Annotated in this window: 51 protein-coding genes, 1 pseudogene and 1 other annotated feature (1 of these 53 only partly in view); of the genes and pseudogenes, 32 read left to right on the forward strand and 20 right to left on the reverse strand. The window is 69.0% G+C overall.

Going from position 1 to position 55,478, the window contains the following annotated elements; translation table 11 throughout:
• Positions 1–108 carry the 3' end of an SDR family NAD(P)-dependent oxidoreductase gene (locus FGX59_RS15580; RefSeq protein ID WP_138467896.1) on the forward strand. The gene continues 903 nt to the left of window position 1, outside the view, so only the last 108 of its 1,011 coding nucleotides appear in the window; the start codon falls outside the window, past its left edge; its stop codon occupies positions 106–108.
• A gap of 59 nt (positions 109–167) precedes the next feature.
• Here FGX59_RS15580 and FGX59_RS15585 read toward each other — a convergent pair whose 3' ends face one another.
• The 6 genes from FGX59_RS15585 to FGX59_RS15610 all read right to left on the reverse strand — a co-directional run bounded on the left by FGX59_RS15585 (position 168) and on the right by FGX59_RS15610 (position 6,799).
• Positions 168–332: an IS3 family transposase gene (locus FGX59_RS15585; RefSeq protein ID WP_138468037.1), complete on the reverse strand. Its 165-nt coding sequence runs from the start codon at positions 330–332 to the stop codon at positions 168–170.
• Between the two features lie 169 nt (positions 333–501).
• On the reverse strand, positions 502–2,616 hold the full coding sequence (locus tag FGX59_RS15590; RefSeq protein WP_138467898.1) for a hypothetical protein: 2,115 nt from the start codon (positions 2,614–2,616) through the stop codon (positions 502–504).
• The gene (locus tag FGX59_RS15595) at positions 2,609–4,213 is read right to left on the reverse strand and encodes a tyrosine-type recombinase/integrase (protein WP_138467900.1); all 1,605 of its coding nucleotides are present in this window, start codon (positions 4,211–4,213) and stop codon (positions 2,609–2,611) included. The genes FGX59_RS15590 and FGX59_RS15595 overlap by 8 nt, the downstream gene beginning before the upstream one ends.
• A complete protein-coding gene (locus FGX59_RS15600; protein WP_138467902.1) occupies positions 4,210–5,022 on the reverse strand; it encodes a site-specific integrase in 813 nt (270 codons plus the stop codon). The genes FGX59_RS15595 and FGX59_RS15600 overlap by 4 nt, the downstream gene beginning before the upstream one ends.
• Positions 5,023–5,647: 625 nt before the next feature.
• Positions 5,648–6,406 carry a Bax inhibitor-1/YccA family protein gene (locus FGX59_RS15605; protein WP_138467904.1) on the reverse strand — a complete coding sequence of 253 codons (759 nt, stop codon included), beginning with the start codon at positions 6,404–6,406 and terminating at the stop codon, positions 5,648–5,650.
• A 171-nt stretch (positions 6,407–6,577) separates the two neighbouring features.
• Entirely contained in the window at positions 6,578–6,799 is a 222-nt protein-coding gene (locus FGX59_RS15610) for a DUF1127 domain-containing protein (RefSeq protein ID WP_138467908.1), read from the reverse strand.
• 121 nt (positions 6,800–6,920) lie between these two features.
• Between FGX59_RS15610 and FGX59_RS15615 the strand changes: the two genes are divergently transcribed.
• Positions 6,921–7,808, forward strand: coding sequence for a LysR family transcriptional regulator (locus FGX59_RS15615; protein WP_138467910.1), 888 nt, complete (start codon positions 6,921–6,923; stop codon positions 7,806–7,808).
• Positions 7,809–7,815: 7 nt separating this feature from the next.
• Here the strand turns inward: FGX59_RS15615 and FGX59_RS15620 are convergent, their stop codons facing one another.
• Positions 7,816–8,775, reverse strand: coding sequence for an NADPH:quinone oxidoreductase family protein (locus tag FGX59_RS15620; protein WP_138467912.1), 960 nt, complete (start codon positions 8,773–8,775; stop codon positions 7,816–7,818).
• A 286-nt stretch (positions 8,776–9,061) separates the two neighbouring features.
• On the opposite strand from FGX59_RS15620, the gene FGX59_RS15625 reads away from it, so the two are divergent.
• The 17 genes from FGX59_RS15625 to FGX59_RS15705 all read left to right on the forward strand — a co-directional run bounded on the left by FGX59_RS15625 (position 9,062) and on the right by FGX59_RS15705 (position 24,793).
• Positions 9,062–9,427 (forward strand): helix-turn-helix domain-containing protein, encoded by a 366-nt coding sequence (locus tag FGX59_RS15625; protein WP_138467914.1) that lies wholly within the window; start codon positions 9,062–9,064, stop codon positions 9,425–9,427.
• Between the two features lie 102 nt (positions 9,428–9,529).
• Positions 9,530–10,339, forward strand: coding sequence for an inositol monophosphatase family protein (locus tag FGX59_RS15630; protein WP_240722493.1), 810 nt, complete (start codon positions 9,530–9,532; stop codon positions 10,337–10,339).
• Positions 10,336–11,688 (forward strand): 8-oxoguanine deaminase, encoded by a 1,353-nt coding sequence (locus FGX59_RS15635; protein ID WP_138467918.1) that lies wholly within the window; start codon positions 10,336–10,338, stop codon positions 11,686–11,688. Before FGX59_RS15630 ends, FGX59_RS15635 begins: the two co-directional genes overlap by 4 nt.
• A gap of 2 nt (positions 11,689–11,690) precedes the next feature.
• The gene (locus FGX59_RS15640) at positions 11,691–12,074 is read left to right on the forward strand and encodes a CAP domain-containing protein (protein ID WP_171060663.1); all 384 of its coding nucleotides are present in this window, start codon (positions 11,691–11,693) and stop codon (positions 12,072–12,074) included.
• A gap of 317 nt (positions 12,075–12,391) precedes the next feature.
• On the forward strand, positions 12,392–12,862 hold the full coding sequence (locus tag FGX59_RS15645) for a (2Fe-2S)-binding protein (protein ID WP_138467922.1): 471 nt from the start codon (positions 12,392–12,394) through the stop codon (positions 12,860–12,862).
• A gap of 3 nt (positions 12,863–12,865) precedes the next feature.
• Entirely contained in the window at positions 12,866–15,229 is a 2,364-nt protein-coding gene (locus FGX59_RS15650; protein WP_138467924.1) for a xanthine dehydrogenase family protein molybdopterin-binding subunit, read from the forward strand.
• A gap of 11 nt (positions 15,230–15,240) precedes the next feature.
• Positions 15,241–16,032, forward strand: coding sequence for a xanthine dehydrogenase family protein subunit M (locus tag FGX59_RS15655; protein WP_138467926.1), 792 nt, complete (start codon positions 15,241–15,243; stop codon positions 16,030–16,032).
• Between the two features lie 187 nt (positions 16,033–16,219).
• Entirely contained in the window at positions 16,220–16,963 is a 744-nt protein-coding gene (locus FGX59_RS15660; RefSeq protein WP_138468039.1) for a carboxylesterase, read from the forward strand.
• Positions 16,960–17,943 (forward strand): carboxylesterase, encoded by a 984-nt coding sequence (locus FGX59_RS15665; RefSeq protein WP_138467927.1) that lies wholly within the window; start codon positions 16,960–16,962, stop codon positions 17,941–17,943. The genes FGX59_RS15660 and FGX59_RS15665 overlap by 4 nt, the downstream gene beginning before the upstream one ends.
• Before the next feature lie 201 nt (positions 17,944–18,144).
• Entirely contained in the window at positions 18,145–18,648 is a 504-nt protein-coding gene (locus FGX59_RS15670) for a YbjN domain-containing protein (protein ID WP_138467929.1), read from the forward strand.
• A 30-nt stretch (positions 18,649–18,678) separates the two neighbouring features.
• The gene (proC, locus tag FGX59_RS15675) at positions 18,679–19,494 is read left to right on the forward strand and encodes a pyrroline-5-carboxylate reductase (protein WP_138467931.1); all 816 of its coding nucleotides are present in this window, start codon (positions 18,679–18,681) and stop codon (positions 19,492–19,494) included.
• Between the two features lie 4 nt (positions 19,495–19,498).
• Positions 19,499–19,834 (forward strand): tRNA-binding protein, encoded by a 336-nt coding sequence (locus tag FGX59_RS15680; protein WP_138467933.1) that lies wholly within the window; start codon positions 19,499–19,501, stop codon positions 19,832–19,834.
• Positions 19,834–20,796 carry a D-glycerate dehydrogenase gene (locus tag FGX59_RS15685; RefSeq protein WP_138467935.1) on the forward strand — a complete coding sequence of 321 codons (963 nt, stop codon included), beginning with the start codon at positions 19,834–19,836 and terminating at the stop codon, positions 20,794–20,796. Before FGX59_RS15680 ends, FGX59_RS15685 begins: the two co-directional genes overlap by 1 nt.
• A gap of 171 nt (positions 20,797–20,967) precedes the next feature.
• Complete coding sequence (locus FGX59_RS15690) at positions 20,968–22,251, forward strand: DUF3422 family protein (RefSeq protein ID WP_138467937.1); 1,284 nt, start codon at positions 20,968–20,970, stop codon at positions 22,249–22,251.
• Between the two features lie 215 nt (positions 22,252–22,466).
• The gene (locus FGX59_RS15695; protein WP_138467939.1) at positions 22,467–23,024 is read left to right on the forward strand and encodes a hypothetical protein; all 558 of its coding nucleotides are present in this window, start codon (positions 22,467–22,469) and stop codon (positions 23,022–23,024) included.
• Between the two features lie 77 nt (positions 23,025–23,101).
• Positions 23,102–24,265, forward strand: a complete 1,164-nt coding sequence (locus tag FGX59_RS15700; protein WP_138467941.1) for a M20 aminoacylase family protein — start codon at positions 23,102–23,104, stop codon at positions 24,263–24,265.
• A gap of 81 nt (positions 24,266–24,346) precedes the next feature.
• Positions 24,347–24,793 carry a hypothetical protein gene (locus FGX59_RS15705; protein WP_138467943.1) on the forward strand — a complete coding sequence of 149 codons (447 nt, stop codon included), beginning with the start codon at positions 24,347–24,349 and terminating at the stop codon, positions 24,791–24,793.
• A 111-nt stretch (positions 24,794–24,904) separates the two neighbouring features.
• On the opposite strand, the gene moaA is transcribed toward FGX59_RS15705, so the two are convergent.
• Both moaA and mgrA read right to left on the reverse strand, forming a co-directional pair.
• Complete coding sequence (gene moaA, locus FGX59_RS15710) at positions 24,905–25,906, reverse strand: GTP 3',8-cyclase MoaA (protein ID WP_138467944.1); 1,002 nt, start codon at positions 25,904–25,906, stop codon at positions 24,905–24,907.
• Positions 25,907–25,998: 92 nt separating this feature from the next.
• Complete coding sequence (gene mgrA / locus FGX59_RS15715; RefSeq protein WP_138467947.1) at positions 25,999–27,027, reverse strand: L-glyceraldehyde 3-phosphate reductase; 1,029 nt, start codon at positions 27,025–27,027, stop codon at positions 25,999–26,001.
• A gap of 148 nt (positions 27,028–27,175) precedes the next feature.
• Here mgrA and FGX59_RS15720 point away from each other — a divergent pair, with 148 nt between their 5' ends.
• Positions 27,176–27,919 (forward strand): cell wall hydrolase, encoded by a 744-nt coding sequence (locus FGX59_RS15720; protein WP_171060664.1) that lies wholly within the window; start codon positions 27,176–27,178, stop codon positions 27,917–27,919.
• On the opposite strand, the gene FGX59_RS15725 is transcribed toward FGX59_RS15720, so the two are convergent.
• The gene (locus tag FGX59_RS15725) at positions 27,883–28,770 is read right to left on the reverse strand and encodes a helix-turn-helix transcriptional regulator (RefSeq protein ID WP_138467951.1); all 888 of its coding nucleotides are present in this window, start codon (positions 28,768–28,770) and stop codon (positions 27,883–27,885) included. The two genes, FGX59_RS15720 and FGX59_RS15725, sit on opposite strands and share 37 nt — an antisense overlap.
• 106 nt (positions 28,771–28,876) lie before the next feature.
• Here FGX59_RS15725 and FGX59_RS15730 point away from each other — a divergent pair, with 106 nt between their 5' ends.
• Together FGX59_RS15730 and FGX59_RS15735 are read left to right on the forward strand one after the other, a co-directional pair.
• Complete coding sequence (locus FGX59_RS15730) at positions 28,877–29,080, forward strand: DUF2061 domain-containing protein (RefSeq protein WP_138467953.1); 204 nt, start codon at positions 28,877–28,879, stop codon at positions 29,078–29,080.
• Positions 29,081–29,231: 151 nt separating this feature from the next.
• A pseudogene (locus FGX59_RS15735) lies at positions 29,232–30,511 on the forward strand (IS3 family transposase); the annotation flags it as partial.
• Positions 29,570–29,684, forward strand: a sequence feature (AL1L pseudoknot). It overlaps the preceding pseudogene by 115 nt.
• 802 nt (positions 30,512–31,313) lie before the next feature.
• Here FGX59_RS15735 and FGX59_RS39315 read toward each other — a convergent pair.
• Complete coding sequence (locus tag FGX59_RS39315; RefSeq protein WP_255471584.1) at positions 31,314–31,436, reverse strand: hypothetical protein; 123 nt, start codon at positions 31,434–31,436, stop codon at positions 31,314–31,316.
• Between the two features lie 306 nt (positions 31,437–31,742).
• On the opposite strand from FGX59_RS39315, the gene ettA reads away from it, so the two are divergent.
• On the forward strand, positions 31,743–33,398 hold the full coding sequence (ettA, locus tag FGX59_RS15740) for an energy-dependent translational throttle protein EttA (RefSeq protein WP_138467955.1): 1,656 nt from the start codon (positions 31,743–31,745) through the stop codon (positions 33,396–33,398).
• 96 nt (positions 33,399–33,494) lie between these two features.
• Here ettA and msrB read toward each other — a convergent pair whose 3' ends face one another.
• A complete protein-coding gene (msrB, locus tag FGX59_RS15745; protein WP_138467957.1) occupies positions 33,495–33,956 on the reverse strand; it encodes a peptide-methionine (R)-S-oxide reductase MsrB in 462 nt (153 codons plus the stop codon).
• A gap of 161 nt (positions 33,957–34,117) precedes the next feature.
• On the opposite strand from msrB, the gene FGX59_RS15750 reads away from it, so the two are divergent.
• From FGX59_RS15750 to FGX59_RS15760, 3 genes are all read left to right on the forward strand, one after another.
• A complete protein-coding gene (locus FGX59_RS15750) occupies positions 34,118–35,299 on the forward strand; it encodes a cation:proton antiporter (protein ID WP_138467959.1) in 1,182 nt (393 codons plus the stop codon).
• Positions 35,296–36,333 (forward strand): AraC family transcriptional regulator, encoded by a 1,038-nt coding sequence (locus FGX59_RS15755; RefSeq protein ID WP_138467961.1) that lies wholly within the window; start codon positions 35,296–35,298, stop codon positions 36,331–36,333. The genes FGX59_RS15750 and FGX59_RS15755 overlap by 4 nt, the downstream gene beginning before the upstream one ends.
• A gap of 451 nt (positions 36,334–36,784) precedes the next feature.
• Positions 36,785–38,212 (forward strand): hypothetical protein, encoded by a 1,428-nt coding sequence (locus FGX59_RS15760; protein WP_138467963.1) that lies wholly within the window; start codon positions 36,785–36,787, stop codon positions 38,210–38,212.
• A gap of 27 nt (positions 38,213–38,239) precedes the next feature.
• On the opposite strand, the gene FGX59_RS15765 is transcribed toward FGX59_RS15760, so the two are convergent.
• Positions 38,240–39,373 (reverse strand): alkylphosphonate utilization protein, encoded by a 1,134-nt coding sequence (locus FGX59_RS15765; protein WP_138467965.1) that lies wholly within the window; start codon positions 39,371–39,373, stop codon positions 38,240–38,242.
• 179 nt (positions 39,374–39,552) lie between these two features.
• Here FGX59_RS15765 and FGX59_RS15770 point away from each other — a divergent pair, with 179 nt between their 5' ends.
• On the forward strand, positions 39,553–39,846 hold the full coding sequence (locus tag FGX59_RS15770) for a 4a-hydroxytetrahydrobiopterin dehydratase (protein ID WP_138467966.1): 294 nt from the start codon (positions 39,553–39,555) through the stop codon (positions 39,844–39,846).
• A 75-nt stretch (positions 39,847–39,921) separates the two neighbouring features.
• Positions 39,922–40,719 (forward strand): SseB family protein, encoded by a 798-nt coding sequence (locus FGX59_RS15775; RefSeq protein ID WP_138467969.1) that lies wholly within the window; start codon positions 39,922–39,924, stop codon positions 40,717–40,719.
• Between the two features lie 52 nt (positions 40,720–40,771).
• Here the strand turns inward: FGX59_RS15775 and FGX59_RS15780 are convergent, their stop codons facing one another.
• From FGX59_RS15780 to FGX59_RS15790, 3 genes are all read right to left on the reverse strand, one after another.
• Complete coding sequence (locus tag FGX59_RS15780) at positions 40,772–42,541, reverse strand: acyl-CoA dehydrogenase C-terminal domain-containing protein (RefSeq protein ID WP_138467972.1); 1,770 nt, start codon at positions 42,539–42,541, stop codon at positions 40,772–40,774.
• An 89-nt stretch (positions 42,542–42,630) separates the two neighbouring features.
• Positions 42,631–43,029: a MerR family DNA-binding transcriptional regulator gene (locus FGX59_RS15785; RefSeq protein ID WP_138467973.1), complete on the reverse strand. Its 399-nt coding sequence runs from the start codon at positions 43,027–43,029 to the stop codon at positions 42,631–42,633.
• Positions 43,030–43,169: 140 nt separating this feature from the next.
• Positions 43,170–43,577 (reverse strand): MerR family DNA-binding transcriptional regulator, encoded by a 408-nt coding sequence (locus tag FGX59_RS15790; protein WP_138467975.1) that lies wholly within the window; start codon positions 43,575–43,577, stop codon positions 43,170–43,172.
• A 133-nt stretch (positions 43,578–43,710) separates the two neighbouring features.
• Here FGX59_RS15790 and FGX59_RS15795 point away from each other — a divergent pair, with 133 nt between their 5' ends.
• Genes FGX59_RS15795 through FGX59_RS15805 form a run of 3 tightly spaced genes read left to right on the forward strand, consistent with a single transcriptional unit; the run spans position 43,711 to position 45,981 of the window.
• Positions 43,711–44,154 carry a PaaI family thioesterase gene (locus FGX59_RS15795; protein ID WP_138467977.1) on the forward strand — a complete coding sequence of 148 codons (444 nt, stop codon included), beginning with the start codon at positions 43,711–43,713 and terminating at the stop codon, positions 44,152–44,154.
• Positions 44,151–44,651, forward strand: coding sequence for a PaaI family thioesterase (locus tag FGX59_RS15800; RefSeq protein ID WP_138467979.1), 501 nt, complete (start codon positions 44,151–44,153; stop codon positions 44,649–44,651). The genes FGX59_RS15795 and FGX59_RS15800 overlap by 4 nt, the downstream gene beginning before the upstream one ends.
• Entirely contained in the window at positions 44,644–45,981 is a 1,338-nt protein-coding gene (locus FGX59_RS15805) for an MATE family efflux transporter (RefSeq protein WP_138467981.1), read from the forward strand. Before FGX59_RS15800 ends, FGX59_RS15805 begins: the two co-directional genes overlap by 8 nt.
• A gap of 682 nt (positions 45,982–46,663) precedes the next feature.
• Here FGX59_RS15805 and zapE read toward each other — a convergent pair.
• Positions 46,664–47,800, reverse strand: a complete 1,137-nt coding sequence (gene zapE, locus FGX59_RS15810) for a cell division protein ZapE (RefSeq protein WP_138467983.1) — start codon at positions 47,798–47,800, stop codon at positions 46,664–46,666.
• Positions 47,801–48,114: 314 nt separating this feature from the next.
• Between zapE and lon the strand changes: the two genes are divergently transcribed.
• Positions 48,115–50,523, forward strand: a complete 2,409-nt coding sequence (lon, locus tag FGX59_RS15815; RefSeq protein WP_138467985.1) for an endopeptidase La — start codon at positions 48,115–48,117, stop codon at positions 50,521–50,523.
• Positions 50,524–51,218: 695 nt separating this feature from the next.
• Here the strand turns inward: lon and FGX59_RS15820 are convergent.
• From FGX59_RS15820 to FGX59_RS15830, 3 genes are all read right to left on the reverse strand, one after another.
• Positions 51,219–51,650 carry a hypothetical protein gene (locus tag FGX59_RS15820; RefSeq protein ID WP_138467987.1) on the reverse strand — a complete coding sequence of 144 codons (432 nt, stop codon included), beginning with the start codon at positions 51,648–51,650 and terminating at the stop codon, positions 51,219–51,221.
• Positions 51,647–54,232, reverse strand: a complete 2,586-nt coding sequence (gene pepN / locus FGX59_RS15825) for an aminopeptidase N (RefSeq protein WP_138467989.1) — start codon at positions 54,230–54,232, stop codon at positions 51,647–51,649. Before pepN ends, FGX59_RS15820 begins: the two co-directional genes overlap by 4 nt.
• Positions 54,233–54,341: 109 nt before the next feature.
• Positions 54,342–55,466 (reverse strand): peptidoglycan DD-metalloendopeptidase family protein, encoded by a 1,125-nt coding sequence (locus tag FGX59_RS15830; protein WP_138467991.1) that lies wholly within the window; start codon positions 55,464–55,466, stop codon positions 54,342–54,344.
• Positions 55,467–55,478 lie beyond the last annotated feature (12 nt).

The raw sequence follows: 55,478 nt of genomic DNA on the forward strand, positions 1-55,478 counted from the left end.
GCGGATGCGGGCCTTCTCAAGGCGCTGACCGGCTACCGTCCGCAGACCGACATGCGCGACGGCGTCGCCCGCTTCGTCGAATGGTACCGGGACTACTACGGCGTCTGACGTTTCGGGGGAGCGACCGGGTGACCTTGCCCCCGGAACCCGGACTGGGGCGATATTCGCTATGCGGCCATCTTGGCGGCCACGTCGATCCTTGCCTGCTCGGGCGTACGATATCCGATGCTCGAGTGGCGGCGTCGCCGATTGCAGAAGATCGCAATGTACTCGAACAACTCCGCCTTGGCCTCGCGGCGCGACCTGAAACTAGGTCGTGTGACAAAAGGGATTCACAGTCGGGCGCTTCCGTGATTCAAGATTACCGCCATGACGGAGGTGACCTTTCGGCCTTGTAGTCGCGGCCTTCCCTGCGCGCCTTTGCCGCCGCCTTACGCATGGCGGCCTCGATCTTCGGGTGCCATCGCGCGCAGAGCTTTCCGTTGCAGCCGCAGCGGATCTTCATGGGTCAGCCTCCGGCAGGAAGGACGCGGTGGTCGCGGCGATCGTCCTGAAATGGGCAACCTGCGGGCTGTCCTCGAGCTCCGGATCATCCTCGAACATCTCGACCATCGCCCTGGCATTGGCATTCTCCCGCCTGAGCGCCGCGATCTGGTCCGGGTCGGTCCGGTCCACCAGCAGGTGGCTGCAGGCCGCGCTCCTGCCGCCCGCCGCACCGGCGGCGGTGGAAAAGCAGGACATGTGATGCGGGCAGGGTTCGGTCGCCAGATCCTTCAGGCAGAGCCCGTGCGGCATCACGTTGACCTGCCGCAGCCGCGAGTCGAGGATGTCTTCGGCCTCTTCCCTCGTGACATCGGCGCGGGTGACGACACCGGCCACGAGCCCGCCGATCACGCCCTCGTGGATGCCTTCCCTGACCTTTTCGCGCCGCTCCGCATTCGTCATCTGGTTGTAGACCGAGTTTCCGGCGGTGCTGCGGCGGTTCATCAGCGCGGCGATCTGCGCGTCGGTCAGCCCGCCCTTGTGGAGATTGGTCTCCAGCCAGTGGCGGATATCATGGCTGGTGAACTTGGCAGTCTTGCCGCTGCGCGGATCGATGATGCCATAGCGCTCGAACACCGAAGCGCGCCCGGGCTTTCCGCCGAGCCACTGCATGATGTGCTCTTTGGTGAGCCGCTGCCAATCGTCGGTCTTTGTGGCACACGCGCCGATGAAGAACCGCGGCATGACGAACAGCGCATCCTCGACGTAGAGGAGGGGAGTTCCGTTCCGGTCGGAGAGGAGAACCGGCTTTTCCCGCGCATGCCTGGCCTCGAGCTCCGCGTCGAAAGGCGGCGGCGGAATGACATCGCCGGAGAGCTGGAACTCCAGCGCTTCCGCGACGAGAGACCGGATGGCTGGCGAATGGTGCTGTTGCCCGGATGCCACTCCCATCATATTGAAAAGTTTGAACTTATCGCAGACACGGGCGTCCCTCATCCAGCCATTCACGGTCCTTGGCTTGCGCGTCCAGATCCGTCCCTCGCGGGATGCGCGTTGCTGCTTCCGCAGCGCATCGAATGTCTCCCAGTTCATGCCCAAGGCTGTAGCAGCCCTGGCGACATTCGGGTGACTTTCCAGTGCTCCCAGGACATCGACCCAGCCGTGGTTCCGGTTCCAGGCGGCGTCGGGATTGATCAGCCGGTGGTCGGGGTCCGATCCCCAGCGATGCAGGAGCTTCCGGGCAAAATACAGGATTGCCCTGCCGTCCCGGAGCACCGTGCGCCAGTCGGGATCGCCGGCCAGCGGCCAGGCTTTCGCGATCGCGCGGCCGGGCCCGGTCAGGCGGAGGATGGTGGCAACGGCCTCCTCCACCATGGGCGCAAGGGCAGGCGCCACGAGCTTCGGGGCGATCTTGCCGCCCTTTCCCGGATAGCCGCGGACATAGAGCTGGCCCTCGTCGCGGAACAGGCAGTCGGCGGGGAGCGTGGCCAGCTCGCCGACACGCCAGCCGCAGGCAAGGTTCAGCGCGATCGCCGACAGCAGCAGCCGGTCGTCATCGGGGATATCCTCGCGCGGCAGAAGCGCGAGCAGGTCCATCAGCACCGCATCCGGGATGAGTTTCGCGGAGCGGCCTACATCGGTGCCCCTGGTGCCATGGCGGGCGGCCGCCGTCTTCGGCGCCTTGTAGTCCACGGCAATGCCGTAAAGACGCCGAAGCTCGTCGGTCATCGTCGCGAGAGCTTTCAAGTAGCTGCGGGACTTGACCAGCAGATTCGCCTCGGCACGGTGGACATCGCCGGAGGTCAGGCTCGAAAGAGGTCGCGCGCCCAGAACGTCGCCGAGAGCCCGGGCAGCGAAAAGGTAGTTTCTGGCGCGCTCTGGGCCGATCCCTTTTTTCCGTCTCCGTTCCAGGATGATGACCTTCGCGGCATCCCGCATCTCCGGGTGGGCGATCTTGCCGAACTTCAGCGTCTCCTTGCGGGGCCGGGCAACCGTCCCTTTCCAGGAGCCCAGCTCCCATTCGTCATAGGCAAAGCCGGTGCCGTCCGGCAGCAGAAGTTCGAGGGCTCCGGCGTCAGGCCGCAGCGCGGGCTTGACCGCATTCAGCGCGCGGAGAAGGACCGGATCAACCATCTTCCATCCCCGCAGCTATCCCGGCCGCCCGGAGGCCTGCATGGATGCGCGCGAAGTCGTCCTGGATGCGGGTGCGTTGGGCATTGCCTTCGGCCTGCCGCCAGCGCTCGTGCTCGCCGCGCAGGAAATCCTCCGCGGCATCGACATCGGCATCGCGGAAGAACAGGAAATGCGCGCATCCGGCGAGACAGGCCGCGAAAGGGCTGTGGGGACAGGTTCCGGTCCTCCCGCATTGCCCGATGATCGCGCGGTTCTCCAGGTCGGGCACGATGACGGGCTTGTCGATCTTCCCCGCGGGCCGGGGCACGACCTTGCCCTGGAAGCTGCTGGCCAGGTCGGAGAACACGCCGCCCAGGGCCCGGTCGGCGCGCTCGAGCGCGGGCGTCATGTCGTTTCCGACCGCGTCGATATAGGCCTCCACGGCATCGTCCGAGTAGTGTTCCAGGAATTCGCGGATGTCGGCCTTCGACCACCCCTTGCGGGCCAGCTGCGTGGCGACGGTGTGGCGCAGGCGGGTCGGCGTCACATGCAGCGGCTTTCCGGTCCGCGGGCTGATGATCCCGACCCGCTCAATCCAGTTCTGGAGGAGCACCGTGCATTCCCCGGCAGCCTTTGGTCCGGCCACGCGCGTCTGGTGCGTCAACGGCGTCACGAAGAACAGCCCGAGATGCGCCTGCGCCTCCCGGATGGCCGGGCGCTCCGCGAAGCGCATCAGGTCGTCGTAGAGATCGTCGGGAAGGTCGTAGGGCCGCGGCGCGCCGTTGCGCTGCGCCTTCGCGCCGGGCACGTAGACGACCGCGGGCAGTCCCGGGTCCTGCGGGCGGCGGAAGATGCGGTCGGCCGGCACGGCAAGCATCTGCGCTGGCCGCCGCCCGAGGGCCGTCAGCGCGCGCAGCAACACCCTTGAAAAATGCTCCGTGTCGGTTTCCGGCTGCGGCGGCGGCAGGAGGTTGCCGCGCAGGACCTCGAGTTCAGACGTGGTCAGCGCGCCGGACCCGGGGTCCCACGCGCGCACATCGGCCAACGCGGTCCTGCTCGACAGCCGATATTGCCGGAGCTGCTCCAGCTTTTCCGCAGTGCATCCGGGATGGCCCATGCCCTCAAGATCGGCGTAGAGCGACCTGAAATAACCGGCATATTCCGCGCTGACCGGTTGGAGTCCCAGCATCACGGCTGCCAGCTCGGCCGCGGTGAAATCGCCCAGCGAGGCGTGCCCGTCAAAGGCTGCCGGAGACATGTCCTGCAACGCGGCGAGCATGGTCCGCATCTTCGCCAACTCCCGTCGGTACCGGACCCGAAGGCGCTGGATCAGCACGGCCTTCAGTTCCGGCAGGAGCCATGCAGGCAGGTCGAAGGCGTTCCAGTCGATAGAAAAGACAGTTCCGCTTACCCTCGTCCGCCAGATCTCGCCGTCAATCCGGACATAGACCGGGTCCGCGATGCGGTTGAGGTTCTGCACGTATTCGGCCCCGTCCGGCGAGAGCCACAGGTCGCGCCCGGCGTCATGGGCGAGCGCGACTTCTGCCCCGTCCTCGCGCCGGTACAGCCCCGTCTCCGGGTTGAACCGGAGGTCGTCGGTGATGACCCGGCGGGTCAATCGAGTGCGCTCCAGCTTGGCTTGCCGTCCGTCCCCTCGAGGGCGAGGGCGGCGCCGCGTGCCTTGTTCCGGCGGGCGGTCGCGGTATAGATGTCGAGACTGTCCGGGGAGGACCAGCCGCCCCAGTAGACGAGGCCGGCGCGCCTCTCCTCGCGCTTCAGCGGATCCTTGATGCCATCCATCAAAACGTAGGCCCGGTTGAAGAACGCGTGGCGCGCCGCGTGCCAGTGGAAATCCACGCCGGTTTCCGCTCGGATGAAGGCGGCCCGCCGCTGGGCGCTCTGCATGGACAGGGGCATGCCGTCGGTGGCGTTGAGGATGAGATAGGGGTGCGCGAACCGGGTCTTCTGGTAGCGGGCGCCGCTCTTCCGGCTGGCCCAGACCCATCGGTGGCTCGACTGGTAGAGGCTGAAGAGCTGCGGGAAGCGCGAATTCCTGAAGTAGCAGCCGAGGTCGCGACCGAGGGTCTTGACCTTCGGCGCCCTGGGTTCGCGGGGGTCGACCAGGTCGCCGCGGTCCTCGATGCGCACGATCTTCAGGTAATCCTGCGTCCGGGACGGAAGGTCCCCGAGGCGCAGCGCCAGGATCTCGCCGATGCGCAACCCGTATTCGATCGCCATCCGCCGCATGAGATAGTCGCGGGCGGCAACGCGGCTGTCCGCCCCTCCGCTTGCCGCGGCATGGGCGAGGAATGTCTCGATCTCCCGGATTTCCGCGTCTTCCAGGTCTTCGGCGAATTTGACCTTCGCGACATCGAGCGGCTTGACTTGCCCCCAGATCCCGCCATGCGCCTCGAGGGCCCGCGTCATGGCGCCGGCGTCGCCCGCATTGCCTTCGGTGACGGCCCATCCGGAAAAGCGCCGCGCGCCGCGGAGCGTGGCATTGAATGTCCCCGCGGCCGCAGGGGCAATCGCCGTCCTGCCGATGCCGGACCGGGCCTTCAGCCAGGCGGCGAAGGCCCGGCACTGCGCCAGGGTCGGCGGCTGGCCGCGGGCAAGCTGGAGGCACAGGTCCGGGGCGCTGGCGGCCGCCCATGACAGCAGGAACGCCGCCGACTCCAGCTCCTTCCTTGCGGTGTTGCCCTTGACGCTCGTCGAATGGAGGTGCGCCGCATAAAGGTTGCCGAGGACGCTCTGCTCACGGGTGTCGCGGGCCTGCCGGCGCTACTGATCTCCGGCCATGCAGTCCGCGCCCATGGCGGGGAGGAGGCGCAACGCGCGTTGCTGCCTCTGGCCCGTGCGCAAGGCCCGGATGACCGGCAACCATGCGGACAAGACGAGCAAATTCAGCCAGTTGATGTTCTGCAGTTTGGAAAGGGCGGTGCCTTAGCCGCCGCGTGCAACGGCGCGCCCGGGCCGACGCCCGGCACATGAAAAACCCCGCCAAACCGGAGGCTTGGCGGGGTGTTGTCAGCTCGGGGCTGAGGTGCCTGCTTTACTCTCTGTTACCGAGAAATGACAGGAGGAACATGAAGAGGTTGATGAAGTCGAGATAGAGCGACAGCGCGCCCATGATCGCCGCCTTGCCCAGCCATTCCTGGTCGGCGTGCTGCGCATGCGCGATGTAGTCAGTCTTGATCCGCTGGGTGTCGTAGGCGGTCAGGCCCGCGAAGACCAGCACGCCGATCACGGAGATCGCGAAGGACAGCGCCGAGGAGGCGATGAAGATGTTGACGATCGACGCCACCAGGATGCCGATCACGCCCATCATCAGGAACGTGCCGAAGCCCGACAGGTCCTTCTTGGTGGTGTAGCCGTAGAGGCTGAGACCGGCGAAGGCGATGGCGGTGATCAGGAAGGTCTGCGCGATCGACTCACCGGTGAAGACCAGGAAGATCGAGCTGAGCGACAGGCCCATCACCGCGGCATAGACGTAGAAGACCAGCTGCGCGGTCGCCGCCGACATGCGGTTGATCCCGGCGGAGAGGCCGAAGACGAAGGCGAGCGGGGCGAACATGATCACCCATTTCAGCGGGCTGGCATAAATCGCCTGGCCCAGGCCGGTCAGCGCCTGCTGGCCGGTCGCGGGATCGGTGGCAACCGCCAGGCCGGAAATGGCCCAGGCCGCCAGCGCGGTCAGCAGCATGCCCACGGACATCGTGCCGTAGACCTTGTTCATGTGGGCCTTCAGGCCCGTGTCAATTGCAGCCGTGCGGACCCCGGCGGTGCCGCGCATCGTCTGGTAGTCAGCCATAGGTTGCCTCCTCGCGTGAAACACTGGTGCGGTCCCGGAGCGGGACCGCGGCTCAGCTACACATAAAGGCATCCGGGGGCCCGCTTTCAAGCAATTGCGGCGGGGGGGCACGGAAATTTGCGAGAGCTTCGCAAACTGCCGGTTCGATCCGTGAAACTGCCCGGATTCCGGTCATTTCCACCAATCTGGCACGTCCCAGAGCGGTCGGCGGCCCTCGTCGAAGGCCTCGTCGCGGCTGATCCCGACATCTTCCAGCAGATGTGCGTCGAGCTGCCGCAGATGGCGGCGCTGCCGCTGGAGGGCGAAAAAGTCGAGGATCCCGACGCGGGGAAGCCGGGGCAGGAAGCGCGCGGGCAGGGGACGCACTGCGCGGGAGAGGAATGAAACGGCCATGGGATATTCCTTTCGCTTCTGTGATGAAAGCACTGGATTGGATGATGTTGATTGATGTATGCTCTTCCCTGTCCCATATTGGAAACGAATGATTGTTGGGTTATTCATCACGAGGTTTGATATGTCCCGCGTGCTCGACCTGGCCGCCCTGCGCTCGCTGATCACCATCGCCGAACTCGGCGGCGTCACCCGTGCCGCGAATGTGCTGAACCTGACCCAGTCGGCGGTCTCCATGCAGATGAAGCGGCTGGAAGAGTCGCTCGACGTGAAGCTCCTGAACCGGCAGGCGCGCAGCGTGACGCTGACCTCGGCGGGCGAGCAGCTCGTCGGCTATGCCCGCCGCATGCTGGAGCTGAACGACGAGGCGGTGACACGGCTGACGACCCAGGACTACGAGGGGCGGCTGACGCTCGGCGTGCCGCATGACATCGTCTATCCGCATATCCCCGGGGTGATGCAGCGCTTTGCCGCCGAATTCCCGCGGGTGAAGGTGCATCTGGTCAGCTCCTACACGATGAACCTGCTCAAGCAGCTGGAGAACGGCGCCTGCGACGTGATCCTGACCACGCAGGAGGCGCGGGTCGACGGCGCCGAGACGCTGGCGACGCTGCCGATGGTCTGGATCGGCGCGGTCAACGGCCAGATCTGGCGGCAGCGGCCGGTGCGGCTGGCCTTCGAGCCGAACTGCCTGTTCCGCGCGCCGGTCCAGGCGGCGCTGGAATCCGCGGGGATCCCCTGGGATCTGGCGGTGGAGGCCGACAGCTCGCGCACCATCGAGGCCAGCGTGGCGGCGGATTTCGCCATGCAGGTGATGCTGCGCGGCACGCTGCCCGAAGGCTGCTCCGAGGTGCCCGACTGCGCCGGCCTGCCTGCGCTGCCCTCGATGCATATCAACATGTACCGCCGCAATGGCACGCCTTCGCCCGCGGTGGAGCGGGTGCAGGCGCTGCTGCGGGCGGCCTATGGCGTCCCGATCGGCCCGGCCGAGCAGGTCGCCGCCGCCGAATAGCGCGGGGTCAGATCTCGATGACGATCTTGCCGGTGGATTTCCGCTCGCGCAGCATCGTCATCGCCTCCTCGACCTGGTCGAGCGGCAGGACATGGCTGACATGGGGTTTCAGCCTGCCCTCGGCATACCAGCCCAGCAGCGTCTGCAGGCTGCCGGTCAGCGCGGCCTCGTTGAATTTCAGGTAGCCGCCCCAGTAGAAGCCGATCACCGAGATGTTCTTCACCAGCAGGTGGTTGGCCGGGATCTGCTGGACCTCGCCGCCGGCGAAGCCGATCACCAGGTAGCGCGCCTCGGGCCTGCAGGCGCGGAAGCAGGGGGTGAAGAGCGGCCCGCCGATCGTGTCATAGACGACATCGACGCCGCCCAGATCCTTCAGCGCCTGGCGCAGATCGGGATGGTCGCTGTCGATCAGCTCGTCCGCCCCGGCGGCACGCGCCGCCTCCAGCTTATCGGCGCCGCGGGCGCAGGCGATCACCCGCGCGCCCATCAGCTTGCCGATCTCGACCGCCGTCAGCCCGACGCCCCCGGCCGCGCCGGTCACCAGCAGCGTCTCGCCGGGCTGGAGCCGCGCCGAATGGCCGAGCGCGAGATGCGAGGTGCCATAGGCGATCTGGAACCCGGCCGCTTCGGCCATCGGCATACAATCCGGGATTTTCAGGCAGCGTTCGGCGGGAAAGGCGCCGTATTCGGCCAGCCCGCCATGCCCTGCATAGACTGCAACGCGCTCGCCTATCGCGGGACTCTCGACCCCGGCCCCGACTGCGACAACCTGTCCCGCCAGTTCCAGCCCCAGAGTGGCCGGAAGGGGCGGTATGTCCTGATATTTTCCCTTTGCCATCAACAGATCGGCGAAATTCAGCCCGCAAGCTTCGATCCTGAGCAGGACTTCGCCTGTTCCTGCAGCAGGTGCCTCCACGTCAATCAGGGCGGGAGTGCGGTCGAAATCCGAAATTTGGTAGGCGCGCATGACAAACCCCGTTTACAGTGCTACGTGTTTACCTAGTTAGGGATTCAATGGAAGGTGGTCTCTGGCACGAAAGCGGTACTTCGCGGGGTTTCCGTGGCAGGCACCGCCAAGCGCCGGGGGCTTGGTGTGGAAAGCAATATAGTCTCTGCGTAAGCCCGGTTGCCGTTGCCTTTTAGGGGAGGGAAGGCGGTACGCCACCGGAGGGAGCATGCATGGCATTGGAAGACATCTGCCCGAGGGGCCTGTCTTCTGGCTGTTCCGTGCGGGAGACAGTCAGGAGGTGGAAATGAAGCATCCGGTAGACGTCCATGTTGGCAAACGGATCCGGCACCGGCGCTGGATGGTCGGGATGACCCAGCAGCAGCTGGCGACCAAGGTCGGGATCAAGTTCCAGCAGATCCAGAAATACGAGACGGGTATGAACCGGGTCTCCGCGTCGCGGCTCTGGGACATTTCCCATGCGCTGGAAGTTCCCGTGGCCTATTTCTTCGAAGGTCTCGGCGCAGAGGAGCCGATGGAGGATGTCTCTCCTGCGGGCGATCTGCTGGCCGACAAGGAGGCGCTCGAGCTCGTCCGGTCCTACTATGCCATCCCCGAGAACCAGCGCCGGCAGCTTTTCGAGCTGGCCCGGGTCCTCAGCAACGCCGCCTGAGCGGCGGTTGCAGCAGCCGCGCCAGCCCCGTAAGGATGGCTTCCGACGCAGCCCGCGCGGCCTGCTGCCCTGTTGATGACCCTTTTCCCTCCGGATGACGCCTTGCAACTCCACCGATCGCTGATCGACACCGCCCATGCCCTCGCCGATGCGGCCCGGGCCGAGACCCTCGCGCATTTCCGCCAGAGCGGGCTCGGCGCCGAGAACAAGGCCGAGACCGGCTTCGATCCGGTGACCGAGGGCGACCGCGCAGCCGAGGCCGCGATGCGCGCCATCCTGGCCGAACGGCGTCCCGGGGACGGGATCTTCGGCGAAGAATACGGCAGGACCGAGGGCACGTCCGGCCTGACCTGGGTGCTCGACCCGATCGACGGCACCCGCGGCTTCCTGTCCGGGACGCCGACCTGGGGCGTTCTGATCGCGGTCTGCGACGCCACGGGGCCGATCTACGGCATCATCGACCAGCCCTTCATCGGCGAGCGCTTCGAGGGCGGGCTGGGCCAGGCCGGCTACCAGGGGCCGCTTGGGCCGCGCCCGTTGAAGGCGCGCCGCGGCGTCGGCCTCTCCGAGGCGCTGCTCTTCTCCACCTACCCCGAAGTCGGCACGCAGGCCGAGGGCGAGCTTTTCCGCCGCGTCTCCGCCCGGGTGCGGCTGACGCGCTACGGCACCGACTGCTATGCCTATGGGCTGCTGGCGCTCGGCCATGTCGACCTGGTGATCGAGGCGGGGCTTCAGCGCTACGACGTGGCGGGCCCGATTGCCGTGGTCCAGGCCGCGGGCGGCATCGTCACCGACTGGAACGGCGGCCCGGCCGACATGGGCGGCCGTCTGATCGCGGCGGGCAGTCCCGAGCTTCATGCCGAGGCGCTGGCCATCCTCTCCGGCATCGGCAGCGCCGGGGACGCCGCGTGAGCGGGATGCTGATCCGCGGCGCCGCCGCCATCGTCACCATGGATGCGGAGCGGCGCGAGCTTTCGGGCGCCTGTCTGCGCATCGCGGGCGGCGTCATCTCGGAGATCGGCCACGGGCTCGTGCCCGCTCCGGGCGAGGAGGTCCTCGAGGCGGCGGGCTGCGTCGTCACGCCGGGGCTGATCAACACCCATCACCATCTCTACCAGACGCTGACCCGCGCCGTGCCCGCCGGGCAGGACGCGCTGCTTTTCGGCTGGCTGCAGACGCTCTATCCGATCTGGGCGCGCTTCACCCCCGAGCACATGCGCGTCTCGGCGATGACCGGCCTCGCGGAGCTCGCGCTCTCGGGCTGCACGCTGACCTCGGACCATCTCTATCTCTATCCGAACGGCGCGCGGCTCGAGGACACGATCGAGGCGGCGGGGGAGGTCGGCATCCGCCTCCTGGCCACCCGCGGCGCCATGTCGATCGGCGAGAGCGACGGCGGCCTGCCGCCCGACAGCCTGGTCGAACGGGAATCCGCGATCCTCGAGGACTGCATCCGCGTCGTCGACGCCTTCCACGATCCCGCGCCCGGCGCGATGATCCAGGTCGGCATCGCGCCCTGCTCGCCCTTCTCGGTCAGCCGCGAGCTGATGCGCGACGCGGCGCTGCTGGCGCGCGACAAGGGGGTGCGGCTGCACACCCATCTGGCGGAGAATGACGAGGACATCGCCTATTCGCTGGAAAAATTCGGCTGCCGGCCCGGCCAGTATGCCGAGGATCTGGGCTGGACCGGCGACGATGTCTGGCATGCCCATTGCGTCAAGCTCGACGGGGCGGAGATCGACCTTTTCGCGCGAACGCGGACCGGGGTGGCGCATTGCCCCTGCTCGAACTGCCGTCTCGGCTCGGGCATCGCCCCGGTGCGCGCGATGCGCGACGCGGGCGTGCGCGTCGGGCTCGGCGTCGACGGCTCGGCCTCGAATGACAGCTCGAACCTGATCCTCGAGGCACGCCAGGCGATGCTGCTGCAGCGGGTCGCCCGCGGCGCCGATGCCATGTCGGTGCGCGAGGCGCTGGAGATCGCGACGCGGGGCGGGGCGGAGGTGCTGGGCCGGCTGCACGACCTGGGCTCGCTGGAGCCCGGCAAGCGCGCCGACATCGCCATCTGGGACGTCTCGGGGATCGAGGCGGCGGGCGCCTGGGATCCGGTGGGCGCGCTCCTTCTGGCCGGGCCGCCGCGGGTGCGCGACCTGATCGTCGAGGGCCGCCGCGTCGTCGCCGACGGGCAGATGGCCACGCTCGATCTCGGCCGCCTGATCGAGACCCAGACCCGCCTGGCCCGCGGGCTGGCGGAAAGCGCCTGAGCGTGGCGGATGCCTTCGGCCCGCTCTTGAACGCCTTCCGCGCCGACGCCGGGCTGCCGCCCCTGACCCTGCATCCGCTCTGCGAGCGCGCGGCGCTCGAGCATGCCGCCGACCAGGCGCGGCGCGAGGTGCTGACCCATGGCAGCGGCTTCGAGAACCGCGACACCGCCGCCAACCGCATCGGTGCGCTCGGCTATCAATGGGGCTTCGCCGCCGAGAACGTGGCCTTCGGCCAGCGCGACGAGGCGCAGGTGCTGGAGGCCTGGGCGAATTCCCCCGGCCACCGCGCCAACATGCTGAGCCCGAAGCCCGTGCATTACGGCTTCGGCGGCGCCTCGAACCGGCTCGGCCCCTACTGGGTGCTGGTGCTCGCCGCGCCGATGTGACCCTGCCGCGCCGCGGCGCCGCGCAAATGTCCGCGAGCCGCCGTGATCGTGCCGTGCCTTGGCGCCAACTGCCCGGTTTGCAAGCCGGATAGCGGTAACGTCTCCGACTTTAGGTGTAGTGCATCCCTCTTGTTTCGCGCCGCGTTCCGGGTAGGCTCATCCGCGGGAGGACAGTGTCCGTCAGGCTTTTTCTGCACAAGCAGCCGTTCCGGGAATTGCTCCGGACCGGAGCCGTCGGACTGTCCGCAGCGGCGGGCGCAGGCGCCCGGCAGAGACAGGACAGGGCGGGTTGAGGAGCCCGCCGAAAGGGAGGACCCATGACCCAAGTGACCTTGACGGTGAACGGCAAGGCGGTGCGCCGCGACGTGCCCGACACCATGCTGCTGGTGGAGTTCCTGCGCGAGGAGCTGCGCCTGACCGGCACCCATGTCGGCTGCGACACCAGCCAGTGCGGCGCCTGCGTCGTCCATCTCGACGGCAAGGCGGTGAAATCCTGCACCACGCTGGCCGCCCAGGCATCGGGCGGGACGGTAACGACGATCGAGGGGCTGGCCAACGGGTCGCTGCACCCGATGCAGAAGGCCTTCAACGACAATCACGGGCTGCAATGCGGCTTCTGCACGCCGGGGATGATCATGTCGGGCGTCGACATGGTGGCGCGCTACAAGGCGGCCGGCAAGGAGCTGACCGAGCACGCGATCCGCGAGGAGCTGGAGGGCAATATCTGCCGCTGCACCGGCTACCACAATATCGTCAAGTCCATCCAGCAAGCCGCCGGGGAGATGTGAGCGATGAGCGAGAACGGGATCGGCAAGGCGGTCAAGCGCCGCGAGGACAAGCGCTTCATCACCGGCAAGGGCAAGTACACCGATGACGTGCGGATGGAGAACCAGGCCTATGCGGCCTTCGTCCGCTCGCCGCATGCGCATGCCAGGGTCACCGGCGTCGACAGCGCCGAGGCCATGGCGCAGGAGGGCGTGATCGCCGTCCTGACCGGGCCCGAGCTTGTCGGCGACGGCATCGGCAACATCATCACCGGCTGGGCCATCACCTCGAAGGACGGCACGCCGATGAAGGTCGGCGCCTGGTCGGCGCTGGCGACCGACACGGTGCGCTATGTCGGCGACGCGGTCGCGGTGGTCATCGCCGAAAGCCGCCAGGCGGCGCGCAATGCCGCCGAGATGGTCGATGTCGCCTATGACGAGCTGCCCGCGGTGGCGCGCGGCGACAGGGCGCTGCAGCCCGGCGCGCCCACGCTGCATGACTGCGCCCCCGACAACATGATCTTCGACTGGGAAATCGGCGACGAGGCGGCGACCGACGCGGCGCTGGCCTCGGCCGCGACCGTGGTCGAGCTGGAGCTCGTCAACAACCGCCTGGCGCCGAACCCGATGGAGCCGCGCAGCGCGGTCGCCATCTTCGACGAGGCGGAGGACCACTACACGCTCTACACCACCTCGCAGAACCCGCATGTCGCGCGGCTGGTGCTCTCGGCCTTCTACCAGGTCGCGCCCGAGCACAAGCTGAGGGTGATCGCGCCCGATGTCGGCGGCGGCTTCGGCTCGAAGATCTACATCTACCCCGAGGAGATCGTCTGCCTCTGGGCTTCGATGAAGACCGGGCGCTCGGTGAAATGGACCTCCGACCGCAACGAGGCCTTCATGACCGACGCGCATGGCCGCGACCATGTGACGAAGGCGAAGATGGGCTTCGACGCCGAGGGGCACATCCTGGGCTTCAAGGTCGACACGATCGCCAATCTGGGCGCCTACTGCTCGCTTTTCGCCACGGCGACGCCGACATACCTCTACGCGACGCTGCTCTCGGGGCAGTACAACATGCCCGCGATCTACGGCAACGTGAAGGCGGCCTACACCAACACCGTGCCGGTCGATGCCTATCGCGGCGCGGGGCGGCCCGAGGCGACCTATCTGGTCGAGCGGATGATGACCACGGCCGCAAGGCAGATGGGCGTCGACGAGACCGAGCTGAGGCGGAAGAACTTCATCCAGTCCTTCCCGCACCAGACGCCGGTCATCATGTGCTATGACGCCGGCGATTTCTCGGGCAATCTCGACAAGGCGATGGCGGCGGCCGACGTGGCGGGCTTCGCCGCGCGCAAGGCAGAGGCCGCCGCGCGCGGCAAGCTCCGCGGCCTGGGCTATTCCTCCTATATCGAGGCCTGCGGGATCGCGCCCTCGAAGGCGGTGGGCTCGCTCGGCGCAGGCGTCGGCCTGTGGGAATCCGCCGAGGTGCGGGTGAACCCGGTCGGCACGATCGAGATCCTGACCGGCTCCCACAGCCATGGCCAGGGCCACGAGACCACCTTCGCCCAGATCGTGGCCGAGCGCTTCGACCTGCCGATCGACAGCATCTCCATCGTCCATGGCGACACCGACAAGGTGCAGTTCGGCATGGGCACCTACGGCTCGCGCTCGGGCGCGGTCGGCATGTCGGCGATCGTCAAGGCGATGGACAAGGTCGAGGCCAAGGTGAAGAAGATCGCCGCCCACCAGCTGGAGGCCGCCGAGGACGACATCGTCATCGAGGGCGGGCAGGTGAAGGTCGCGGGCACCGACCGGGCGCTTGGCTGGCACGAGGTCGGCCTGGCCGCCTACACGGCCCATAACCTGCCCGAGGGCATGGAGCCGGGGCTGAAGGAGACCGCCTTCTACGATCCGGCCAATTTCACCTTCCCGGCCGGCACCTATATTTGCGAGGTCGAGGTCGATCCCGATACCGGCGTCACCGAGATCGTGCAATTCACCGCCGCGGACGATTTCGGCACGATCATCAACCCGATGATCGTCGAGGGCCAGGTCCATGGCGGCGTGGCGCAGGGGATCGGCCAGGCGCTGCTGGAGCAGGTGGTCTATGACGACGACGGCCAGCTGCTGACCGGGTCCTACATGGACTACTGCATGCCGCGCGCCGACGACGTGCCCTTCTACACGATCGAGCACAACATGACCGTCTGCCCGGGCAATCCGCTGGGCATGAAGGGCTGCGGCGAGGCCGGGGCCATCGGCACGCCGCCGGCGGTCATCAACGCGATCACCGACGCGATCGGCACCAACGACCTGTCCATGCCCGCCACGCCGCTCAAGGTCTGGCAGGCGATCCAGGCCACCCGCGCGCCGATGGCGGCAGAATAGGGAGCGACGCCATGTATCCGACCAAGTACCACCGCCCCGCCTCTCTGGCCGAGGCGCTGCAGCTCCTCTCGGAGAACGAGGATGCCAAGCTGCTGGCCGGGGGGCAGACGCTCCTGCCGACCATGAAGCAGCATCTCGCCGCGCCCGAGGCGGTGATCGACCTCTCGGCCTCGGGGCTCTGCGGCATCTCGAACGGGGGGACCATGGTGACGATCGGCGCCATGACCACCCATGCCGAGGTGGCGAGCTCCGCCGATATCGCCGCCGTCGTGCCGGTGCTGAACGGCGTCGCGGCGGGGATCGGCGATCCGGCCGTGCGGCACCGCGGCACGATCGGCGGCTCGATCTCCAACAACGACCCCTCGGCGGACTACCCCGCCGCGCTGGTCGGGCTCGATGCGAGGATCGTGACCAATGCCCGCGAGCTCTCCGCGGAGGAGTTCTTCGACGGCATGTTCGCCACCGCGCTCGAGGAGGGCGAGATCGTCACCCAGATCCGCGTGGTCGGGCCGAAGCGCGCCGCCTATGTCAAGTTCCCCAACCCCGCCAGCCGCTATGCCATGGTCGGCGTGATGGTGGCCGAGACCGCCGACGGCATCCGCGTCGCGGTCACCGGGGCAGGGGAGGACGGCGTCTTCCGGCACGAGGGGCTCGAAGCGGCGCTTGCCGCCGATTTCTCGCCCGCCGCGCTCGATCCGGTGGAGATCTCGGCCGAGGGGCTGCTCAGCGACATGCACGCCACGGCCGAGTACCGCGCGCATCTGGTCAAGGTGATGGCCAAGCGCGCCGTCGCCGCCTGCTGAGCGCCGCCCGCAAACCGCCCTGTCCGGCCCCGGCCTCCGAGCCGGGGCCTCTTCCGTTGCGGCATCTGTGGCGCCGCTGCCGCCCGGCCCTCCGCGTCTCGCGCATTCGTGAACTCCGGACTGGCCTTCGCCCCTCGGCCATGCAAGGTCCGGCAAGCTAAGAGGTGCAGGAGAGATGACCATGGACATGCCAAGCTACCTGGAGAGCCCGCAGGGCCGCCGCCTGGCCTATCACCGCTCCGAGGGCGCGGGCCCCGGCGTGGTGTTCCTCGGCGGCTACATGTCCGACATGTCCGGCACCAAGGCCACCCATCTGGAGGCCTGGGCAAAGGCGCAGGGCCGCGCCTTCCTGCGCTTCGACTATTCCGGCCATGGCCAGTCCGAGGGCGCCTTCACCGAGGGCACGATCGGCAGATGGGCCGAGGATGCCGCCGCCGTCATCGCCGCCGTGACCGAGGGCCCGCAGATCCTGGTCGGCTCCTCGATGGGCGGCTGGATCTCGCTGCTGCTGCTGCGCCGCCAGCTCGTCGACTGCGCCGGGCTCGTCACCATCGCCGCGGCGCCCGATTTCACCGAGGACGGCTTCTGGGAGAGCTTCTCCAATGCCGCCCGCGAGGAGCTGATGAGCCATGGCGTGCTGCATGTGCCCTCCGATTACGGCAGCCCCTATCCGGTCACCCGCGGCCTGATCGAGGACGGCCGCCGCAACCTGGTGCTGCGCGAGCAGCTCGCCCTGCCGATGCCGGTGCGCTTCCTGCAGGGCACCGCCGACCGCGAGGTCGAGGTCTCCCGCGCGACCATGCTGCTCTCCCATGCCCAGGGCGACGACATCCGCCTGACCCTCGTCAAGGGCGCCGATCACAGCTTCTCCACTCCGGCCTGCCTCGCCCTCGTCGAGCAGGCGATCGGCGAGGTCCTGGGGCATGCATGATCCGGCGGCTCGCGCTCCTTCTGGCGCTGGCCGCGCTGGTCCTGGCCGTCCATCAGCGTGAGGCGCTGCGGATGGCCTGGCGCGAACCGGTGGAGCTCGGCTGGAGCGATCCGCAGGTCCCCCCGGCCGCGGAGCTCGACGCCTGGCTCGCCGCGCGCGAGGCGGCCGTTCCCGCGCTGAGGCCCGACGCCGCCAAGCAGATCGTCTGGGCCGGCGAGCCGGGGGCGCGCACGCCCTTTTCGCTGGTCTATGTCCACGGCTTCTCCGCCGCCCCGCCCGAGCTGCGCCCGGTGCCTGATCTCGTCGCCGCGGGGCTCGGCGCCAACCTGCATTTCACCCGGCTCTCGGGCCATGGCCGCGACAGCGCCGCGATGGCCGGGCCGAAAGTGGCCGACTGGGCGCATGACCTTGCCGAGGCGATCGCCATCGGCCGGGAGCTCGGCGACCGGGTGATCGTGATGGGCAGCTCGATGGGCGGCACGCTGGCGACGCTGGCCGCGCTCGATCCCGATTACGGCCGGGACGTGGCGGGGCTGGCGCTGGTCTCTCCGGCCTACCGGCTGCCGGGGCTCGGCGGCAAGGTCATCACCAAGCCCTTCGTCCGGCTCTGGGGCCCGCCGCTCTTCGGCGGCACGCGGACCTCGCAGCCGCGCAGCCCGCGCCATGCCGAGGCCTGGACGCTGACCTATCCGACCGTCTCGGTGCTGCCGCTCGGCGCGCTGGTGCGCGAGATCGGCGGGGCCGACAAGGCGGAGGCGGTGATTCCCGCGATCTTCTTCTTCTCGGAGGCCGACCAGGTCGTGGACCCCTCCGCGGTGCGGCAGGCCGCCGCGGACTGGGGCGCCGCGGCCGAGCTCGTGCCCCTCGTCATGGGGCCCGGAGACGATCCGGCCGCGCATGTGATCGCCGGCGACATTCTAAGCCCTGGCCAGTCCGAGTCCATGGCCGAGCGCGTGATTGCCTGGGCGAAGGGGCTCTGACGCCCGTTTCCCGGGCAGTTTCCGCACCGCCGGAAAAATGCGCTGAGACCCGTCCCCAAATGATCGTCATGGAAATATCGCTTTACAGAATCCGGATCGTGACCCACCATATGTTGTAGTGAGACGGTCTAGAACCGCCGCTAGTATACAGGCACCCGCCCTCGGGCCCGCCCCGTGGGGCCCAGACCTACGAGGCCGAGCATGTCCCTTAGCGAACACGATCTGCACACGTCCGAAATCGATCCGATCGATATCGTGGAATCTCTCGCGGAGCATCACGCCTGGGAATTCGACCGCATCGCGGAAGACCAGATCGCCATGGCGGTGGAGGGCCAGTGGCGCACCTATGCCCTGACGCTCGCCTGGTGCGGCATGGACGAGACGCTGCGGCTCATCTGTTCCTTCGAACTCGACCTGCCCGACGACAAGCGCGCGGCGCTCTTCGAGGCGCTCAACGCCGCCAATGACAAATGCTGGTCGGGCAACTTCACCTACTGGGAGGAGCAGAACCTTCTCGTCTACCGCTACGGGCTGATCCTGGCGGGCGAGCAGATCGCCTCGCCGGACCAGATCGGCACGATGATCGACGCGGCGGTCTGCGCCTGCGAGCGGTTCTACCCGGCCTTCCAGCTCGCCGTCTGGGGCGACACGCCGGTGAAAGAGGCGATGCATGTCGCCATTGCCGAGGCCTACGGACGCGCCTAGGGTCCCCCCTGCACAGGCAGGGAGACACGCATGTCTATGGAAAATGTGCGGCAGCGGGGCATTGTCCTGCTCGGCTGCGGCAAGATGGGATCCGCGATGCTTGCGGGATGGCTCGATGGAGGGCTGCCCGCAAGCTCCGTCTGGGTGGTGGATCCCCGCCCTTCGGACTGGCTGAAGGGCATCGAGGGTCTGCACCTGAACGCGGACCTGCCGGAACGCCCGGCGCTGGTGCTGGTCGCCGTGAAGCCGCAGATGATCGGCGAGGCGATGCCGCAGATCACCGCGCTCGGCGGCGGGGACACGGTGTTCCTGTCGATCGCGGCCGGTGCGACCATCGCGAAATTCGAATCCCTGCTCGGTGCGGGCACCCCGGTCATCCGGGCGATGCCGAACACGCCCGCTGCCGTCGGCCGCGGCATCACCGCGCTGATCGGCAATGCCGTGGCGACCGCCGCGCAGCTTGACGAGGCCGAGGCGCTGCTCTCCGCGATCGGCCAGACCGTGCGGCTCGAGGACGAATCCCAGATGGATGCGGTCACCGCCGTCTCGGGCTCGGGCCCGGCCTATGTGTTCCACCTGATCGAGACGCTGGCCAGGGCCGGCGAGGCCGAGGGCCTGTCGCCCGCGCTCGCGATGCAGCTGGCCAAGGCGACGGTCGGCGGGGCAGGGCACCTGGCAGAGACCGCGGCGGAAGACCCGGCGCAGCTGAGGATCAATGTCACCTCGCCGAACGGCACGACCGCCGCGGCGCTCGAGGTGCTGATGGATGAAACCGGCGGTTTCCCGGCCCTTCTGGGCAAGGCGGTGAAGGCCGCTGCGGACCGCTCGCGCGAACTGGCAGGCTGAGACGATGGACGCGACTTTCGACGACTTCATGAAGATCGACATCCGCGTGGGCGTCATCGCCCGTGCAGAGCCCTTCCCCGAGGCGCGCAAGCCCGCCTACAAGCTCTGGGTCGATTTCGGCCCCGAGATCGGCGAGAAGCGCAGCTCGGCCCAGATCACCGTGCATTACACGCTCGAGGAGCTGGTCGGGAAGCGGGTGATGGGCGTGGTCAATTTCCCGCCCCGCCAGATCGGCAAGGTGAAATCCGAGGTGCTGGTGCTGGGCGTGCCGGACGATAACGGCGACGTTGTGCTGACGGTGCCCGACAAGGAGGTGCCGCTGGGAGGGAGACTGTTCTGATGGCGAAGATCTACGTGACGCGGCCGCTTCCGGAGGCGGTCGAGGCGCGGCTGAAGGGGCTGGGGGACTGCACCTTCCGGCCCTCGACCGCGCCGCTCGACGGCGACGAGCTGCGCATGTCCCTGCGCGATTTCGACCTGGTGCTGCCGACGCTGCGCGACATGTACTCGGCCGGGGTCTTCGCCGACGTGGCGGCGCCGCGGGCGAAGCTGCTGGCGAATTTCGGCATGGGCTTCAACCATATCGACGTCGCCGCGGCGGCTGCGGCCGGGATCATGGTGACGAACACCCCCGGCGCGGTCACGGATGCCACTGCCGATATCGGCCTGATGCTGATGCTGATGAGCTGCCGCCGCGCCGCCGAGGGCGAACGCCTGGTGCGCGCGGGCGGCTGGGAGGGCTGGCACCCGGTGCAGATGCTGGGGCTGCACATGACCGGCAAGACGCTGGGCGTGATCGGCATGGGCCGGATCGGCAAGGCGGTGGCGCGGCGCGCGGCGCTCGGCTTCGGCATGAAGGTGGTCTTCTTCAACCGCTCGCCGGTGGCCGATCCGGGCGTCGAGGCGACGCAGCTCGGCTCTCTGGCCGAGGTGATGGCCGCCTGCGACGTGGCGATCGTCTGCGTGCCGGGCGGACCGGCGACGCGCCACCTGATCGACGCGGCCGCGCTCGGGGCCATGCAGCCCCATGCCCATCTGGTCAATATCGCCCGCGGCGACATCGTCGACGAGGCGGCCCTGGTCGCCGCGCTCGAGGCCGGGACGATCGGCGGGGCGGGGCTCGATGTCTACGAGAACGAGCCGGAGGTGCCCGAGGCGCTGCGGCGGCTGCCGAATGTCACGCTGCTGCCGCATCTGGGCACGGCGACGCTGGAAGTGCGCGAAGACATGGGGCACATGGCCGTCGACAACCTGGAGGCGGTGCTGAAGGGCGGGACGCCGCCGAACCTGGTCGCCGCCTGACGCGGCGCTGCGGTGTCGCCGCCTGACGCGGCGCTGCGGTCCCGTGTACACCCGCATACGGGCCGCACTCGCCCCTGTCGATGCGTGATAACAGCGCGTCGACCTCAGTCTGTCTTTCCCGGCCCGGCGCAATCGCTAGGATCGCCTGCAACTGCCGGTTGGAAGGACCCGATGACCAAGCTTGCCGACGATCCCCTGCGCGTGCCGCTCTCCAACGAGCTGCATGCCCGTCCCTTTCCGATCATCGCCGCGCCTGCCAGCGCGGTTCTGCTGGCCGTGCGCCATCCCGACGGGGCGGCGCGCGACCGCGGCCGCGACCGGGCCCATCTCGACCGGCTGCTGGCGCGGTTCTCGGTGCAGAACAAGCCCGCCGCCGACGGCACCCATTTCTTCGGCCAGCTCGGCCGCTACTGGCTGAAATGGGAGAGCCACACCGAATTCGTCACCTACATGCTGATCGCCGAGGGCGTCTCGGAACGGCCCTTCGCCGAGGGGATGCTCGGCGTCTTCCCCGCCGACTGGCTGGAGGACATGCCGGGGCTGCGCGTCACCTCGGCGCTGATCCGCGTCGAGGAGATGCCCGAGCCGCGGACCGAGATTTCGGACAAGCTCGACCGCTGGTTCCTGGGCGAGAGCCTGGCGGTCTCCTCGGTGCTCGACGGCGACGCGGTGGTGGCCAGCGATTTCCGTCTCGATGACAGCGACCATACCCGCATCGCCATCTTCATCGCGCCCAGCTGCGGCCCGCGGCGCACCGGCCGCGTGGTCCAGCGCATGGCCGAGATCGAGACCTATGCCAAGATGTCCCTGATGGGGCTGATGACGGCGCGCGATCTCGGCCACGAGCTGAACAAGATCGAGACCGACATGACCCGGCTGACCGCGACCATGGCCGATGACGCGGCCTCGGCCGAAGAGACGCTGGGGCGGCTGCTGTCAGTCTCAGCGGCGCTCGAGGCGCTCTCGACCAAGACCTCCTTCCGCTTCGGCGCGACCGGCGCCTATGCCCAGATCGTCCGCCAGCGCATCGCCGTTCTGCGCGAGGAGCGCTTCATGGGCCGCCAGCTGATGGGCGAGTTCATGACCCGCCGCTGGGATCCGGCGATGCGCACCGTCGAAAGCGCCGAGCGGCGGCTGCAGCAGATGACCGAGCGGGGCGGGCGGGCCTCGAACCTGCTGCGGACCCGGGTCGATGTCGAGCGCTCGGCGCAGAACCAGAAGCTGCTGGAGAGCATGGACCGCCGCGCCGACATCCAGCTGCGGCTGCAGGAGACGGTCGAGGGGCTCTCGGTCGTCGCGATCAGCTACTACGCGGTCAGTCTCGGGCTCTACCTGCTTGGGCCGGTGGCGGAGGCGAAGCTGCTCAGCAAGGCCTGGCTCGCCACGCTGCTGACCCCGGCGGTCGTGGCCTGCGTCTGGCTGATGGTCCGCCATATCAAGCGCAAGATGCACTGAGGCCTCCGCGGTCCGCCCCGGACGGCGGATCGCGCATTAACCACTGTCGCGCAAACAACTCGCCCGCCGGGGGCGAGGCCTGTAATCCCGTCTCCGTATTCCAGCCCCGGGGCCTTTGGGTCCGGCGGGCAGGCTGTTCCGGCGGGTGTGTCATGTTGTGTCTCCGAATCTGGTTTGTGTGCGCGATCGGCGCCCTGGCGTCTGCCGGGCAGGCCATGGCCGCTACGCTCAGCGAACTGGATTTCGACGGGGGCTTCTCGGACAGCTTCTCCGCGCCGACGGCGATCGGCGTCGCCGGGATCTCATCGATCACCGGATTCTGGACGGCGGAGGATGCCGGCGGCTACGACTACCTCGTCCTCACCGGGCTGGCCCCGGGGCTGCAGACATTCCATATCGACATCCGTCCGGTCGACGGCGCGCTGCAGCAGACCGACCATGCCTATAACGGCGGCGCCTATGTGAAATACTTGGACAGCCAATTCGCCTATGACTATGACGGAAGGGAAACGGTCGGCCAGATCGACATCCTCCATGGCGACGAGGTCCCGGTCCGCGTGGACGTGACCACGGAGGTCGCGCCGGGCGGATCGGTCTACCTGATGCTGCACGACACCAACGGCCTGCCGGGCTACCCGCTTTTCTACGAGATCTCGGGCCTGGAGGGGGCCGGGATCCCTGTCAGCGTGGTGCCCCTGCCGACAGCCGCGCCGCTGCTGCTGGGCGGTCTTGCCGTCCTGGGCGCCATCGCCTGCCGGCGAAGGCGGAGCTGAGCCCGCTGGGCCCTGCGCAGGCATGGATTCTCCGGGGTTTCCGCCTATGATGGCGGAAACCTGGTCCCGGAGTACCCATGCCGATCAAGAACCGTTTCGCAGAGCTGCTGCCCGAAATCACCGCCTGGCGCCGCGATCTGCATGAACATCCCGAAATCCTCTTCGAGACGCACCGCACTGCGGGCATCGTCGCGGAGAAGCTGCGGGCGTTCGGCTGCGACGAGGTTGTCGAGGGCATTGGCCGCACCGGGGTCGTGGGGCTGATCCGCGGCCAGGGGGCGGGGCCGGTGATCGGGCTGCGCGCCGACATGGACGCGCTGCCGATCCTCGAGGCGACCGGGCTCGATCATGCCTCGAAGACCGCCGGCGCGATGCATGCCTGCGGCCATGACGGCCATACCGCCATGCTGCTCGGCGCAGCGAAATACCTGGCCGAGACCCGCAATTTCGACGGCACCGTGGCGCTGATCTTCCAGCCCGCCGAAGAGGGCGGCGGCGGCGGCCGCGAGATGGTCGCCGACGGCATGATGGAACGCTTCGCCATCGAGGAGGTCTACGGCATGCACAACTGGCCGGGCATCCCGCTGGGACAGTTCGCGATCCGCCCGGGCCCGTTCTTCGCCGCCACCGACCAGTTCCGCATCACGCTGGCCGGCAAGGGCGGGCATGCCGCCAAGCCGCACGAGACCTGCGACCCGACGGTGATGGGCGCGCAGCTGGTCCTGGCGCTGCAGACCGTGGTCAGCCGCAACTGCGACCCGGTGGAGCAGATGGTGGTCTCGGTCACCAGCTTCGAGACGGCGAGCACCGCCTATAACGTGATCCCGCCCTCGGTGACGCTGAAGGGCACGGTACGCACGCTGAAGGACGCGCCCCGCGATCTGGCCGAAGAGCGGATCCGCGAGATCGCCGCGGGCATCGCCGCGACCTTCGGCGGCACGGCCGGGATCGAGTACGAGCGCAACTACCCGGTGATGGTCAACACCGCCGAAGAGACCGATTTCGCCGCCGAGGTCGCGCGCAAGGTGGCGGGCGACTGCGCCGAGGCGCCGCTGATCATGGGCGGCGAGGATTTCGCCTATCTGCTGCAGGAGCGCCCGGGCGCCTATATCCTGGTGGGCAATGGCGACAGCGCGCCGGTGCATCACCCGGAATACGATTTCAACGACGAGGCCATCCCCGCGGGCTGCTCCTGGTGGGCCGGGATCGTCGAGGCCCGGCTCGGCCGCAGCCCGGGCTAAGTGCCGCAGACGGGCCGCCCCGCCTTGTCCTCCCTCCGCCGGGCTGGTCCCCTCGGGGGGCATGAGCACAAGGGGGGAGCCATGTTGCAACATCTGCCATCCGTCGCGGGTCTCGCGGCGCTTGCCGTCCTGTCCGGCTGCACCGGCAGCCCGCCGCCGGACATCACCCGGCAGGTGCCGGTCGATGCCAGCTTCCACGATCTCGGCCTCGACTGGGGGCGGACGGCTTCGGGCATCGACATCCGCCTGGGCTTCTTCGAGGGACCGGGCAGCGCGCTGGAGATCTGCGGCGCCTATGCGGTGCGCGGCAGCGATGCGAGGGAGCACACCCGCAGCGTCCTGCAGGCGATCGGCGTCGCGGTAGAGGGCAGGACGGTGCTGATGGACATCTCGTATTTCACCCGCGTCTCCTCGGCGGGGGCCCTGCCCGGGGCGGCGGCGAACTGCCGGGCGACCGGGACCGAAGTGCCGCCGCCGGATGCCGATATCGAGATCCTCTTCGAAGGCAGGAACCGCTATAGCGGCTGACGGCGCTCGTCCCGGGACCGGGCCTTCCGGCCATGGCGCGCGGGAAGGCGCCGCTATCCGCCTTGACCACGGCGCATCACGCGCAGGACGGGCGCGCGGGGTCCGGGCCGCCTAGCCGCCGGTATGGCTCATGTGGCGCGACATCTGGCCGTCGGCGCGCTGGCGCGAATAGTCGAAATCATGGCCCTTGGGCTTGCGCGAGATCGCCTCGCGGATCGCGTCCTCCAGCCCGGCGTCGCTTTCGCTGGCGCGCAGCGGGCGGCGCAGGTCGGCATTGTCCTCCTGGCCGAGGCACATGAACAGCTCGCCCGTGCAGGTCAGCCGCACGCGGTTGCAGCTTTCGCAGAAATTATGGCTCAGTGGCGTGATGAACCCGATCTTCTGCCCGGTCTCTTCAAGCCGCACATAGCGCGCCGGGCCGCCGGTGCGCTCGGGGATGTCGGTGACGGTGTAGCGCTCGGCCAGCCGCGCGCGCAGGTCGCTGAGCGCCCAGTACTGGTCCAGCCGGTCCTCGTTGCCCAGATCGCCCATCGGCATGACCTCGATCCAGGTCAGGTCCATGTCGCGCTCCGCGCACCATTCGGTCAGGCGGAAGAGCTCGTCCTCGTTGAAGCCCTTGAGCGCCACGGCGTTGATCTTGACGCGCAGCCCGGCCGCCTGGGCGGCGTCGATCCCCTTCAGCACCTGGGGCAGGCGGCCCCAGCGGGTGACCTCCGCGAATTTCCGCTCGTCGAGCGTGTCGAGCGAGACATTGATCCGCCGCACCCCCGTGGCGGCCAGATCGGCGGCGAAGCGCCCGAGCTGAGAGCCGTTGGTGGTCAGCGTCAGCTCCTTCAGGGCGCCGCTGTCCAGATGGCGCGCCATGGCGCCGAAGAAGGTCATGATGCCCCGCCGCACCAGCGGCTCGCCGCCGGTGATGCGCAGCTTTTCCACGCCCATGCGCACGAAGGCCGAGCAGAGCCGGTCGAGCTCCTCGAGCGTCAGCAGCTCCTTCTTGGGAAGGAAGGTCATGTTCTCCGCCATGCAGTAGACGCAGCGGAAGTCGCAGCGGTCCGTGACGGAGACGCGCAGGTAGCTGACGGGACGGGCGAAGGGATCTATGAGCGGGGTCATGCACGAGACTTAGGGCTTTCGCCGCGTTGGAACAAGGGAAAGGCGCGCCCCGGACAGGCGCTGCCGCGCAGGCTTTGGTCGCAATTGCGCGATCAGACGCCCTCCGAGGACGACGCCCAGAGCGTCTCGTCATGCAGGGGCTTCAGCGCGTCGATCGCCGCCAGCTCCTCGGCGGTGAAGGCGGTGTTGTCGAGCGCGCCGCAGCTGTCGACCACCTGATCGGGCCGCGAGGCGCCGATCAGCGCCGAGGCGACCCCGCCGCGCAGCACCCAGGCGATGGCCATCTGCGCCAGGCTCTGCCCGCGGGCCTTGGCGATCTCGTTCAGCCCGGCGACGCGCTCGCCGAGATCCGGGGTGATCTTCTCGCGGGCGAGGAACCCGTCCTCCGCGGCGCGGCTGCCCGGCGGGATGCCTTTGAGGTATTTTAGCGTCAGCATCCCCTGGGCGAGCGGCGAAAATGCGATGGCGCCAGTGCCGAGCGCCTCGAGCGTGTCGATCAGCCCGTCACGCTCCACCCAGCGGTTGAGGATGTTGTAGGCCGGCTGATGGATCACCAGGGGCGTTCCGAGCTCCTTCAGGATCGCGGCCGCCTGGCGGGTGCGGCGCGAATTGTAGGAGGAGATCCCGGCATAGAGCGCGCGGCCGGAGCGGACGATATGGTCGAGCGCGCCCATCGTCTCTTCCAGCGGCGTTCCGGGGTCGAAGCGGTGGCTGTAGAAGATGTCGACATAGTCGAGCCCCAGCCGCTTCAGCGACTGGTCGCAGGAGGCGATCATGTATTTCCGGCTGCCCCATTCGCCATAGGGGCCGGGCCACATGTCGTAGCCCGCCTTCGAGCCGATCACGAGCTCGTCGCGCAGCCCGGCGAAGTCGCGGCGCAGGATCTCGCCGAAGGCGGCCTCCGAGGCGCCGGGCGGCGGGCCGTAGTTGTTGGCCAGGTCGAAATGCGTGATGCCGTGATCGAAGGCCGCGCGGCAGATCTGCGCCTTGCTCTCGAGCGAGCGGTCGTCTCCGAAGCTGTGCCAGAGCCCCAGGCTGATCCGCGGCAGCATCAGCCCCGAATTGCCGCATCGGCGGTATTCCATCCTGTCATAGCGGTTCGCGGCCGGAACATAGCGCATCGCGGACTCCTCCCTTTGCCGATTCTCTAGGGCGGAGTCCTCACCAAGCGGCAAACGCGGGCGAAGTTTTTCCGCGCGGCCGGGGGGCGGCGTCCATCTTTCCTTAGCCATGGCCGGGCTAGGCAGGAACGGTTCCAGAACGGAAGGCATGGCGATGACGCTCCTGCGGGCCCTCGGCGGTCCGATCCTCCTCTTGCTGCTGGCGCTGTCGCCGGGCGGGCCCGCTGCGGCGCAGAGCCTCTTCCAGGGGGGCGGCGGCAGTCCGCTGCTGCAGCCGGCGCGCGGACCCCTGGCTGGGCAGGGCGGGCGGCTCTTCGAGGCGGCGGCGCCGATGCCCTTCGTGCAGCCGCGGGCCCTGGCGCTTGGCGACCGGGACGGGCTGGCGGCGCGGCGGCAGCGCTGGTTCGATCCGCTGCCCGGCCGCGGCTACCGCCCGCCGCCCGCGCGCGAGATCCGGGCGGAGGCGGCCTGGCTGGCCGCCCATCCGCCGCAGGATTTCTCGCGGGAATCGGCGCTGATGTGCCTCGCCGTGTCGATCTACCACGAGGCGCGCAACCAGCCGCGCCAGGGACAGGCGGCGGTGGCCAGCGTGATCCTGACCCGCGCCGCCGACCCGCTGCGCTGGGGCCGCACGCCCTGCACGGTGGTGGTTCCGGTGCAGTTCTCCTACCTCACCCCCGCGCGCCGCTTCGCCCCGATCCGCAACCGCCGCGCCTGGATCGAGGCGGTGGAGATCGCCGCGCAGGTGCTGATGGCCGGACCCGATCCGCGGCTCCGGGGCGCCGACCACTACCACGCGACCTATGTCGACCCGGTCTGGAACAAGGACATGGATCTGGTGCAGCGGATCGCCGATCACATCTTCTGGCGGTCACGGCCCGGAAGATCCTGAGCGGCCAGGAGCCCGTCGAGGAAGCGCGGCATGTCGCGTGCATCGACCGTGGCCTCGCGCACCAGCCAGTCGAAATGCCGGGCCATGGCGCGCACGCGGGACGCCTCGCGGAAGGCCAGGTAGAAGCGCCCGACATAGAGCACGGCGAGCCCCGGCCCGAAGACCGAGAGCGGCGCCGAGAAGGCGCGGCGGGCGTCGAAGAGGAACAGCCGCAGCGACGGGAAGAGCGTCTCGCAGCGCTCGCGGATATGCAGGAGCTGCTCGGCGCGCATCTCGGGCGCGATGCCGGAATAGTAGCCGGTCCCGGCGGCGAAGGCCTCGAGCTCGTGCACCGGCATGGCGATCTCGTAATCCGAGAGCCCGGCATTCAGCCAGTCCTGCTCGGGCTGCATCGTGGCGGTGCCGGGGGCGGGGCTGCGGCCGAGGAAGGCGGCGTATTCCCAGCGCCGCACGGACTCGGTGCGCAGGAGGTCGGGCAGGGTGGCGGGGACATGGCGGATCTTGTAGCCGGCCGCCTCGCGGTGCCAGTCGAGGATCTGGGCATCGGCGCCGGAGCGCTCGGCCTCGGTCAGCCGCACCGCCGCCTCGATCATCTCGCCGACGGGCTCGGGCCGGTCCGAGAGGCCGAGCAGCCAGTCGACCGAGACGCCGAGCGCCGCGGCGCAATCGGCGGCGAGCCCGGCATTGGGCAGCCGCGCGGCGCCCTCGGCGAGGATCTGCCCGATGGTGGAGCGGTCGACCCCGGTCAGCCGCGCCAGCGCGCTGCGCGACAGGTCCTTGCGGGCCATGGTCTCGCTCAGCCGGGCGCGGAAGAGAGCGGCGCGGTCGCGCTTGTCGAGTTTGGTCATCATTGCAGGGAAAACTCTAGCATGGTGAGGAAACCGGGACAAAGCCCCGAATTCTCCCGGCGGCCGCCCCGGGCTAGGCCGGAGGCGAGCAGCATGGAAGGAGACGGCAATGGACACGCCCCTGCGCACCCTGGCGAAAGCCCTGACCTGGCAGGGACTTGGCCTGGGCCTGATGACCCTGATCGGCCTCGCCTTCACCGGCTCCGTGACAACCGGCGGGGGCATCGCGCTGACCGGGGCGGCGACGGGACTTGTCACCTATGCGCTGCACGAGCGCGTCTGGGCCCGCGTCGCCTGGGGCCGCCGCGGCTGAGTGTCTGGCGGCCCGTGCTGGGGATCGCGCGGCCGGGCGCGGGGATGAGGCGGTGCCAGCTGTGCAGAGCGGTGCCGAGTCCGGACGGGATCATTCCAGCGCTCGGGCGCTGACCGCTCCGGGTTCGCCGGAGGCTCCGAAGCGTGTGTGGATGGAGCCCATGGCACGGGATAACCAAGCGAACAGCTAGGCGCCGAGACCCGCGAGCGCGCGGTTCGAATGGTGTCCGACACGCGCGGCAGCTATCCGGAGCCGTCGTCAGCCATCCGGGCCATCGCGCCCAAGATCGGCTGCAGCCGGGCATCCCAGCGCCGCTATGTTGCCCATGCGGAAACGGATGGCGGCGTGCGGAGCGGCGCGATCAGCCAGGAGCGGGCCCGGATCCGCGAGCTGGAAAGAGACGTCCGGAAGCTTCGGCAGGCGAACCAGATCCTGATCGAGGAGGATCAGGAATTGATCCGGGGGATCAATTCCCCGGCGGAAGGCGTCAGCGTATTTCGCCCTGGCGGAGTCCGGCCGCCCACTGAATCGATGGTCGCCTTCATCGATGCCGATCGTGGTACGCACGGGGCTTCGCCATCGCGGCGCCATCAGTCCGGGCCCGACGGCCGAGGCCGATCTGCAAGGTCCTGCCGATCGGCCCGTCCACATGCCATGACAGTGTGGCCACGGCCCGCGATCCGTCCAGGGCAAGCGCCGGTCGCGCCGTGATGCCGCTCTGCTGCCGGACATCGGCGGGTTTGGGATGAGAACTTCAGCCTCCGCGGCGCCAGGACGGCCTGGCTGCAGCTGCGGCGCGAAGGTTTCGAGTTCGCCCGGCTCGCACGGGGCCCGGCTGGCGAAAAATCCAGGAATGCGAGGGGCTGTTCGCGGTGATGTCCTCAAGACAACCCGTCCGGGCCCGGGGTGTCCCTGACCGAAGGACGAGGTGACCCGCCAGTTCCGGGCTCCGGCGCCGAACAGGTTCCGGGTCCCGGATTTCACATATGCCTCGACCTGGCAGGGGGGCGCCTACGTGGCCTTCGTGAACGACACCTTCGCGGAGCGGATCGTCGGATGGCGGATTTCGCGGTCACTGCAAACATGGTTCGCACTCGATGCGCTCGAGCGGGTGCTGTGCGAGCGGCGTCCCGGCGGGGAACCTGTGCATCGTTCCGACAGGGGATCCCAGTACCTGTCCCTGCGCGGCACCGAGCGCCTGGCCGAAGCCCGGCTCGAACCTTCCGTCGGCAGCGTCGGGGAGTCCCATGGCAATGCCTGGCCGAGACGATCATCGGGCTGTTCAGGGCCGAGGTCATCCATCGGCTCGGTCTCTGGAAATCGGCAGATGCTGCCGCATGGGAAATGCTGACATGGGTCGACTGGTTCAATGCGCGGCGCTTGCGCGGTCCGATCGGAGACATCCCTCCAGCCGAGGCTGAGCGGAAATTCTCTGACGAGCAAACGCGGCTGAATATGGTCGCCTTAGACCAAGCAGAAAGCCTCCGGCGAACCCGGCGCGGTTCACGCCGCCCGGTTGGTCCGGGTGCGGGTCCGCTTGGCCATTGCGGCCGATGCGGTGTCCGTTTCGGAAACCTGCCGGAACGAAGGGCCAGCCGCCGGGCCGGGTCCGGCGATCTGCGCAGGAGAAGCGCTTCGGGATGTGAATACGGTCGAGAGCGGCCGCCGATGGATAAGGGAGCGTCCACATTTCACACCGGGCACAGGGGGACTGCGCGGCCTTTCAATCGGCTTTCTCTCTGGCCGTCCCCGATTTCCGGCCGGATCTGCGGTGGCGCCAGGCTTGCCCGTTGATCCTGACGCCGCCTTCAGGCCAGAGCCCGGATGGGCCGCGAAGGGTACCCGTCCTCCGGGCGCCGCATGCGGGCGCACGCTGTTACCGAGCGGGTCAACGCATGCGATCCGTCCGCGAGAGATGGCGAAGGGTCCCCTTGCCGATCCGGCCCGGGACCCGGTCTCGCAAGCGTTCCGGCAGAGGCACTTGCGCTTCCCGGATCGCCACAGCCGTTCGATCATGACCTTGCCCGTCCCGCGCCCGCAGACGTCCATCGGGATCCGCGCCTCCGCGTCCTGCAGCGTGTCCGTGAAACGGGGCCTGGTGCAGGACGATCCCTGGCCCGTGTCGGCGATCTCCGGCCGCCCGCGCAGCCGCAGGGCATCTTCCTTGGTCTCGCCGCGGCGTTCGGGCGCCAGGCGATTGATCCGGGGAGTTCCATCGTAGCGAAAAAGGACATCAATCGAGGTCCATGGCCGCCAGGCCGGCACCCGCCGCGTCGCACGCGCCATCGTTCCCGGACGGATGGCGGACAGTGAGGAGTTCCATGATCGCGGCGAGGCAGCGGAGCACGTGCCGCATGGGGAGAGCTCCGCCAACGCGCGACGCAATGCCGTCCGGCGATATCCGCGAGGTCTTCTCCGCGCTCGGAGGGGCGCAGGTCCTTTGCGACAGATGGCGACGGCCCGGCAGCACGGAACGGCCGCTCGCATGCTCCCGGTTGGCGCCCCAGGTCCTCATTCCGGTCGATCGGGGGCCTGCCCTGCGGCCGCCTGTGGGTCCGGACCTTCGGGCCGGGACCTGCCCGCGCGATCCCGCCCCGGCGCGACGCGCATTGTCCCTGCCGCGGCTCTCCGGTACATCGGGGCGAAACTGACGGAGGGCCAGATGGCAGCTTACCAATATGTCTACCACATGGATGGTGTCTCCAAGACCTATCCGGGCGGCAAGAAATGCTTCGAGAACATCCGCCTGAGCTTCCTGCCGGGGGTGAAGATCGGCGTGGTCGGCGTCAACGGCGCGGGTAAGTCGACGCTGATGAAGATCATGGCCGGGGTCGACAAGGACTTCTCCGGCGAGGCCTGGGCCGCCGAGGGCGCCAAGGTCGGCTACCTGCCGCAGGAGCCGCAGCTCGACGAGAGCCTCAGCGTGCGCGACAACGTCATGCTGGGCGTGGCCGCCAAGAAGGCGATCCTCGACCGCTACAACGAACTCGCCATGAACTACTCGGACGAGACCGCCGACGAGATGGCGCAGCTGCAGGACGAGATCGACGCGCAGAACCTGTGGGATCTCGACAGCCAGGTCGATGTCGCGCTCGAGGCGCTGCGCTGCCCGCCGGACGAGGCGATGCCGGAGAACCTCTCGGGCGGCGAACGCCGCCGGGTCGCGCTGTGCAAGCTCTTGCTCGAAGCGCCCGACATGCTGCTTCTCGACGAACCGACCAACCACCTCGATGCCGAGACCATCGCCTGGCTGCAGAACCACCTGATCGAGTACAAGGGCACGATCCTGATCGTCACCCACGACCGGTACTTCCTCGACGACATCACCGGCTGGATCCTCGAGCTCGACCGCGGCCGCGGCATCCCCTACGAGGGCAACTACTCGGCCTGGCTGGAGCAGAAGGCCAAGCGGCTGGAGCAGGAGGCCCGCGAGGACAAGTCGCGCGCCAAGACGCTGGAGCGCGAACTGGAATGGATGCGCGCCAGCCCGAAGGCGCGCCAGGCCAAGTCGAAGGCGCGGATCAACTCCTATAACGAGCTCGCGAACCAGTCCGAGCGCGAGAAGATGTCGCGCGCGCAGATCATTATCCCGAACGGCCCGCGGCTGGGCTCCAAGGTGATCGAGGTCGAGGGGCTGCAGAAGGCCTACGAGGACAAGCTGCTGATCGAAGGGCTGGATTTCGCCCTGCCGCCGGGCGGCATCGTCGGCGTGATCGGTCCGAACGGCGCCGGCAAGTCCACGCTCTTCCGCATGCTGACCGGCCAGGAGACGCCCGATGCGGGCACGGTCGAATACGGCGACACGGTGCAGCTGAGCTATGTCGACCAGTCGCGCGACGCGCTCGATGCGAACAAGACCGTCTGGGAGGAGATCTCCGAGGGCAACGAGGTGATCAAGCTCGGCGATGCCGAGATGAACTCCCGCGCCTACTGCTCGGCCTTCAACTTCAAGGGCGGCGACCAGCAGAAGAAGGTCGGCCTGCTCTCGGGCGGCGAACGCAACCGCGTCCACATGGCCAAGCTCCTGCGCTCGGGCGGCAACGTGCTGCTGCTCGACGAACCGACCAACGACCTCGACGTCGAGACGCTGCGCGCGCTCGAGGACGCGCTGGTCGATTTCGCCGGCTGCGCGGTGGTGATCTCGCACGACCGCTTCTTCCTCGACCGGATCTGCACGCATATCCTGGCCTTCGAGGGCGAGGCGCATGTCGAGTGGTTCGAGGGCAATTTCGAGGATTACGAGGAGGACAAGAAGCGCCGCCTCGGCCCCGATGCCGTCGAGCCCAAGCGGATCAAGTACAAGAAGTTCGCGCGCTGAGCGCGGGCGCTGCCCGGGTGCCTGCCCGGGCCGCGCGGGAAAGAAGAGGCCGCCCGTCCCGCGAGGGAGGGCGGCCTCTGTCCTTTGCGTGCCGGATCAGGAGCCGGTGCCGGCCTCTTCGAAGAGCCCGGTGAAGGCGCCGTAGCCTTCCTCCTCCAGTGCGGAGGCGGGGACGAATCGCAGCGCGGCGGAGTTGATGCAGTAGCGCATCCCGCCCGCCTCCTGCGGCCCGTCGGGGAAGACATGGCCCAGATGGCTGTCGGCCCCGGCCGAGCGGGCCTCGACCCGGACCATGCCGTGGGTGGCATCGCGGTGCTCGGTCACGGCGTCGCCGAAGACCGGGCGGGTGAAGCTCGGCCAGCCGGTGCCGCTGTCGAACTTGTCGATCGAGGCGAAGAGCGGCTCGCCCGAGACCACGTCGACATAGAGCCCGGGCTCCTTGAGGTCCCAGTAGGGATTGGCAAAGGGGCGCTCTGTCCCGTTCTGCTGGGTGATGCGGTACTGTTCGGGGGTGAGGCGGGACAGGGCCTCGTCCAATTTCTTGCGGCTATCGCTCATGGGGCGTCTCCTGTGGCGCGTCGTTCCCTGCAGATTTCGGTCCTCCGGGCGCGGACATCAAGCCCCCCGGAGGATTGCTTCCCTTGCGGCAGTCCGGACGTTTACCTTTACCTCCCGACTGGCCTATCCTGTTGCAGTGAGTGCAGTTGGCGGAGTCCCGAATGATCGACACCCTCGTGATCGCAATCGTCACGATAGGCTACTGCCTGATGTCGCGCCGCCTGTCCCAGAGCGTGGTGACGGCCCCCATGGTGTTCATCCTGCTGGGTTTCCTGCTGGCGCTGGCCGGAGGACCGGGCGAGGGAGAGATCGTCCACGTGCTGCATGCGGTCGCCGAAGTGGCGCTGGTCGTGCTGCTCTTCCTCGATGCGGCGCAGACCGATCTGCGCAGCCTGCGCAGCCACCGGCAATGGCCGGTGCGGATGCTGCTTCTCGGCCTGCCGCTGGCGATCCTGCTCGGCACGGGGCTGGTGGCGCTGCTGGCGCCGGGCTGGCCGCTGGCGGCCGCGGCGCTGGTGGCGGCAATCCTGGCGCCGACGGATGCGGCGCTCGGCCAGGCGGTGATCTCCAATCCCGAGGTGCCCGAGCGCCAGCGCCAGTCGCTGACGGTGGAGAGCGGGCTGAATGACGGGCTGGCGCTGCCGGTCGTGCTGATGCTGGCCAGCCTTGCCGCCGGGGTGGAGACGCAGGAAACCGGCTACTGGCTGCGCTTCGCGCTGGCGCAGGTGGTGCTCGGCCCCCTGGCCGGGCTGGCGGCGGGCTGGGCGGGGGCGCGGCTTCTCGACCTGGCGCGGGCGCGGCGCACGACCGAGGCGGCCTTCGAGGGGATCGCCACCCTGGCCATCGCCGCGGCCTGCTATGTCCTCGCCGACCTGATCGGCGGCAACGGCTTCATCGCCGCCTTCACCGGCGGGCTGGTCTTCGGCCATGTCCATCGCGGCCGCTCCACCTTCATCTACGAATTCGCCGAGGGCGAGGGGCAGATCCTGGCCTGGGCCGCCTTCCTGCTGATCGGGCTGGGGCTGATGCCCGAGGCGGTGGCCTATCTCGACTGGCGCATGCTGGCGGTGATCCTGGGCAGCCTCTTCGTCATCCGGCCGCTGGCGATCTGGCTGTCGCTGGCGGGCACGGATGCCGATCCGGCGACGCGGATCTTCTTCGGCTGGTTCGGTCCGCGCGGCCTGGCGACGGCGCTGTTCGCGCTTCTGGTCGTGCCGCAGATCGACCCGCTGCAATCGGTGCCGATCCTGCATCTGGCGGTCAATGCGGTCTGGATCAGCGCGCTGCTGCACGGCATGACGGCGGCGCCGGGGGCGCGTGCCTTCGCACGGAGGCGGCAATGACGGGCGCGCGGCTCGATGCAGAGGATTTCAAGGTCCCCGCGGACTGGGTGCGCAGCGCCATCCGCATCTCGGGGGCGGGATCGAACCTGGTGGCCCGGGTGCTCGGCGCGGCGGGGATCGATCCGGCAGCGCTCGAGGGCGAGGATGCGGTGATCGGCCAGCGCCAGGAGGCGACCTTCTTCCATGCGCTCTGCGACCAGGCGGGCGATCCCTATTACGCGGCCGAGCTGGGGCTGCGCATGCCCGGGCGCACCAGCACGCTGCTGAGCTACGTGATCCACGGCTCGCGCAGCCTCGGCGTCGCGATGGAGGCGGCCTCGCGCTTCCTGAAGCTGGCGCGGCCGGGGCTGCACATGGAGTTCGAGCGCGAGGACGGGGCGGGGCTCTGGGTGATCCGCAGCCCCGATCCCTGGCTGCAGCACCTGCCGGCCTACCAGGAATTCGCGGTCTCGGCGATCATCGCGGATTTCCGCAGCGCCACGCAGAGCGGGCTGCGGCCGGAGTCGGTCGTGCTCCCGGCCGCCTCGCGCGGCCACGAGGCGCGGCTGTCCGGCCTTTGGGGCTGTCCGGTCCTCGCCCAGGCCGACCAGCTGGTGGTGACCTTCGGCCCCGGCGCCATGGCGCTGCCGCTCCACCGCCACGATCCCGACCTGCAGCGCCATCTGGAACGCTACGGCGAATTGCTGCTGCAGAGCGCGCCCGAGGTCGAGGTCGCGCTGACCCATAGCGTCGAGGAGGCGGTGCTGGCGCATCTGCCCGAAGGCGGCGCGCCGGCGCTGGCCGTGATCGCCGCGGATCTGGGGCTGAGCACGCGGACCCTCAACCGCAGATTGTCGGCCGAGGGCCAGAGCTACCGCGAGCTGGTGGAGGAGGTGCGGCGGCGCAAGGCCAAGCTGATGCTCGGCGACCGCAGCCTGCGCCTGGCCGAGATCGCCTTCCTTCTGGGCTATTCCGAGCAGAGCAGCTTCACGAATGCCTTCCGCCGCTGGACCGGGCTGTCGCCTGGCGCCTACCGCTCCGGGCTGGCAAGATAGGCGGCCCGGCGCCGATGGGGGCTAGTCTTCAAAATCCCGCTTTGCGAGATGCCGCAAACTGAGTCGCGCTGCCGCTCCGGACGGCAGCGACGGCTCGGGGGCGCCCAATTTGAGGGCAGAAATGCCGCGTCAGCTGCCGTTGGAGAAAATTAGTTTCCCAAGTATGTTCGTAGGCAAACGATATTCCGTGACGTGAATGGCTCGAAGCGCGCCTGTCTGATTTCCGTCATGGACGTCACGGGGGCGTGATGCTGTTATGTCATCGGTCTTCCGGGGGGAACGTGGATCTACTGCGATGGCGGATGTTGAAAAGAGCGATGACATAGCGGCTGCATGGCGCCGGCGTCATGGCGCGTTCCTGGCGGAGCCCGGCGCATGGCTGCTGCGCTCCGGAAGGGAAGCTGCCGGAGGGACCCTGTTCGGACTGGCCGACCGGGCGGATGCCGCACTCATGCGCCCGTCGAACGCGGGCTATGCCGTTCTGGTTCCCGGAAAGGACAGGCCGGGTGGCCCGGCGCTGCCCTTGCCGGGTCTCCAGGAAGAGGCCCTGGGCCGGCAGGGCTGGAGCTGCTGGAAGGCGCTGCCGCGGGCCGTGCCCCTGGTGCTGACCGTTTCCGGCGCGACCGGGGCAAAGGCGCGGATGCGCGGCCTGCAGGTGCCGCTGACCGGACCGGCGGGACGCCGCGCCTGGCTGGCGGCCGGGCTGGTCTCCTGCCCGGTGCAGGTCGAAGACGGCACCGGCAGCGGCCACTGGCAGCTGGGCTGGCAGCTGCCGCTCGGCATCGGCGGCGAGATGGCCTCGGCTATCCTCCTGCTCGGCCTGCAGGGGCTGATGGAGGTCCTGTCGCAGCCGGGACAGGGACGTCCCTTCCTCGTCCGGCTCGACCTTGCCGGGCTCGGCCTGGCGCGCAGCGGCATCCGGCGGTTGGAGCAGATGCTCTCGCGGGAGCTGCAGCGCTACTGCCGGGTCACCGGCCATGGCGCGCTGCTCCTGGGCGAGCAGGGCTTCGTGCAGGAATATGCCGATGCCTCCGTCGTGCTGCAGCCGGGCCGCGCGGCGCGGATGGATCTGATCCTGCCGCCGCGGCGCCGGGCGCCGGTCTTCATGGATCTGCACCAGGCGGCGGTCTCGGGCGCCTGCGGTCCGCTCGGCCTGTCGCTGCAGGCGCAGTCGGGCGAACGGCTGGAGCTGTCCACCGGCGGGGCCGAAGAGGAGAGCTGCGGTGAGATCCGCGCGGTCAATGGCGGGCGTGCGGCGATGATCGCGCCCGATCCGCGCGGCAGCGGCTGGATGCAGCGGCTCGACCACGCGATCGGCTTCGCGCCGACGGCCCGCATGTCGACCTATTACGGGCGCAACATCGCCGAGCCGGGGGAATGGAACCTCACGGTGCGCAATCTCGGCCTCTCGACCACCCGGCTGACCTTCAATCTCGACAATGCCATGCCGCTGCTGCCGGACTGGCAGATGCCGCATGCCAGCCTGCAGCTCAGCCGCGCGCAGGATTGGGATGCCGAGATGCTGGACTATGTCCGGCCGGAATTCTTCGGCATCCGCAGCCGGTTCGAGGCGCTGGTCCAGCGCGGCGACCATGTCCCGCCCCTGGTGCTGCGCCGCTTCGCGGAGGTCGGGCAATGGCCGGTGGCCTCGGTGCTGCTGGGCGGGCGGATCGAGTACCTGCCGGTGCTCGGCGCGCGGGCGCGGCGGATGTACCCGGCCTCGGACGGCCGTCGCGTGCTTGCCGAAGCGCCGGCGCCCGGCGCGGTGCCGGAGCCGCAGAGCGACCGGCTGATCGGGCTCTGCCTCGACATCCTGGCGGAGACCTCGCCGGACAATGTCGCCGCGCGGCTCGCGGCCCGGCTGGCCGGGCAGAGCTGAAAGAACGGGCCGGACGGCGGCGGCGGGCTATTCCGCGGCCATCTGCAGGGCGCTGCGGCGGCCGATGAACCGCGCCGCGGCGGCGCCGCCGAGATAGGCGAGACGCCCGCCGCAGACGGTTGCCTCGACCTTGCCGGTTGCCTCGCTGACGAAGGCCAGATCTGCGCGCGCGCCGAAATCCAGCCGCCCCCGGCCGGTCTGGCGCAGGAGCCGGGCGGGCTGTTCCGAGATCAGCGACCAGGCGCGCGGCAGATCGGCGAGCCCGGCGCCCGCGAGATAGACGGCGAGCTCGGCCAGGGGCAGGGCGGCGCCGTCCGAGACGATCGCGTCGCAGCGCGCCAGCAGGTCGCGGTCGAGCGTGCGGGTCTGGATCTGCTCGGCCAGCTCGCGCGCGGAGATCACCACCGGATCGCAGACCGCCCGCGCGGCCGCGGCGGCGCGGTAGCTGGCCGGGGTCATGCAGATCCCCGCGCCGATCATCGAATGGTGCTCGCGCGCCTCGCCGCTCTCGTCCTCGGCCGAGCCGTAGAGCACGCCCCTCGCGTCGAACTGCTCGGCCAGGTCGCAGAGCGCCCGCGGGATCGAGGGCGCCGCGACGGCCAGCTCCTCGAGGAGCTGCGACAGCGCCTCGGGCGCGCGGCCGGTCGCCTCCGCCAGCCGGGCGAAGCCCGCGGCATCGGCATCGCGCAGATCGCGCGCGCGGGCGGCGCGGTTGGTGAACATCACCAGGTCGATGCCGTGGCGGCCGATCAGCTCCAGGAGGCGCGCCGTGCCGCGCGCCGAGGCATGCTCGACCCGCAGGAGCAGGCGCAGATCGGTGACGAGCCGCCCGGACATCGCCGCGAGCGCCGCCGCCATCTCCGCCGCGGCGGCCGGGCTCTCGGCGGGGCCCTCCCAGGACCAGCCCTGGTGCATGTACTGAAGCGTCACGCCCTGGGCGGCGCCGGTGCGGTCGGCCTCGTCGAGGACCCAGGCGCAGCCGCGCTCGCCGCCGCGCGGCGCCGGGGCGGCGGCCATCATGTCGATGACGCCGGGCAGGATCAGGTAGCCGCTCATGTCCACGGCCGGCAGCGGTCCCTTGGTGATCCGCCCCTCGGCAATGGCGATGGAGCGGTCCTGCAGGAGGCCGTCGCGCAGGATGCGCGCGCCCGTGAAACGCATGGGGGGAAGCTGACCAGACATGTCCTCGCTCGCTTGTCGTTCCGGAAGGCATAGCGATTCTCTGTGTCGTGCTTGTGACAAATCAGCTCTGGCGGCAGCGGATTGGCCGCGCAGGGGGGCGGGCTGGACGCGGGCGGCTGCGGTGCTAGCTTGGGGGGATCGAAAAGGAGGACCCTCCGATGACCGAGCTGATCGCCCCCGGCCAGAGCCTGGCCGAGATCGCCCCCGATCTGGAAGCGGCCGGCTGGCGCCGCGACGCCGAGAGTGGCGCAATTGCCAAGAGTTTCAAATTCCCCGGCTTTCCCGAGGCCTTCGCCTTCATGACGCGGGTCGCCTTCGCGGCCGAAGCGGCGGATCACCATCCCGACTGGCGCAATGTCTGGAACCGCGTGGACATCCGGCTGAGCACCCATGACGCGGGCGGGCTCACCGCGAAGGACATCGCGCTTGCACGGGCGGTCGAGGCGGTCTAGCCGCTTCATCCCGTCCGCTTGCATGCTGCAGGGCAGCAAAGTACGGTTCGCTCAATTTGCCGGAGGAGCCTTCCGATGACCGATGACGCCGATCTGACTCCGCTCGACCGTGCCCATGCCAGAATGGACTCTGCCCCCGAAGACGATGCGGCGCGGCTGCGATTCTACGACACCCTGGGCTCGTCCGAGCTCTTCCTGCTGCTCGACCGCGAGGCCGAGGGCGACCGCATAACGCCGCGGGTCTTCGACCTGGAGAACGGGCAGATCGTGCTGGTCTTCGACCGCGAGGCGCGGCTGGCGGAATTCGCCGGCGGGATCGCGCCCTATGCGGGCATGTCGGGCCGGGTGCTGGTGGAGATGCTGGCCGGGCAGGGGATCGGGCTGGGGGTGAACCTGGATGTCGCGCCCTCGGCGATCGTGCTCCTGCCCGAGGCGGTCGACTGGCTCGACGCGCAGCTCAAGCACCGGCCCGAGGAGGGCGAGGCGCGGCCCTCGGAGGTGCGCGCGCCCGCGGGCCTGCCAGAGGCGCTGATCGAGGGGCTCGACGGCAAGCTCGCCCTGGCGGCGGGGCTGGCCGATCTGGCCTATCTGGCGGCGGTGACCTATGCCGACGGGCGGCACGGCCATCTTCTGGCCTTTGTCGATGCCATGCCCGGCGCCGAGCCCGCGCTGGCGCGCGCGGTGCACGAGGCGCTGATCTTCTCCGGCCTCGCGGCAGGCGAGATCGATGTCGCCTTCTTCCCGTCTTCGGACGGGATCGCGCCGCAGCTGGCCAAGGTCGGGCTGCGCTTCGACCTGCCGAAGCTGCCCGAGCCGGTGGCCGAGCGCCCGGCGCCCGGCATGGACCCGGACACGCCGCCGATCCTGCGCTGAGCGCGGGCGGCCGCCGGGGAGGTCCCGGCGCGGGGGCCGGGACGGGACAGCGCTAGAACGCCTCCTCGGCGAGCTCCATCACCGGTTCCGCGCCCGAGCGGATCCGCGACAGGTGCAGGGCCGTGGCGGGCAGCTGGCGGGCCATGTAGAACCGCGCGGTCGCCAGCTTGGCCTGCCAGAAGGCCGGATCGCCCTCGCCGGCGGCGCGCTTCTCCAGCGCGACTTTCGACATCCGCGCCCACATCAGCCCCAGCGCGACATGGCCGAAGAGATGCATGAAGTCGTAGCTGCCCGAGAGCGCGGCATTGGGGTTCTTCATGCCTTCCTGCATGAAGTACATCCCGGCCGCCTGCAGGTCCTTCGAAGCGGCCTTGAGCGGCCCGGTGAAGGCGGCCATCTCCTCGGTGTCATTCTCCTTGCAGAAGGATTTGACCATCTCGAAGAAGGCCATCACCGCCTTGCCGCCCTTGGCGGGGAGCTTGCGAGCCACCAGGTCGAGCGACTGCACGCCGTTGGTGCCCTCGTAGATCATGGTGATCCGCGCATCGCGGACGAACTGCTCCAGCCCCCATTCGCGGGTGAAGCCCGAGCCGCCCAGCGTCTGCTGCGCCAGCACCGTCGTCTCGAAGCCCTTGTCGGTCAGGAAGCCCTTGATCACTGGGGTCAGCAGCGAGACCAGTGCCTCGGCGTCTTCGTCGCCGGCATGCGCCGCGTCGATCAGCGAGGCGCCCCAGAGGACCAGCGCGCGGCCGCCCTCGACGAAGCTCTTCTGCATCATCAGCCCGCGCCGCACGTCGGGATGGACGATGATCGGATCGGCCGGGCCGTCGGGGTTCCTGGCGCCGGTCGCGTCGCGGCCCTGCAGCCGGTCCCTGGCGAAGGCGGCGGCGTTCTGGTAGGCGACGGCGCCCTGGGCCAGCCCCTGCAGCCCGACGCCGAGCCGCGCCTCGTTCATCATCGTGAACATGGCGCGCATGCCCTTGTGCATCTCGCCGATCAGGAAGCCCCTGGCGCCGTCGTAATGCATCACGCAGGTGGCGTTGCCGTGGATCCCCATCTTCTCCTCGAGCCCGCCGCAGGTCACGCCGTTGCGGTCGCCGAGGCTGCCATCCCCGTTGACGAGGAATTTCGGCACGATGAAGAGGCTGATGCCCTTCACGCCCTCGGGGCCGCCGGGGATCTTGGCCAGGACCAGATGGACGATGTTCTCCGTCAGGTCGTGCTCGCCCGCGGAGATCCAGATCTTCTGCCCGGTGATCGCGTAGCTGCCGTCGTCCTGCGGCTCTGCCCTGGTGCGGATCAGCCCCAGATCGGTGCCGCAATGCGGCTCGGTCAGGTTCATAGTGCCCGACCAGTCGCCGGCGATCATCTTCGGCAGGTAGGTGGCCTTCTGCGCCTCGGAGCCGTGGGCATGGATCGCCGAGATCGCGCCGTGGCTGAGCCCCTGGTACATGTTGAAGGCCATGTTGGCGGAGACGAACATCTCGCCCACGGCGCAGTTCAGGACATAGGGCATGCCCTGGCCGCCATAGTCGGGATCGCAGTCGAGACCGATCCAGCCGCCCTCGCAAATCTGGCGGTAGGCCTCCCTGAAGCCCTCGGGCGTGCGGACCACGCCGTTCTCCAGCCGGCAGCCCTGGCGGTCGCCGACCGCGTTCAGCGGGGCCAGCACCTCCATCGACAGCCGCCCGGCCTCTTCGAGGACCTGGGCGGTGAAATCGGGCTCCAGCTCGGCATGGCCGGGCACGGGGCTCCGGGCGATGGCCAGCAGATCCTGCAAGACGAACTGGATGTCCCGCGTGGGCGCCGTGTAGCTCGGCATGGTCTCTCTCTCCCTTGGATGCGGACCTTCGCGGTCCGCCGAAATCATCTGGCGCGCCCCCTCTTCGGCGGGGGGCTGCGCCTGGCGGCTTACGCCGCCTCAGTCTTTCCCATGGCGGCGATCTGCTCCGCGCCCAGATCGAGCTGCTCCTGGAGTTCGTCGATCGCGGCGGTCAGGACGTCGCGCTGTTCGGTCATCTCGGCCAGATGGACCCGGCCAAGGCGGACGGCCTCGCGCACCTGCGCGGCATTGCCATCCGTGGGATTGTAGAGATCCAGGAGCTGGCGGATCTCCTCGAGGCTGAACCCGAAGCGCTTGCCGCGCAGGATCAGCTTCAGCCGGGCGCGGTCATGCTTGGTATAGAGCCGCTTCTGCCCGATCCGGATCGGCGACAGCAGTTCCTTCGATTCGTAGAACCTCAGCGCGCGCGCGGTCACCCCGAAGGCGTCGCACATCGCACGGATGGTCATGGTTTCTTCTTGCGTCATTGCTTTTTCTCTTGTTTCCGCCAGTAGACCCGGCGGCAGATGTACTCTACGTAAGCCAAGTGCAAGAGCGGTTGACGCCTGCGTAAGCGGAACGTGACGTCATCCCCGGGAAATGGCGTGTCGTAACAAGTTGACGGAAATCAGCTCTGCGTCCGGCGCATGGCTCCGCCAAGCTGGGCGGCGGTCTCGTCGCGCAGGTCGCGCAGCTCGCCGATCGTCTCCTCCAGCTGGCGCTGCTGCTCCTCCAGCGTCTCGAGCTGGCGCGTCGCCAGGTCGATCCAGGTCTGCATCTGCGCCTCGGTTCCCTTCTCCTCGTAGATCAGCAGCCACTGGCGGATCTCCTCCAGGGCGAAGCCGAAGCGGCGGCCGCGCAGGATCAGCGTCATCCGCGCCACCTCGCGCGGGCCGTAGAACCGCGCCGAGCCCTCCCGCTCGGGGAAGAGCAGCTCGATGGACTCGTAGTAGCGCAGCGTGCGCGGCGTCGCGTCGAACTTCGCGCACATCTCCTTGAAGTTCAGGCGCTGAGTGCCGTCGATTTCGGCTGTCATGTCGGTCCTCCCTTGCGCCAAGGCTAGCCGGGCGCGATGTCTGAGGCAATTCGGCACGCTGCGTCACGGCCCTCGCGTCAACGATATGGACCTCCCGCGCGTTTCCAACAATATGTGGCCGGGGAGATATGCAATGACCGGCAACGAACTCGAAGAGATGAAGACCTTCACCGAAGAGCTGCCCCAGGCGCGGGCGCTGGGGCTGAAGGTGGAAAGCGTCGCGCCGGGCGTGGCGGTGCTGTCGATGCCCTATTCCGAGGAGCTGGTCGGCGATCCGGAGACCGGGGTGATCCATGGCGGCGCGGTCTCGACGCTGATGGACACCTGCTCGGGCGGGGCGGTGATCTCGCATCCCGACATGACCGAGGCGGTGACCGCGACGCTCGACCTCAGGATCGACTACATGCGCCCCGCCGCGCCGGGCAAGCGCATCTTCGCCCGCGCCGAATGCTATCACGTGACCCGCACCGTCGCCTTCGTGCGGGCCCAGGCCTGGACCGAGGGCGACGAGGACCGCCCCGTCGCCGCCGCCACCGGCGCCTTCACCGCGGTCGGCCGCAAGGGAGGCGCGCAATGACCCCAGAACCGATGCAGGTCGTCAAGGAACGCCGCGACGCCGCGCTGGAGGCGCTGCAGGCGCGCATCCCCTACATGCGCTTCATCGGCGTGACCATGGACCGCCGCGGCGACGAGCTGACCGCGGTGCTGAACTATTCCGGCCACCTGATCGGCAATCCGCTGCTCCCGGCGCTGCATGGCGGCGTCACCTCGGCCTTCCTGGAATGCACCGCGCTGATCGAGCTGGCCTGGGGGCCGCTCTGGCAGCAGATCGAGTCGGGCGCGGTCGCGGTCGAGGCACTGCGCGACCCCGCCTTCCGCCTGGCGATGCCGAAGACCATCGACTTCACCACCGACTTCCTGCGCTCGGGCCTGCCGCGGGACGCCTATGCGCGGGCGCGGGTGAACCGCTCGGGCCGGCGCTATGCCTCGGTCCATGTCGAGGCCTGGCAGGACAACCGCAGCCGCCTCTTCGCCCAGGCGACGGGCCATTTCCTGATGCCGCAGGATGGCTGACGCGGCCATCGTGGCGCCTGCGCCGCTGACCCATCGCCGGGTCTGGCGGATCGCCGGGCCGATGGTCATCTCGAATGCCACCGTGCCGCTCGTGGGCGCGGTCGACACCGCCATGGTCGGCCAGCTCGGCCTGGCCGCGCCGATCGGGGCGGTGGCGGTGGGCGCCGCGCTGCTGAATGCGTTCTACTGGATCTTCGGCTTCCTGCGGATGGGCACGACCGGGCTGGCGGCGCAGGCGCTGGGGGCGGGGGACCGCGCCGAGCTGGTCGCGCTTCTCAGCCGCGGGCTGATGGTCGGCGGGCTGGCGGGGCTGGCGCTGATCTGCCTGCAGCTGCCGCTCTTCCACCTGGCCTTCGGCCTGTCCACGGCCAGCGCCGAGGTGCAGGAGCTGGCCCGGACCTATTGCGCGATCCGCATCTGGTCCGCCCCGGCGATGATCGCCAGCTACGGGCTGATCGGCTGGCTGATCGCCAATGAGCGCGCCCGCGCGGTGCTGATCGCGCAGGTCGCGGTCAACGGCGTCAACATCCTGCTCGATGTCTGGTTCGTCATGGGACTGGGCTGGGGCGTCGAGGGCGTGGCCTGGGCGACCTTCGCCGCGGAATGGAGCGGGCTGGCCGCCGGGCTCTGGTTCTGCCGCGACGCCTTCCGCAGCCCGGCCTGGCGCGACGCGGCGCGGGTCTTCGACCGGGCGCGGCTGGCCAACATGGCCTCGGTCAATGCCGATATCATGATCCGCTCGGTGCTGCTTCTGTCGGTGGTGATCAGCTTCATCTTCTTCTTCTCGCCCGCCTTCGGCGAGGTGCCGCTGGCGGCGAACCAGATCCTGATGCAGTTCATCACGATCACCGCCTTCGCGCTCGACGGGCTGGCCTTCGCGGTCGAGTCGCTGGTCGGCCAGGCGATGGGCGCGCGCGACCGGCTGCGGCTGCGCCGCGCCGCGCTGCTGTGCAGCCAGTGGGGCCTTGCGGCGGGCGCGCTCCTGTCGCTGGGCTTCGCGCTGTTCGGGGCCGAGCTGGTCGACCTGATGACCACCGCGCCGCTGGTGCGCGAGGAGGCGCGGCACTACCTGCCCTGGATGGTGGCGGTGCCGCTCTTGGGGGTGGCGCCCTGGATGCTCGACGGCATCTTCATCGGCGCCACCCGCGGGCGGGACATGCGCAACATGATGATCGTCGCCACGGCGGTCTATTTCGCCGCCGCCTTCGCGCTGGTGCCGCTTTTCGGCAATCACGGGCTCTGGGCGGCGCAATGCGTGTCCTACCTCGCCCGCGGCGCGGCGCTGGGGCTGCGCTATCCCGCGCTGGAGCGCTCGGCCGCCGGTTATTGAACCGTTATTTCACCCAAATTGAACCGGCTCTGGCGGCCCGGGCCTCTAGCATGGTCCCTGCTGGCATTTTCCGGCATGTGCGCTCCGGGCAAGGGCCTGCCCGGGGCGCGCTTGGCATCGCGGCGCGTCTTCGCGGGTCCAGGGGCATGGCAGGGACTCCCTCCCGGTGGGCATGACCGGGGCAGAGACGCCCGGCGCCGCCGCGACAGGATCGGCGGGCATCCACGGTCGCGCGAGACACCGGCGACGGCTGCGTTCCGGCGAGGGGGCATTCATTGGTCCGGCGACTGCGCCCTGTGCGGTCATGGCGCTGTCAGCAAACATCCGGCAGGCGACTGGTGCGGTGAAACTATCACCGTGTCCATTGCCGCCCGGGGAAACTCCGGGACCGGCGCGGGATCGGGGGATGCGCTCTGCCCGGGCATGTTCCGGATCATTCCCGTTTGCCGAGAGGCAAGCGGAAGCTCGGCAATGGCGGTCCCGGGAATCCCTTGCCCGGCATTTCGACGGCAAGCGGCGGGACTCGGGGACAGCCGGGAAAGCCGTCCTCGGCACATGGTCCTTCGCCGGTCCGTCCCGGAAATGCCGCTGCCGGCCGGGATCCCGCTTCGCGGCGCAGCGCTCCCAAGCCTTGCGAGGAGAGAGCTGCCCGGGCGGTACGGGGCGGCAGGGGGCGGCGGGCTCAGTCCGGATCCGTCGCCCAGTCCTTGTCCTGCATCTCGCGCAGGCGGCTGGCGGTGCGCTCGAATTCGAAGCTGCCTGCGCCGTCCATGTAGAGCCGCTCGGGCTCGTCCGCCGCCGAGACGACCAGCTTGACCTTGGCCTCGTAGAGCGCGTCGACCAGCGTGACGAAGCGCTTCGCCTCGTTGAACTTCTCCATCCCCAGCCGCGGCACGTCCTCGAGGATCAGCACCCGCACGGCGCCCGCGATCGCCAGGTAGTCGCCCGGGCCCAGCATCGCGCTGCACAGATCCCAGAAGGAGGCGCGGCCGACGCCGTTGCGGAAGCGCGGGATGACCACCTCGCGCCCCTTGATCTTCAGCACCAGCTCCTCGCCGGTGCGGTGGCGCTGCTCGGCCATCCGCCCGCCCTTGGTCGGCGCCTCGCCGCGCACCCGCGGCGCGCCGGTCATCTCGTGCCAGATCGCGTCGATCTTCTCGCGCGCCGCGGCATTGGCGGGATGGAAATAGACCTGCTCGCCCGACAGCCGGTCCTGGCGGTAGTCGGTGGGCGAGACCAGCTCCCACACCGTCAGCCGCTCCTTGATCTCCTTGATGAAGGGCAGGAAGAGCTGGCGGTTCAGCCCGTCCTTGTAGAGATCGTCGGGATGGCGGTTCGAGGTCGTCACCACGGTCACGCCGCGCTCGAAGAGCCGCTCGAAGAGGCGGCCGACGATCATCGCGTCGGTGATGTCGGTGATCGTCATCTCGTCGAAGGCCAGCAGGCGCACCTCGTCGGCAATCCTGTCGGCGACCGGCACGACCGCATCCGAGGCCCCGGCCTTGCGCGCCTCGTTCAGCCCGGCATGGATCTCCTGCATGAAGGCATGGAAATGCACGCGCCGCTTGGGCACGGAGACGTGGCTGGCGAAGAGGTCCATCAGGAAGGACTTGCCGCGGCCGACCCCGCCCCAGAGATAGAGCCCCTTGACCGGCTCTGGCTTCTTCGCCTTCAGCCCGAACAGCCCCTTCTTCGGCGGCGGTGCCGCCAGCGCCGCGCGGATGCGCTCGAATTCCGGCAGGACGGCCTCCTGCGCGGGATCGGGCCGGATGGTGCCTTCGGCGGCACGGGTGGCGTAGATGTACTTCAGCTCGGTCATGGACCGCATTTAGCGCGGAAGCCCGCAGGGGGGAACCGCCATTGTGCCGCGCTGCCGCATGGCCGGACGGAGGGCGCGATTGTCCGGATGGCTAGTTTTCGGGCGGTTGCGTTGACGTGATTAACCTTGTGGCGAGGGTCGCGGAAAGTTCGGCGGGGCCGACTTGCCACTGCCCGGCAATCCCGCCATGGTGGTAGCCGAGCTCTGGCGATGCTTGAAAGACCGGATGCTTCGTACCATGTACGAAACCTTACCGGAGAGGAGGGAGTTGCCTGTAGCCAGGGGCTCCCGTCCGCTGCCACGAAGGAAGAACCATGACAGATACCCTCAGCCCGTCCTATCCCGTCCTGCCGCTGCGCGATATCGTCGTCTTTCCCCATATGATCGTGCCGCTCTTCGTCGGGCGTGAGAAATCGGTGAAGGCGCTGGAAGAGGTGATGCGCGAGGACAAGCAGATCCTGCTGGCCTCGCAGATCGACGCCAGCGAGGACGATCCCGATACCGGCGCGATCTACCGCATCGGGGTGCTGGCGAATGTGCTGCAGCTGTTGAAGCTGCCCGACGGCACCGTCAAGGTGCTGGTCGAAGGGCGCAAGCGGGTGAAGATCACCAGCTATATCGACAATCCCGACTATTTCGAGGCCTCCGCGGAGCTGCTCGAGGAAACCCATGGCGACACCGCCTCGGTCGAGGCGCTGCTGCGCTCGGTCGCGTCGGAATTCGAGAAATACGCCAAGGTCAAGAAGAACATCCCCGAAGAGGCGCTGACCGCCGTCGCCGAGACCCATGACCCGGCGAAGCTCGTCGACCTGGTCGCGGGCCATCTGGGCGTCGATGTCGGCCAGAAGCAGGACCTGCTGGAAACGCTGGTGATCGCCGAGCGCCTGGAGAAGGTCTACGGCCTGATGCAGGGCGAGATTTCGGTCCTGCAGGTCGAGAAGCAGATCAAGACCCGCGTGAAGTCCCAGATGGAGCGCACCCAGCGGGAATACTACCTGAATGAGCAGATGAAGGCCATTCAGAAGGAGCTGGGCGACGGCGAGGACGGCTCGAACGAGATCGCCGAGCTGGAAGAGCGCATCGAGGCCACCAAGCTGTCGAAGGAGGCCCGCGAGAAGGCGGATGCCGAGCTGAAGAAGCTGCGGCAGATGTCGCCGATGTCGGCCGAGGCGACGGTGGTGCGCAACTATCTCGACTGGATGCTGTCGATCCCGTGGGGCGTGAAGTCCCGCGTCAAGAAGGACCTCGCCAAGGCGCAGGAGGTCCTGGACGACGATCACTACGGTCTGGAGAAGGTCAAGGAGCGCATCGTCGAGTACCTGGCGGTGCAGCAGCGCTCGAAGAAGCTGAAGGGGCCGATCCTCTGCCTCGTCGGTCCTCCGGGCGTCGGCAAGACCTCGCTGGGCAAGTCGGTGGCCAAGGCCACCGGGCGCGAATTCATCCGCATCTCGCTCGGCGGCGTCCGGGACGAGTCGGAAATCCGCGGCCATCGCCGGACCTATATCGGCTCCATGCCGGGCAAGATCATCCAGGCGCTGAAAAAGGCGAAGACCACCAACCCGCTGATCCTGCTCGATGAAATCGACAAGATGGGCCAGGATTTCCGCGGCGATCCCGCCTCGGCGATGCTCGAGGTGCTCGACCCCGAACAGAACGGCACTTTCGTCGACCACTACCTGGAGGTCGAATACGACCTCTCGGACGTGATGTTCCTGACCACGGCCAACAGCTACAACATGCCGGGGCCGCTGCTTGACCGGATGGAGATCATCTCGGTCGCGGGCTACACCGAGGACGAGAAGCGCGAGATCGCGACCCGCCACCTGGTGCCCAAGCAGGTCAAGAACCACGGGCTGAAGGCGAAGGAGTTCAAGCTCGAGCCCGAGGCGCTGACCGACGTGATCCGCTACTACACCCGCGAGGCGGGCGTGCGGAACCTGGAACGCGAAGTCGCCAAGATCGCGCGGAAATCGCTGACCCGGATCGTCAAGAAAGAGGTCGACACGGTCGACGTGACGCCGGACGTGCTCGAGGACTATCTCGGCGTGAAGAAGTTCCGCTACGGCCTTGCCGAGAAAGAGGATCAGGTCGGCGTCGTGACCGGCCTGGCCTGGACCTCGGTGGGCGGCGACCTTCTGTCGATCGAGGCGCTGAAGCTGCCCGGCAAGGGCCGCATGAAGACCACCGGCAAGCTCGGCGACGTCATGAAGGAGTCGATCGAGGCAGCGTCCAGCTACGTGCGCTCGATCTCGACCGCCATCGGGGTGAAGCCGCCGCGCTTCGACAAGGTGGACATCCACGTCCACGTGCCCGAGGGCGCGACGCCGAAGGACGGGCCCTCTGCGGGCGTGGCGATGGTGACGTCGATCGTCTCGGTCCTGACCGGCATCCCGGTCCGCAAGGACATCGCGATGACCGGCGAGGTGACGCTGCGCGGCAATGTGCTGGCGATCGGCGGGCTGAAGGAGAAACTCCTGGCGGCGCTCCGCGGCGGCATCAAGACGGTGCTGATCCCCGAGGAGAACGCCAAGGACCTGCCGGAGATCCCGGACAACGTGAAAGAGGGGCTGCAGATCATCCCCGTCAGCCACGTGAGCGAGGTTCTCAAGCACGCGCTGGTCAGCCAGCCCGAGCCGGTGGAATGGGACGAGGAAGCCGAAGAGGCCGCCGCCCAGGCGATGGCCCAGGCCGCAGCTGCGGCAGCGGCGCGCCCGGCCCACTGATCTCGGCCGCGGCCGGACCGCGCTGAAGACAATTGCCCCCGCCGGAAACGGCGGGGGCTTTTTCCTGTCCGGCGTCCTGCCCGGTGGATTGCGGCGCGGCCGTCCCGGTGGCGGGACGCCCGCCCTCCGGTCAGCCGCGGCGGCGGCGGTCCCGACGGTCCGGTCGACGATCCCCAGCGTGCCGGAGCTGGTATGGGCCGCGCACTCTGCAGGCCGCGCGAAATAGGGGCCGCGCACCAGGCCCGTCCCCGGCAAGACGTTGCCATAGCTGCTGTCGGAGGTTTGCGTGGTTCAGTCCCGAAGATCGGGATCCCCGAGGAGAACCTCTCTTCCAGCACGGTCAGCACGACACCGGTTGTCGATCCCACCGTGAACTGGAACCAGTCGTTTCGGTCGGGGGCGCCGACCGTGCCGCACATCGCGAACAGGTCTCCGGCGCCGGTCGCGCCGAGACCGGTCGATGCCAGCACCGCCGATCGCCTTGTCCCAGACGAGCGTCGCCGCCTGGCCGATATGGTCTGCAAGGAGGGCGGAACTGGCGATGAGCGACGCTCCGAAAATGGACACGCCAGATGCCTCCCTCGCAGAATCCGTGGAATCCCGACAAAAACGCCGATGACGGTCGCATTTGGAAAATCGGCGCAGGTAGCCGCGCCGGATCGCCGGAACGGGGAATGCGGGGGCCTGCCCGCGGGTCAGCGCTCGCCGACGGCGGCGCGGGCCTCGACGGCCTGGGCGCGCTGGATGCCGAGGATCATCGGATCGGCGGTCGGCACGCCCTCGAAAACCGGGGCCGCGCCGCTGCTGCCCATGGCGGGACGGGAGATGGTCCGGGTCGAGGAGAGCGCCTGGGCCTGCTGGCGCACGCGGCGCAGCTCCGCCTCGTCGGCGGTGCCTGCGGCGGCATCGGTGGCGATCTGGTCGAGCCGCCGCAGCTGGCTTTCCGCGGCATAGGGGGTCAGCGTTTCCGTCGCGCTGCCGGCCGCCGTGCCGCGCGGCAGCCCCGCCATTCCGGCCGCAGCCGAGGGCGCGGCCGTCCGCGACGGAGCCTGGCCGGGCTCGATCTGGCTCAGCTCCCCGGCGCAGGCCGAGATGGCCAGGGCGGCGAGGAGCGGAGCGGCTCTCATCCGAGGATCCGCGAGACCATTTCGGTGGTGTCGCGGCTCAGGGACGGGGCGGCGAGGATGCGCTCCAGCGCCTCGCGCATCTGCGCGCGGCGGTCGTCATCGTAGCGCCGCCAGGTCTCGAAGGCGGTGGTCATCCGCGCCGTGGTCTGCGGGTTCACCGGGTCGAGCCGGATCAGCCAGTCGGCCACCAGCGCATAGCCCGCCCCCGAGGGATCGTGGAAGCCCGCCAGGTTGCCGGCGAAGCCGCCGATCAGGGCGCGGAAGCGGTTCGGGGTCTTCCAGGTGAAGTCGCGGTGCCCGGCCAGGGCGCGGGCGGTGGCCACGGCGGTCTCGGGCGGCGCCATCCCGGCCTGCAGCCCGAACCACTTGTCGAGCACCAGCCGGTCGCCCTTCCACTGCTCGTAGAACCGCGCGAGCTCCCGGTCGGCACTGCCGATCGAGACCAGCGCGGCCAGCGCCCCGAACTGCTCGGTCATGTTGTCGGCGGCCTCGAACTGGCTGCGCGCGCGGTTGCCGCCATCGAGCAGCGTCATCAGCGACAGCGCGGCGCCGCCCAGGGCGCGCATCCCGGCCGAGGCGGCATCGGGGCTGTAGGGCCCCTCGACCCGGCAGAATTCGAAGAGCGCGGCCAGCCGCGGCCGCATCTCGTTGGCCATCGCCTCGCCGAAGGCGCGGCGGGTGCGGTAGATCGCGATCGGGTCGGGCACGACGCCCGCGTCATGCAGCGCCTGGGCCAGGTCGTCCTGCGAGGGCAGGGCGAGGCAGAGCGCGCGGAAGGCCGGGTCGAGACCATGCTCGCCGATGAGGTCGTGGAGCGCCTCGATATAGGCGGCATCGGGCTCGGCGCCGTCGCGCAGCATCGCCAGCATCGCGTCGCGCGCCAGCGCCCGGCCGGCTTCCCAGCGGTTGAACGGGTCGGTGTCATGCGCCAGCAGGAAGAGGCGCTCCGCGGCGCTGGAGTTGCGGTCGAGGATCACCGGCGCCGAGAAGCCGCGCAGCACCGAGGCGACCGGGCGTTCGGCGAGCCCGTCGAAGCGGAAGGTCTGGCGCCGTTCCTCGAGCTCCAGCACCCGGGTCGGCACCACTTCGCTTCCGTCGGCGGCAATCAGCCCGACCGCCACGGGGATCAGCAGCGGCGCCTTCTCGGGCTGGCCGGGGGTGGGCGGCGTCTGCTGCGTCAGGGTCAGCGTGAAGGTGCCGTTCTTCCAGCTCTCTTCCGCCGTCACCCGCGGCGTCCCGGCCTGGGCGTACCAGCGCTTGAACTGCGACAGGTCGCGCTCGCAGGCATCTTCGAAGACCTTCAGCCAGTCCTCGATCGTGCAGGCCTGGCCGTCATGGCGGCGGAAATAGAGGTCGAGCGCCTTGGCATAGCCCTCGGCCCCGACCAGGCGGCGCAGCATGCCGATCAGCTCGGCGCCCTTCTCGTAGACGGTGGCGGTGTAGAAGTTGTTGATCTCGACGAAGCTCTCGGGGCGCACCGGATGCGCCAGGGGCCCGTTATCCTCGCGGAACTGCCGGGCGCGCAGCGCCAGAACGTCGTTGATCCGCTGCACCGGGGCAGAGCGCTCGTCGGCCGAGAACTGCTGGTCGCGGAAGACGGTCAGGCCCTCCTTCAGGCAGAGCTGGAACCAGTCGCGGCAGGTGATGCGGTTGCCGGTCCAGTTGTGGAAGTACTCATGCGCGATGATCGACTCGATGCGCTCGTAATTGGCATCCGTGGCGGTCTCGGGGCTGGCGAGCACGGCGGAGGAGTTGAAGATGTTCAGCCCCTTGTTCTCCATCGCCCCCATGTTGAAATCGTCCACTGCGACGATGTTGAACACGTCCAGATCGTATTCGCGGCCATAGACCGTCTCGTCCCAGGCCATCGAGCGTTTCAGCGCGTCCATGGCGAAGGTGCATTTGCCCAGGTCGCCCTCGCGCACCCAGATGCCCAGCTTGACGTCCCGCCCCGAGCGGGTGCGGAAGCTGTCCGGGTGGCTGACCAGCTCGCCCGCGACCAGCGCGAATAGATAGGCGGGCTTCTTCCAGGGGTCGTGCCATTCGGCGAAGCCCTCGCCGACCTTGCCGGGATTGCCGTTCGACAGCAGCACCGGCAGATTGCCCTCGATCCGCACCGAGAAGGGCGCCATCACGTCGGGGCGGTCGGGATAGTAGGTGATCTTGCGGAAGCCCTCGGCCTCGCACTGGGTGCAGTACATGCCGTTCGACATGTAGAGCCCCTCGAGCGCGGTGTTCTCCGACGGATTGATCTCGACCTCGGCCTCCCAGATGAAGGGCTTGGCGGGGACCTCGCAGCTCAGCCCGGTCTCGATGACGCGCGGCTTGACCGGATTGCCGTCGATCCGCGCGCCGATCAGCTTCAGCTTCTCGCCATGCAGGAAGATCTGCGGCTTGGCGTCCTTCTTCCGCGGCAGGGCCGGGGCGGCCGGGTTCGGGCGGAAGGCGATGCGGCTGACCACGCGGGTCGCGGTCGGATGCAGGCGGAAGACCAGATCGACCTTGTCGATCAGGTGCGTGAAGGGCGCGTAGTCCTTCAGGTAGACGGTTTCCGCGGCAGATTGGGGGCTCGCATCGCGCATCGGGGACTCCTCTGTTCGGACGGAGCCTAGACCCGCGGCGCGCGAAGCGGAAGGGGCTGCCGGGCGCGATGCCGTGATCGGTCGCGCCCGGGCCGGATCCGTTTCCGGGTCAGTTCAGGTAGTCGATCGGATCGACGCTTTCGAAGCCGTTTCTGACCTCGAAATGCAGGAAGCCCGGATCGGACTGGCGGACGACGCCGATCTGCTGGCCGCGGCCGACCGTGTCGCCCTTGGCCACCGCGATCGAGTCGACATTCGCATAGACGGTCAGCAGCCCGTCGGAATGGCGGATGACCACGATCGGCACCTGGTCGACATCGCGGGTGATCGCCGCGACGGTGCCGGAATCGGCGGCGCGGACCGGCGAGCCGGCCGAGGCGGAGAAGTCCACGCCCTCGTTCGAGCCCTTCTCGTAGCCGCGCAGGATGCGGCCCTCGACGGGCTTGGCCAGCCGCGCGGTGTCCGAGGCCGAGGTCTGCGGCGCATCGATCGGGGCGACGGCCACCGGCGCGGCCGGGGCCGGCGCGGGCTCGTCATTCTCGGGCAGCGGCTCGGCCGCGCTTGGCGGCTCGGCGACTTTGGTGCCCTCGCCGGGGATGGAGGCATCCGCGGGCGCCGCGCTGGCGCTTGCGGCGGCGGCGGGCTGCTGGCCGGGCAGCGGGATCAGCAGCACCTGGCCCTCGCGCACCGCATAGTCCGGCGGCAGGCCGTTCCAGTCGGCGAGGCCGCGCACCGAGACATTGTAGAGCCGCGCGATCGAATAGGCGGTCTCACCGCGGGTGACGGTGTGGCGCACCGGCTCGGCCGCGTTCTGCGTGCCGCCCGGGGCGGAGCTACCATCAGCGCGGTCGAGCGCCGCGCCCGCGATCGAGGCGATGTCGCTGCTTTCGGCGGCGCCCCCGGCAGAGAGCCGGACCGGCAGCACCAGAAGCTCGCCGTCGCGCAGCGACGCATTCTCGGGCAGGCCGTTATGCCGCGCCAGCGTGCCCGCATCGATGCCCAGTCTCGCGGCGATCGTCGTCGGCGTGTCGCCCCGCTGGGCGCGCACCGCGTCATAGGTCGGATAGCTGATCACCCCGCGGCTGTCCGCGGGCGGCGGCGCGGCGGTCACCGGCGCGGACGGCGCATTGCCCGGATCGGTGCCGAAGATCGGCGGACTGACATTGGTGCAGGCGGCGACCAGGGCGACCGCGGCGAGCGAACCGGCTCTGAGGAGGTGCGGCTTGTGGCTCATCTGCTCATCTTC

This window comes from Poseidonocella sp. HB161398 (assembly GCF_005870025.1).
GTDB lineage: Bacteria > Pseudomonadota > Alphaproteobacteria > Rhodobacterales > Rhodobacteraceae > Mangrovicoccus.

Coding starts and splice junctions, on each gene's coding strand:
- FGX59_RS15705 (WP_138467943.1), top strand. CDS start 24,347: ATGTTGCAACATCTGCCATCCGTCGCGGGTCTCGCGGCGCTTGCCGTC.
- FGX59_RS15700 (WP_138467941.1), top strand. CDS start 23,102: ATGCCGATCAAGAACCGTTTCGCAGAGCTGCTGCCCGAAATCACCGCC.
- FGX59_RS15665 (WP_138467927.1), top strand. CDS start 16,960: ATGATCCGGCGGCTCGCGCTCCTTCTGGCGCTGGCCGCGCTGGTCCTG.
- zapE (WP_138467983.1), bottom strand. CDS start 47,800: ATGACCGAGCTGAAGTACATCTACGCCACCCGTGCCGCCGAAGGCACC.
- FGX59_RS15590 (WP_138467898.1), bottom strand. CDS start 2,616: ATGGTTGATCCGGTCCTTCTCCGCGCGCTGAATGCGGTCAAGCCCGCG.
- mgrA (WP_138467947.1), bottom strand. CDS start 27,027: ATGCGCTATGTTCCGGCCGCGAACCGCTATGACAGGATGGAATACCGC.
- FGX59_RS15720 (WP_171060664.1), top strand. CDS start 27,176: ATGGCGATGACGCTCCTGCGGGCCCTCGGCGGTCCGATCCTCCTCTTG.
- FGX59_RS15770 (WP_138467966.1), top strand. CDS start 39,553: ATGACCGAGCTGATCGCCCCCGGCCAGAGCCTGGCCGAGATCGCCCCC.
- FGX59_RS15690 (WP_138467937.1), top strand. CDS start 20,968: ATGACCAAGCTTGCCGACGATCCCCTGCGCGTGCCGCTCTCCAACGAG.
- FGX59_RS15670 (WP_138467929.1), top strand. CDS start 18,145: ATGTCCCTTAGCGAACACGATCTGCACACGTCCGAAATCGATCCGATC.
- msrB (WP_138467957.1), bottom strand. CDS start 33,956: ATGAGCGATAGCCGCAAGAAATTGGACGAGGCCCTGTCCCGCCTCACC.
- FGX59_RS15610 (WP_138467908.1), bottom strand. CDS start 6,799: ATGGCCGTTTCATTCCTCTCCCGCGCAGTGCGTCCCCTGCCCGCGCGC.
- proC (WP_138467931.1), top strand. CDS start 18,679: ATGTCTATGGAAAATGTGCGGCAGCGGGGCATTGTCCTGCTCGGCTGC.
- FGX59_RS15625 (WP_138467914.1), top strand. CDS start 9,062: ATGAAGCATCCGGTAGACGTCCATGTTGGCAAACGGATCCGGCACCGG.
- FGX59_RS15750 (WP_138467959.1), top strand. CDS start 34,118: ATGATCGACACCCTCGTGATCGCAATCGTCACGATAGGCTACTGCCTG.
- FGX59_RS15620 (WP_138467912.1), bottom strand. CDS start 8,775: ATGCGCGCCTACCAAATTTCGGATTTCGACCGCACTCCCGCCCTGATT.
- FGX59_RS15760 (WP_138467963.1), top strand. CDS start 36,785: ATGCGCCCGTCGAACGCGGGCTATGCCGTTCTGGTTCCCGGAAAGGAC.
- FGX59_RS15650 (WP_138467924.1), top strand. CDS start 12,866: ATGAGCGAGAACGGGATCGGCAAGGCGGTCAAGCGCCGCGAGGACAAG.
- FGX59_RS15780 (WP_138467972.1), bottom strand. CDS start 42,541: ATGCCGAGCTACACGGCGCCCACGCGGGACATCCAGTTCGTCTTGCAG.
- FGX59_RS15755 (WP_138467961.1), top strand. CDS start 35,296: ATGACGGGCGCGCGGCTCGATGCAGAGGATTTCAAGGTCCCCGCGGAC.
- pepN (WP_138467989.1), bottom strand. CDS start 54,232: ATGCGCGATGCGAGCCCCCAATCTGCCGCGGAAACCGTCTACCTGAAG.
- FGX59_RS15805 (WP_138467981.1), top strand. CDS start 44,644: ATGGCTGACGCGGCCATCGTGGCGCCTGCGCCGCTGACCCATCGCCGG.
- FGX59_RS15820 (WP_138467987.1), bottom strand. CDS start 51,650: ATGAGAGCCGCTCCGCTCCTCGCCGCCCTGGCCATCTCGGCCTGCGCC.
- FGX59_RS15800 (WP_138467979.1), top strand. CDS start 44,151: ATGACCCCAGAACCGATGCAGGTCGTCAAGGAACGCCGCGACGCCGCG.
- FGX59_RS15765 (WP_138467965.1), bottom strand. CDS start 39,373: ATGCGTTTCACGGGCGCGCGCATCCTGCGCGACGGCCTCCTGCAGGAC.
- FGX59_RS15695 (WP_138467939.1), top strand. CDS start 22,467: ATGGCCGCTACGCTCAGCGAACTGGATTTCGACGGGGGCTTCTCGGAC.
- FGX59_RS15685 (WP_138467935.1), top strand. CDS start 19,834: ATGGCGAAGATCTACGTGACGCGGCCGCTTCCGGAGGCGGTCGAGGCG.
- FGX59_RS15645 (WP_138467922.1), top strand. CDS start 12,392: ATGACCCAAGTGACCTTGACGGTGAACGGCAAGGCGGTGCGCCGCGAC.
- FGX59_RS15655 (WP_138467926.1), top strand. CDS start 15,241: ATGTATCCGACCAAGTACCACCGCCCCGCCTCTCTGGCCGAGGCGCTG.
- FGX59_RS15775 (WP_138467969.1), top strand. CDS start 39,922: ATGACCGATGACGCCGATCTGACTCCGCTCGACCGTGCCCATGCCAGA.
- FGX59_RS15615 (WP_138467910.1), top strand. CDS start 6,921: ATGTCCCGCGTGCTCGACCTGGCCGCCCTGCGCTCGCTGATCACCATC.
- ettA (WP_138467955.1), top strand. CDS start 31,743: ATGGCAGCTTACCAATATGTCTACCACATGGATGGTGTCTCCAAGACC.
- FGX59_RS15790 (WP_138467975.1), bottom strand. CDS start 43,577: ATGACAGCCGAAATCGACGGCACTCAGCGCCTGAACTTCAAGGAGATG.
- FGX59_RS39315 (WP_255471584.1), bottom strand. CDS start 31,436: ATGCGGCACGTGCTCCGCTGCCTCGCCGCGATCATGGAACTCCTCACT.
- FGX59_RS15730 (WP_138467953.1), top strand. CDS start 28,877: ATGGACACGCCCCTGCGCACCCTGGCGAAAGCCCTGACCTGGCAGGGA.
- FGX59_RS15660 (WP_138468039.1), top strand. CDS start 16,220: ATGCCAAGCTACCTGGAGAGCCCGCAGGGCCGCCGCCTGGCCTATCAC.
- FGX59_RS15680 (WP_138467933.1), top strand. CDS start 19,499: ATGGACGCGACTTTCGACGACTTCATGAAGATCGACATCCGCGTGGGC.
- FGX59_RS15605 (WP_138467904.1), bottom strand. CDS start 6,406: ATGGCTGACTACCAGACGATGCGCGGCACCGCCGGGGTCCGCACGGCT.
- FGX59_RS15600 (WP_138467902.1), bottom strand. CDS start 5,022: ATGACGCGGGCCCTCGAGGCGCATGGCGGGATCTGGGGGCAAGTCAAG.
- FGX59_RS15795 (WP_138467977.1), top strand. CDS start 43,711: ATGACCGGCAACGAACTCGAAGAGATGAAGACCTTCACCGAAGAGCTG.
- moaA (WP_138467944.1), bottom strand. CDS start 25,906: ATGACCCCGCTCATAGATCCCTTCGCCCGTCCCGTCAGCTACCTGCGC.
- FGX59_RS15830 (WP_138467991.1), bottom strand. CDS start 55,466: ATGAGCCACAAGCCGCACCTCCTCAGAGCCGGTTCGCTCGCCGCGGTC.
- lon (WP_138467985.1), top strand. CDS start 48,115: ATGACAGATACCCTCAGCCCGTCCTATCCCGTCCTGCCGCTGCGCGAT.
- FGX59_RS15785 (WP_138467973.1), bottom strand. CDS start 43,029: ATGACGCAAGAAGAAACCATGACCATCCGTGCGATGTGCGACGCCTTC.
- FGX59_RS15725 (WP_138467951.1), bottom strand. CDS start 28,770: ATGATGACCAAACTCGACAAGCGCGACCGCGCCGCTCTCTTCCGCGCC.